The sequence below is a fragment of the Aquisphaera insulae genome, from assembly GCF_011064615.1.
GTDB lineage: Bacteria > Planctomycetota > Planctomycetia > Isosphaerales > Isosphaeraceae > Aquisphaera > Aquisphaera insulae.
The window spans coordinates 1-57,671 of record NZ_JAALJH010000057.1 but is presented as its reverse complement, the minus strand read 5'-3'; the positions used below and the strand labels follow the sequence as shown (position 1 = coordinate 57,671).

The 57,671-nt window shown below is 69.3% G+C and carries 37 protein-coding genes (1 of these 37 running past the window's edge); 24 read left to right on the top strand and 13 right to left on the bottom strand.

Annotated elements, in window-relative coordinates; all coding sequences use genetic code 11:
• The 5 genes from rplQ to G6O54_RS25025 all read left to right on the top strand — a co-directional run.
• Nucleotides 1–112: the 3' end of a 50S ribosomal protein L17 gene (rplQ, locus tag G6O54_RS25045; RefSeq protein WP_165229256.1), read on the top strand. The gene continues 299 nt to the left of window position 1, outside the view; only the last 112 of its 411 coding nucleotides appear in the window; its start codon lies beyond the left edge, outside the window; it ends in the stop codon at nt 110–112.
• Between the two features lie 197 nt (nt 113–309).
• Nucleotides 310–744, top strand: a complete 435-nt coding sequence (locus G6O54_RS25040) for an HIT family protein (RefSeq protein WP_165229254.1) — start codon at nt 310–312, stop codon at nt 742–744.
• 126 nt (nt 745–870) lie between these two features.
• Nucleotides 871–1,812 carry a hypothetical protein gene (locus tag G6O54_RS25035; RefSeq protein WP_165229252.1) on the top strand — a complete coding sequence of 314 codons (942 nt, stop codon included), beginning with the start codon at nt 871–873 and terminating at the stop codon, nt 1,810–1,812.
• A gap of 44 nt (nt 1,813–1,856) precedes the next feature.
• On the top strand, nt 1,857–2,666 hold the full coding sequence (locus G6O54_RS25030; protein ID WP_165229250.1) for a rhomboid family intramembrane serine protease: 810 nt from the start codon (nt 1,857–1,859) through the stop codon (nt 2,664–2,666).
• Between the two features lie 107 nt (nt 2,667–2,773).
• Complete coding sequence (locus G6O54_RS25025; RefSeq protein WP_165229248.1) at nt 2,774–6,001, top strand: sigma-70 family RNA polymerase sigma factor; 3,228 nt, start codon at nt 2,774–2,776, stop codon at nt 5,999–6,001.
• A 16-nt stretch (nt 6,002–6,017) separates the two neighbouring features.
• Here the strand turns inward: G6O54_RS25025 and G6O54_RS25020 are convergent, their stop codons facing one another.
• Both G6O54_RS25020 and G6O54_RS25015 read right to left on the bottom strand, forming a co-directional pair.
• Entirely contained in the window at nt 6,018–7,592 is a 1,575-nt protein-coding gene (locus G6O54_RS25020; RefSeq protein ID WP_165229246.1) for an alpha/beta hydrolase-fold protein, read from the bottom strand.
• A gap of 13 nt (nt 7,593–7,605) precedes the next feature.
• Nucleotides 7,606–8,862, bottom strand: coding sequence for a glucuronyl esterase domain-containing protein (locus G6O54_RS25015; protein ID WP_165229244.1), 1,257 nt, complete (start codon nt 8,860–8,862; stop codon nt 7,606–7,608).
• Nucleotides 8,863–9,129: 267 nt separating this feature from the next.
• Here G6O54_RS25015 and G6O54_RS25010 point away from each other — a divergent pair, with 267 nt between their 5' ends.
• The 3 genes from G6O54_RS25010 to G6O54_RS25000 all read left to right on the top strand — a co-directional run bounded on the left by G6O54_RS25010 (nt 9,130) and on the right by G6O54_RS25000 (nt 14,406).
• Nucleotides 9,130–11,403: a serine hydrolase gene (locus G6O54_RS25010; RefSeq protein WP_250847069.1), complete on the top strand. Its 2,274-nt coding sequence runs from the start codon at nt 9,130–9,132 to the stop codon at nt 11,401–11,403.
• Nucleotides 11,404–11,535: 132 nt separating this feature from the next.
• On the top strand, nt 11,536–12,147 hold the full coding sequence (locus tag G6O54_RS25005; RefSeq protein ID WP_165229240.1) for an RNA polymerase sigma factor: 612 nt from the start codon (nt 11,536–11,538) through the stop codon (nt 12,145–12,147).
• A 12-nt stretch (nt 12,148–12,159) separates the two neighbouring features.
• Nucleotides 12,160–14,406: a protein kinase domain-containing protein gene (locus G6O54_RS25000; protein WP_165229238.1), complete on the top strand. Its 2,247-nt coding sequence runs from the start codon at nt 12,160–12,162 to the stop codon at nt 14,404–14,406.
• A 64-nt stretch (nt 14,407–14,470) separates the two neighbouring features.
• Here the strand turns inward: G6O54_RS25000 and G6O54_RS24995 are convergent, their stop codons facing one another.
• Both G6O54_RS24995 and G6O54_RS24990 read right to left on the bottom strand, forming a co-directional pair.
• Entirely contained in the window at nt 14,471–16,270 is a 1,800-nt protein-coding gene (locus G6O54_RS24995; protein WP_250847068.1) for an arylsulfatase, read from the bottom strand.
• Between the two features lie 71 nt (nt 16,271–16,341).
• A complete protein-coding gene (locus tag G6O54_RS24990) occupies nt 16,342–17,505 on the bottom strand; it encodes a prenyltransferase/squalene oxidase repeat-containing protein (RefSeq protein WP_165229236.1) in 1,164 nt (387 codons plus the stop codon).
• A gap of 163 nt (nt 17,506–17,668) precedes the next feature.
• Between G6O54_RS24990 and G6O54_RS24985 the strand changes: the two genes are divergently transcribed.
• The 3 genes from G6O54_RS24985 to G6O54_RS24975 all read left to right on the top strand — a co-directional run bounded on the left by G6O54_RS24985 (nt 17,669) and on the right by G6O54_RS24975 (nt 21,822).
• Nucleotides 17,669–19,393: a glycoside hydrolase family 5 protein gene (locus G6O54_RS24985; protein ID WP_165229234.1), complete on the top strand. Its 1,725-nt coding sequence runs from the start codon at nt 17,669–17,671 to the stop codon at nt 19,391–19,393.
• Nucleotides 19,394–19,505: 112 nt separating this feature from the next.
• A complete protein-coding gene (locus G6O54_RS24980; protein ID WP_165229280.1) occupies nt 19,506–20,357 on the top strand; it encodes a sugar phosphate isomerase/epimerase family protein in 852 nt (283 codons plus the stop codon).
• A 10-nt stretch (nt 20,358–20,367) separates the two neighbouring features.
• The gene (locus G6O54_RS24975; protein ID WP_165229232.1) at nt 20,368–21,822 is read left to right on the top strand and encodes a uroporphyrinogen decarboxylase family protein; all 1,455 of its coding nucleotides are present in this window, start codon (nt 20,368–20,370) and stop codon (nt 21,820–21,822) included.
• A gap of 229 nt (nt 21,823–22,051) precedes the next feature.
• Here the strand turns inward: G6O54_RS24975 and G6O54_RS24970 are convergent, their stop codons facing one another.
• Together G6O54_RS24970 and G6O54_RS24965 are read right to left on the bottom strand one after the other, a co-directional pair.
• A complete protein-coding gene (locus tag G6O54_RS24970; protein ID WP_165229230.1) occupies nt 22,052–22,426 on the bottom strand; it encodes an endonuclease domain-containing protein in 375 nt (124 codons plus the stop codon).
• 177 nt (nt 22,427–22,603) lie between these two features.
• On the bottom strand, nt 22,604–23,878 hold the full coding sequence (locus tag G6O54_RS24965; protein WP_165229228.1) for a Gfo/Idh/MocA family protein: 1,275 nt from the start codon (nt 23,876–23,878) through the stop codon (nt 22,604–22,606).
• A 276-nt stretch (nt 23,879–24,154) separates the two neighbouring features.
• On the opposite strand from G6O54_RS24965, the gene clpX reads away from it, so the two are divergent.
• The 5 genes from clpX to G6O54_RS24940 all read left to right on the top strand — a co-directional run bounded on the left by clpX (nt 24,155) and on the right by G6O54_RS24940 (nt 33,871).
• Nucleotides 24,155–25,426 (top strand): ATP-dependent Clp protease ATP-binding subunit ClpX, encoded by a 1,272-nt coding sequence (gene clpX, locus G6O54_RS24960; protein ID WP_250847067.1) that lies wholly within the window; start codon nt 24,155–24,157, stop codon nt 25,424–25,426.
• Nucleotides 25,427–25,868: 442 nt separating this feature from the next.
• Nucleotides 25,869–28,097: a sigma-70 family RNA polymerase sigma factor gene (locus tag G6O54_RS24955; protein ID WP_165229226.1), complete on the top strand. Its 2,229-nt coding sequence runs from the start codon at nt 25,869–25,871 to the stop codon at nt 28,095–28,097.
• A gap of 155 nt (nt 28,098–28,252) precedes the next feature.
• Nucleotides 28,253–30,547 carry a sigma-70 family RNA polymerase sigma factor gene (locus G6O54_RS24950; protein WP_250847066.1) on the top strand — a complete coding sequence of 765 codons (2,295 nt, stop codon included), beginning with the start codon at nt 28,253–28,255 and terminating at the stop codon, nt 30,545–30,547.
• A 71-nt stretch (nt 30,548–30,618) separates the two neighbouring features.
• Nucleotides 30,619–31,689, top strand: a complete 1,071-nt coding sequence (locus G6O54_RS24945; protein WP_165229222.1) for a S1C family serine protease — start codon at nt 30,619–30,621, stop codon at nt 31,687–31,689.
• A gap of 223 nt (nt 31,690–31,912) precedes the next feature.
• Complete coding sequence (locus G6O54_RS24940; protein ID WP_165229220.1) at nt 31,913–33,871, top strand: beta-L-arabinofuranosidase domain-containing protein; 1,959 nt, start codon at nt 31,913–31,915, stop codon at nt 33,869–33,871.
• Between the two features lie 10 nt (nt 33,872–33,881).
• Here the strand turns inward: G6O54_RS24940 and G6O54_RS24935 are convergent, their stop codons facing one another.
• Nucleotides 33,882–34,529, bottom strand: coding sequence for a DUF2231 domain-containing protein (locus G6O54_RS24935; RefSeq protein ID WP_165229218.1), 648 nt, complete (start codon nt 34,527–34,529; stop codon nt 33,882–33,884).
• A gap of 198 nt (nt 34,530–34,727) precedes the next feature.
• Between G6O54_RS24935 and G6O54_RS24930 the strand changes: the two genes are divergently transcribed.
• Nucleotides 34,728–36,512, top strand: a complete 1,785-nt coding sequence (locus G6O54_RS24930) for a zinc ribbon domain-containing protein (RefSeq protein WP_165229216.1) — start codon at nt 34,728–34,730, stop codon at nt 36,510–36,512.
• An 8-nt stretch (nt 36,513–36,520) separates the two neighbouring features.
• On the opposite strand, the gene G6O54_RS24925 is transcribed toward G6O54_RS24930, so the two are convergent.
• The gene (locus G6O54_RS24925; RefSeq protein ID WP_165229214.1) at nt 36,521–38,068 is read right to left on the bottom strand and encodes a hypothetical protein; all 1,548 of its coding nucleotides are present in this window, start codon (nt 38,066–38,068) and stop codon (nt 36,521–36,523) included.
• A gap of 171 nt (nt 38,069–38,239) precedes the next feature.
• Here G6O54_RS24925 and G6O54_RS24920 point away from each other — a divergent pair, with 171 nt between their 5' ends.
• Complete coding sequence (locus tag G6O54_RS24920) at nt 38,240–39,409, top strand: AAA family ATPase (protein ID WP_165229212.1); 1,170 nt, start codon at nt 38,240–38,242, stop codon at nt 39,407–39,409.
• Nucleotides 39,406–40,020, top strand: coding sequence for a DUF4276 family protein (locus G6O54_RS24915; protein ID WP_165229210.1), 615 nt, complete (start codon nt 39,406–39,408; stop codon nt 40,018–40,020). The genes G6O54_RS24920 and G6O54_RS24915 overlap by 4 nt, the downstream gene beginning before the upstream one ends.
• Before the next feature lie 12 nt (nt 40,021–40,032).
• Here the strand turns inward: G6O54_RS24915 and G6O54_RS24910 are convergent, their stop codons facing one another.
• Nucleotides 40,033–41,043: a Gfo/Idh/MocA family protein gene (locus tag G6O54_RS24910; protein ID WP_165229208.1), complete on the bottom strand. Its 1,011-nt coding sequence runs from the start codon at nt 41,041–41,043 to the stop codon at nt 40,033–40,035.
• 153 nt (nt 41,044–41,196) lie between these two features.
• On the bottom strand, nt 41,197–41,937 hold the full coding sequence (msrA, locus tag G6O54_RS24905) for a peptide-methionine (S)-S-oxide reductase MsrA (protein WP_165229206.1): 741 nt from the start codon (nt 41,935–41,937) through the stop codon (nt 41,197–41,199).
• 221 nt (nt 41,938–42,158) lie between these two features.
• Here msrA and G6O54_RS24900 point away from each other — a divergent pair, with 221 nt between their 5' ends.
• Nucleotides 42,159–44,192: a serine/threonine-protein kinase gene (locus G6O54_RS24900; RefSeq protein WP_165229204.1), complete on the top strand. Its 2,034-nt coding sequence runs from the start codon at nt 42,159–42,161 to the stop codon at nt 44,190–44,192.
• A gap of 35 nt (nt 44,193–44,227) precedes the next feature.
• On the opposite strand, the gene G6O54_RS24895 is transcribed toward G6O54_RS24900, so the two are convergent.
• The gene (locus G6O54_RS24895) at nt 44,228–47,503 is read right to left on the bottom strand and encodes a GH116 family glycosyl hydrolase (RefSeq protein WP_165229202.1); all 3,276 of its coding nucleotides are present in this window, start codon (nt 47,501–47,503) and stop codon (nt 44,228–44,230) included.
• Between the two features lie 220 nt (nt 47,504–47,723).
• Here G6O54_RS24895 and G6O54_RS24890 point away from each other — a divergent pair, with 220 nt between their 5' ends.
• The 4 genes from G6O54_RS24890 (at nt 47,724) to G6O54_RS24870 (ending at nt 52,744) form a co-directional block, all read left to right on the top strand.
• Complete coding sequence (locus G6O54_RS24890; protein WP_250847065.1) at nt 47,724–48,797, top strand: DUF1559 family PulG-like putative transporter; 1,074 nt, start codon at nt 47,724–47,726, stop codon at nt 48,795–48,797.
• A gap of 113 nt (nt 48,798–48,910) precedes the next feature.
• Complete coding sequence (locus G6O54_RS38570) at nt 48,911–50,923, top strand: esterase/lipase family protein (RefSeq protein ID WP_261357718.1); 2,013 nt, start codon at nt 48,911–48,913, stop codon at nt 50,921–50,923.
• 124 nt (nt 50,924–51,047) lie between these two features.
• Nucleotides 51,048–51,326 (top strand): hypothetical protein, encoded by a 279-nt coding sequence (locus G6O54_RS24875; protein ID WP_165229196.1) that lies wholly within the window; start codon nt 51,048–51,050, stop codon nt 51,324–51,326.
• A 317-nt stretch (nt 51,327–51,643) separates the two neighbouring features.
• Nucleotides 51,644–52,744 (top strand): lipid-binding SYLF domain-containing protein, encoded by a 1,101-nt coding sequence (locus G6O54_RS24870; RefSeq protein WP_250847070.1) that lies wholly within the window; start codon nt 51,644–51,646, stop codon nt 52,742–52,744.
• 25 nt (nt 52,745–52,769) lie between these two features.
• On the opposite strand, the gene G6O54_RS24865 is transcribed toward G6O54_RS24870, so the two are convergent.
• Entirely contained in the window at nt 52,770–56,168 is a 3,399-nt protein-coding gene (locus G6O54_RS24865) for a PAS domain S-box protein (protein ID WP_165229192.1), read from the bottom strand.
• A 204-nt stretch (nt 56,169–56,372) separates the two neighbouring features.
• The coding region (locus tag G6O54_RS24860; protein WP_205679030.1) for a three-Cys-motif partner protein TcmP at nt 56,373–57,671 on the bottom strand (1,299 nt) is incomplete at its 5' end.

The following is a 57,671-nucleotide window of genomic DNA, read 5'->3' as shown; positions in this document are numbered from 1 at the left end:
GCTCGCCAAGGTCCGCCAGGGCGACGCGGCCCCCATGGCCGTGATCACCCTCCTGGGCGAGAAGGACAAGATCAAGGCCCCGGCCAAGCCCGCCGTCGTCGCCTCGAACTGAGGGCAGAGGAAGACGGACGAACCACAGAGGCACGGAGGCACGGAGAAGAAGGGGAAGAGGGGGCAGGTTGAAGCGTGAGGTGCGTCGGTCGCGGCGCGGACACGCCGCGACCTCCGTGGTTTCCACACGCGGGTGCGATCGCCCCTGTCCCTCATCCTCCTGGCTCCGCCCGCGAGGTTGACCGAGGGCCTTCCGTCATGGCCGAATCGATTTCCGATCCCGCCTGCATCTTCTGCAAGATCCTCGCCGGGTCGATCCCCTCGACGCGGGTGCTGGAGACGGACCGGGCCGTCGCCTTCCTGGACGCCTTTCCGCTCAATCCGGGGCACACGCTGCTGGTCCCGCGCGACCATCACGCAAATCTGGCCGAGCTGCCGGACGAGCTTGCCGCCCACTGCGGCGAGCTCCTCCCACGCCTCTGTCGGGCCATCAAGGCGGCGACGAACGCCGAGGGTGCGAACGTGGTCGTCAACCTCGGCCGCGTCGCCGGCCAGACGGTGGACCACGTCCACTACCACATCATCCCCCGATCCCCGGGCGACCCGATCCACTGGCCCTGGCCCCAGGGCAGGACCACGCCCGAGGAAGCCGCCCGCCTCGCCACCGCCATCCGCGCAGAGTTAGCATCTTGACTTCGGGCGGCGTGAAACCCATCATCCGACTCTGACGCCTCCACCACGATGGTGGCCGCATCGTTGCCGAGGAAACCCCGCGGGCCACGGCAGCCACGCGTGCCGCGGCGCCTTTCGGAGAATCGGATGCCCATCAGTCTCGTCTGCTCAACCTGCGGTCGGTCGTACCAGCTCAAGGAGGAATATGCCGGCCGCAAGGTCCGCTGCCCGGGCTGCCAGGAAGTCCAGCTCGTCCCGGCGGTCACGCCGGCGGAGGGATTCGAGGAGTCCTGGGAGACCGACGACGGCCTCCATCCCGCGTTCAACCGCGATCGGTTCCTGCTCCGCCAGAAGCTCATGACCATCGACGCCCGCTATGTCGTCACCGACGAGCAGCAGCGGCCGATCCTCTTCGTGGAACGTCCCTCGCACGTCTTGAAGAGCCTCGGGGTCGCGCTGCTGGCGGGAATCGTCGCGATCGTGGGCCTCTCGCTCGGCTTCCTCGCCGGCATCACGATCGGCGAGGCCATGGGGAACCAGGTGATCGGCGCCATCCTGGCGGTGACCTTCCTGGCCCTGGGAATCGGCTTCGCCTTCGCGCTGGGGATCCGCCTTTCGCCCCGCCGGCATATCCACTTCTATTCCGACGAGTCCCGCTCGGAGCGGCTCCTGGACGTGCTCCAGGATCAGAAGTGGGCCCCAATCACGGCCACGTACACGGTCCTCACGCCCGACGGCCAGTTCCTCTGCCGGATGGAGAAGAACTACCTGTACAACTTCTTCCGCAAGCGCTGGCTGGTCAAGGACGCCGAGGGCCGGAGAATCCTGATCGCCCGCGAGGATTCGCTGATCCTCTCGCTCCTTCGCCGGTTCCTCGGGCCCATGTTCGGGATGCTGCGCACGAACTTCGTCCTGATGACGCCGGCATCCGCGGCCGACGGCCAGGAGCGGCCCATCGGTGAGTTCAACCGCAAGCTTACGCTCTTCGATCGCTACGTGCTCGACCTGAGCCGCGACCGAGGGCGGGCCTTCGATCGCCGGATGGCCGTCGCGCTCGGCGTACTGCTGGACACCGGCGAGCATCGCTGATGATGCGATCGGCCGGCTGACGACCACCCGAAGGACGTCTCGCCATGATCCTCGTGCCCGCGCCCGCCCCGTTCGCCCCGGGCTTCTCGATTCCCGGCTCGTCCGTCGACAACGGAGACGAGGACATTCCCGTCATCGGGGAGGAGATGCTCCACCAGGAACGCGTCGACCTGGAAGCGGGCATCAGCGCCTTCCCCAAGGTGACGATCCTGCTGATCCTGGCCTGCCTGTTCGCCTACGGTCGGCAGGTCCAGATCGGCGGGCTGGAGAACGTGGGCCGGGTGATCGACACCGGCGCGACGCACCGGGATGAGATCCTGGAGGGGCAGGCCTGGCGGCTGGTGTCCGGGGCCTTCATGCACGCGAACATCGAGCACCTGCTGGGCAACATGGGGCTGCTCTACATCCTGGGCATGGCCTGCGAGCACGCCTTCGGGGTGCAGCCATTCCTGCTCCTCTACATGGCCGCCTGCCTGACCGGCGGCCTGCTGACGATGACGACCGAGGTGCCGACCGTCGGCGCCTCGGGGGCGATCTTCGGCCTGGCGGGGGCGTTGATCTCGCTCGTCTACGTGCGGCGAAGGCGGATCGAGATCCGCGACCATCGCGTGGGGATCGTGCTGGCCATCTGGGCCGTCTACACCCTTGCCCTGGGGCTGCTGAGCCCGATCGTCTCCAACGCCTGCCACCTGGGCGGCCTGCTCGGCGGCCTGATCCTTGGCGCATTGCTCCCCCCCGCCATCCTGACCGACCGCCGCGCGATGGCCCGCTCGCCCGTCACCCGCCTGCAGGGAGCGATCGCCCTGGGTGTCCTCGCGAGCACGGCGATGCTCTGGTTACCGCACCTGCGATGAGCGGAGGGGACCTCGGTCGCCCGGGAGAAGCCTGCCGCAGTCCGACTGCCCGGCGGGGACTACTCTTCCAGGGACCGGGAGCCGACGGAAGCGCAGGAGGCCGGGTGATGACCAAGGGCTTTTTCATGGACGTGCACGGACCGATCCAGTCGTTGTTCGACTGGGGGACGCTCGGCGTCGAGACCGATGCTCAACTGCTCGACGTCTTCCTGGACGGCGACCGGGCCGCCGCCGAGGCCGCCTTCGCGGCGATCGTCGCCCGTCACGCGGCAAGAGTCCGCCGCGTCTGCCTGGACGTGCTCGGCCATGCGGAGGAGGCCGAGGATGCCTCGCAGGCCGTCTTCCTGATCCTGGCCCGGCGTGCCAGCGGCGTCCGCCGCCGGGGTTCGATCTCGAGCTGGCTCCACGGCACGGCCCGCCACGTGGCCCTCCGCGCCCGCCGCGAGAACGACCGTCGGCGCCATCGCGAGCAACGGTGGGCAGCCGGCAAGGGCACCGACGAGGGACCCTCGGATGCCGTGCTGTCGATGATCTCCCGCGAGGACCTCCATCGCGAGCTCGACCGGCTGCCCGAAATCGACCGGCTGCCGATCGTCCTCTGTCACCTGGAAGGACTCTCCCACGCCGAGGCCGCCGCACGGCTGGGCTGCCCGCTGCGGACCTTCCAGAGCCGGCTCCTGCGAGCACGAAGGCGCCTCCGCGATCGCCTCCGCCGTGCCGGGCTGGAGACGGCCCTGGTCCCGCCGATCACGATCCACGCCGGCTGGGCCGAGGCGGTCGCCCGGTCGGCGATGGCGTTCGCGACGAATCCCGGCACGCCCACCGTCGCCGCCACGCTCGCCGCCCGCATCCTGGCGGCGAGGTCCGCGGGACGAGCCGCATTCGCGATCACGAGCGTCCTCGCCGTGGCGATCGTCGCCGGCGCGGCCGCGAGATCCGATCGCCCCGCGCCGGCCGATCCACCCGGGATCGCGCCGGCCGCTGCCCCGATCGCTCCGCCCCGAGCGGAGGCCCCGAACCGGACGATGGTGATCCGGGTCGTCGATCGCGACGGCCGGAAGCCCGTCGAGGGCGCCAGGGCCGAGGTGACCGCCGACACCAGCGACCGATACTGGTTCTACGATGGAAACAGGTTGCTGGCCGAGAAATGGACCGACGCGCAGGGCCTCGGCCGCATCGACTTCCCCACAAACCTGCCCCGAGCGTTTCGCATCGACGTCCGAAAGAAAGGGTACGCCCTCCGATCCTCCGTGAGGTGGACCCACTCGTCGCGGGCCGACCTGCCGGCCGAGCACACGATGGAGCTGGAGCGGGGGGAGACGCTCGGCGGGATCGTCCGGAACCGTCGCGGCGAGCCGATCGCGGGGGCCGACGTGACCGTGGAGGCCAGTAACCAGCTCGATGACGCCCACGACTACTCGTGGATCACGGCGATCGCGACGACCGACGCGAATGGTCGCTGGCAAATCGACGATGCTCCTCCCCGACTCGCCTCCATCACGGTCCACGCCTCGCAGGAGAGCTACTTCGGGGCCATGCAGCATTACGGGCGAAACGAGTCCGCGATCGATCGCTTCCGGGACGGCTCCGCGGAGATCATCCTGGACAAGGTTTTTTTCGTCTCCGGACGCGTGCTCGATGAGGCGGGACGACCGCTGACCGGCGCCGTGGTGGGCCGCGCTGAACGCGAGGGGAAGGAGGAAATGCAACTCCCCATCCTCACCGATTCCGAGGGTCGCTTCCGCGTCCGGCTTCGCACGGGGCCGGAGATCCTGCTCGCCCGGGCCCCGGGCCATTCCCAGGGGGTTACGGAGGTCGACGCGGCCTCGGCGAAGACGCCCATCGAAATCCGCCTCGGTCCGAAACACCGTCTCTCAGGCCGCGTCGTCGACACGCGAGGCAATCCGCTCCGGGGAGTGACCGTCGATGCCGTGCTCTTGTGGAAGGGCTACAGGCCGCACCTCTGGGCGGGCAGGACCGACTCCGACGGCCGTTTCGCCTGGGACTTCGCGCCGGCGGCGCCCATCACGCTGGGCTTCTCCCGCGAGGGCTTCGCCCCGCTCAGCCGGGACGGCGTCCTGGCGGACAAGCCGGCGGCCGACATCGTGATGCAACGGCCGCTCCGGGTCCGCGGCAAGGTCACCGACGCGAGGACCGGCGGGCCGATACCGCGATTCACGATCCTGGACGGCCATTTTCGCAACGACTTCCCCGGGGAGCCCGACCGGAGGATTCCGGAGTGGCCCCAGGAGACACCGAGGCGTGAATTCACCGACGGCGCCTACGAGATCGAGTACGCCCATCCCTACCTCGCCGCCGTGGCCGTCCGCATCGAAGCCGACGGCTACTTGCCGGCGACCTCGGGACGGCTCTCCATCACCGCAGGCGAGGCCGTCTTCGATGCCAGGCTCGAGCCGGGCATCGGACCTTCGGGCGTGGTGCACGGCCGGGACGGTCGGCCGCTCGCCGGGGCGGCCGTCGTCCTCTGGTCGCGCGACGATCACCGTCAAAGCTCCACGTCGCGATCCACGACCGACGACCGAGGCGCGTTCCATTTCCCACCCCAGGCCGGCGGGTTCGACCTGCTCGTCACCCATCCGAGTGGCTTCGCGGAGGTCCGCGAGAGCGACGCGGAGCCGGGCCGCCCGATGACGCTGACGGTCGAACCCTGGAGCCGCGTCGAGGGGACCGTGACGATCGGCACGAAGCCCGCGGCCGACGAGACGGTCACGCTCTTCGAGCTCGTCCGGCAGGGCCGCGCCGAGGAGGTCATCCTCCGAGGCCTCCAGGGCCAGAGCACGCGGACCGACGCTCACGGACGGTACGTCTTCGAGCGCGTCCTCCCGGGGCGAGTCGAGGTCACACGATCGCGGCCCCTCGACCGCTCGCGATTCGGATCCGCGCGGCTCGCCATGCGACGCGAGACGACCGAACCGGGCATGACAGCTCACGTGGACATCGGCGGCGGCGGCCGGCCCGTGGTCGGACGTTTCGTCATCCCGCCCGGCGTCGATCCGGCCGCCGTCTTCTCGGTCCAGGGGCAGCAACTCGTGCGAGTTCCCTCCGGATCCGACGACTCACCTCAGCCATTCCTCGACGTGGACACGAACGTCCGCCCCGACGGCTCGTTCCGGGTCGACGATGTCCCGCCCGGCCGCTATCGCCTGAAGGCGGAGGTGCACAACCCGTCCGTCGGGCCGAGCGGACAACCCGGCCCGAAGCTGGCGGAGGCGGACGTGCAGGTGATCGTCCCGGGCGCGTCGGGCGGGCCGCCGGAGACGCCGCTCGATGTCGGCCCGATCGCGCTGAAACCGGTCCCGCCCGGGTCGCCCTGAATCGGAACCGCGACGGTCATTCGATGGCCCCGGCCTTGCGGAAGGCCGCGGCCATCTGCCTGAGGATCTCGGCCTCGGAGATGCCCTGCCAGCAGTGGCCCTTGCCGGGACCGAACGTGATGGAGCCCTCGTACGGAGGCTCGGCGTGGGAGAGGAACGCGTCGAGCCGGTGCATGGCGTTGTTCAGGAAGTAGTCGTCGGCGTCGCCCATCCAGATATGGAGCTTGCCGCGGAGACGCGGGGCGAGCTTCGGCCAGTTCTCCTCCAGGACGAGCCGGAGGTCGTAAGCCTTCCAGTGGTCCGCGACCGAGCGGTCGATCCGGCCGGTGATCGGATCCCAGAGCGGCACCGGGCGGCCGTCCGCGCCCCGAGGGCCATAGGCCGCGTTCCAGGCGCCCCACTGGCCGCCGGACATGGCCCAGGAGTCGCCCAGCCCCAGGACGTTCTCCACCCGGCACTCGTGCCGCATCGTCGTGCGGACCTCGCCCGAGGTATCCCGCGCGGCGGGACGCTCGAAACCATGCCCGTTCACGTAGGCATTGGCGTCCTCGTAGATGTTCACGAGCTGGAACGAGCGGAAGTCCACGCCGTCGGCGCAGAACGACCAGGCGCCGGCGAAGAACTCGGGATAATAGACCTGGAGCGCCAGCGCGACCCAGCCGCCCGTCGAGCCCCCGTCCACAGCCCGCGCAGAGCCGTTGCCGATGCCGCGGAACCGCCGCTCGACCTCCGGGATCAGCTCGCGGGTCACGGCATCGCCGTAGGGCCCGTTGTTGGCCGAGTTCACCTGGTACGGGTCGCCGAGCGGCCCGGCGCCGTCGAGGTGGACGAAGATCATCCGCGGCGCGTCGTCGGCCATCCAGGCGGAGCGGAACGACGAGCCGGTCGACATCCACCGCGAGGCGTTCGTGAACCGAGCGCCGTAGCCGCCCACGTGGACGCGGAGGGGATATCGACGCTCGGGCTCGCGGTCGAAGTCGCGCGGCAGGATCACCCCCGCGCGGACGTAGATCGGCCGGCCGTGGAAGTCGCTGAGCAACTTCGACTTGATCTTCAGATAGCGAATCAGCCCGTCGTCTCGAGGCAGCGACTCGTCGGCGATCTTGTGCGAGAGTTCCAGCTCCACGCGAGTCGATGGCCCGGCGTCAGGGCCGATCTCGATGGACTTCACGTCGCTGTACAGGTCGCCGGGCGCGTTGACGACGTTGAGGTCGCGGTTGGTGTGCAGGACCGCCTGGGCGGCGTATCGCCCCGGCCGTAGCGCGGCGAGGTTCGCGACGGGGAAGATCGCCGATCTCGCGTCGAGGATGGCGGGGCCGCCGGGCTTCAGCCCGACGACATCCGCGCCGAGCACCGGCGCCGCGTCCATCCCGGTCTGGCCAATCGCGTGCCTCGGCTCGGGGCCGCCGGCCTTGCCGAGCACCACCAGCAGCCGCCCCGAGACGCCCGCGCCATCGGCCAGCTCGGGACGGATCGTCACCGCGAAGGAAGGGGTCGTCGGGGCAATCGGCCCCACCTGCGCACCGGCCGGGCGGTGGAGGAGGAGCAGGGGCCCGAGCAACGCCAGGGACCATCGCAATTCCGATCGCATGTTCGCGTCCTTCTCAACGACGGATCTTCCAGTGATGATCCGCGAAGTCCATGTAGGCGATCCAGTCGTCGACGGTGACGTCGTGCTTGCCGGGTCGGATGCGGTAGCCGATCGTCCCGGTGGAGAGCGAGTCCACGGCCGGCTTCGGCCACAAGTCGAGGCCCAGGCCGTCGGTTCCCATGAGCTTGTAGACGGGCTCGGCGGCCTTCGCGGCGAGGAACTCCCCCTTCGGATCGGCCCAGCGGTCCTCCTCGGCGCTGACGATCAGGACGGGCCGCGGCGCGATCAGGGCGATCTCCTCATGCTGGTCGAAGGGGAGCGCGTCCTCGCGGTTCGTAAACGCCTTGTAGTTGCCGCAGAACCAGTGCGGGAACGACGAATTCAGGTGCTCGATCGTCTCGCCGTAGTCCCGCTTCGAGAGCGCCGCGCCCCCCTCGCCGGAGTTGTTGGAGATGACGATCGCGAATCGCGGGTCGTTCACGCCGGCCCAGAGCGCCGTCTTGCCCAGCCGCGAGTGGCCCATCAGGGCGACGCGGTTCGCGTCGACGTCCGGCGAGGTCTCGAGGTAGTCCATCGCCCGGCTGAGCCCCCAGGCCCAGGCGGCGATCGCACCCCACTCGTCGGCCGCCGGCTCGGCCTGGCCCGGCCGGAGGAAAGTCCCGCGCACGCCGTTCCTGAGGCCGCCGACGTGGTCTTCCTCGATGTCGCCGTAATACGTCGTGGCCACGGCATAGCCGCGGGCCAGGATCCGCTCGACGGGGATCATGTGGTCGCTGCCGCGGGCCTTCTCCGTGGCCCGGTCGTTGACGATCCCCGGGGGGCCCTCGGAGCGGATCCAGCGCGTCGAGAGCGGGATGCCCGGGTCGTCGCTGATCGCGTGGTTCGCCCAGAAGTTCAGGCAGAGGAAGAGCGGCACGCGCTTGCCCGGATCGAGGTTCGCCGGCAGGTACACGAGCAGGTGAATCACCGGGGCCGCGGGGTCGTCGCTGACGTGGATGTCGACGAGCCGGCGAATCGCCTTGCCGGAGAGCGCGTCCTTCGCCTCCGAGGTCACCACGCACCGCGGCTTCACGGACCTGGCCGCCTCCGGCACCCGGCCGAACATCTGGGATTCGAAGAGCTTCACCAGCTCCGGCCTGCGCCGGGCCATCCAGTCGTCGGCCGTCTTCACGGGCGTGCCGTCGGCGCAGACGAGCGGATCGGGCAAAGTGTAGGTCCCGACCCTGGACTCCTCGTAGTTGATCTCCCGCTTCCGACCCTGTGTCGTCATCGCCGGCCTCCCCCCGGAGGAATCTCGGGCGCGAGAACCGTCGCGCCATGGCCAAGACGATACCATCCGGGTCGCCCCGAAGCCACGGATCGGCCGTGCGGCCGTGCCTTCCGCGGCGAACAGGACCCCGGCGACCCCAAGAATTCGGCCGGAAAGTCGAAAAGACGAATTCAAGCCTTTTCCATTGCCCTGTGTAGAGAGTAGCGTCGCCCAGCCATGTGTCGCCAGGGATCCACCATTCTTGAGAGCATCCAGGAGCGGTTGACCGTGAGATTCGAGCATTCCCGATCGTCCGCGCGTTGGAAACTCATTGTCGGCCTGGGGATCACCTTCCTGATCGGCCCACCCAGCACCCGCGGGCAGAACGGGGCGGTCGCAGTCGCCTACCCGACGACCGGGATCACGATCGACGGCCGGCTGGATGATTGGCCGGCAGGCCAGCGGTCCTATCCCATCGAACGGCTCGAGAGCGGCGACAAGCTCCGCGATGCGAAGGACCTGAAGGCGAGCTTCCGGGTTGCCTACCGGGCCGACGAACACGCCCTCTTCGTCGCCGTCGTTGTCGAGGATGATTCGATCGTCCTCGACGGGCCGGGGGAGCCCGTCTGGGACAAGCAGGACGCCTGCGAGCTGTTCATCGACGCGGCCCGTCCCGCGGAGGGCTCGCCGTTCTTCCAATATGCCCGCTACGGCAACCAGACCAGGACCGTCGGGCCGGCCGAGGTTCCGGAGTCGAGGCGCAAGGTCGCGGTCGAGCGGGCGGGGTCGCGGATCACGTACGAGTGGCGGATCGAGGTCGATGCCGCGCTCGATCCCGACCGCGCGATCGGCTTCGACGTCGCCGTCGCGGATAAGGACCAGGATGGATCGTTCTCGTGGATCGCCTGGGGGCCCGGCACTCAGAAGATCGAAGGGGCGGACCGGTGCGGCGAATTGCTCCTCGTCCGGCCCGGGACTCGATTCGGGGAGCTGACGGGCCAGGTCGACTGGAAGGAGCCGTCGACGCTGGCGCTGCCGATGCGAGTCCGGGTCCGATCGACGGGGTCGCCGCAGCTATGGCGGGATGCGACCATCGACCCCTACGGGTCGTACAGGTTGAGCATGCTCCCCCAAGGGACCTACACGGTCTGCCCGGTCGATACCGCGGAGGTCCGCGTGAAGCAGGATCCGACCGTCGAGGCCCGCGTCGAGCCGGACCGGCTGGCGACCGCCGGGCCGCTGCGGGCCACTCCGATCGCCGCACCCGGCCTCATCGCGGCTCAGGGCATCCTCCGCGGCGACGGGCCGGTGGACCCCGAGGCGATCGACCGGTTCGCGAGGGCCTACCTGGATTACTTCAAGACACCCGGCCTCTCCCTCGCCGTGATCAAGGACTGGAAGGTGGTCTACCACCGCGGCTTCGGCGTCAGGGACACGTCGACGCGACAGCCCGTGGCGGATGACACGGTCTTCGAGGCGGCCTCGATGACCAAGCCCGTCTTCGCGGACATGGTCCTCCGGCTCGTCGATCGCGGCGTGCTCGACCTCGACACGCCGCTCCATACCTACCTCCCCTACGAGGACATCGCTCGCGACGACCGCTACAAGCTGATCACGGCGAGGATGGTGCTCACCCACCGGACGGGCTTCCCCAACTGGCGGACGGGGAAGCTCGAGATCCTCTTCACGCCGGGGAGCAAGGTCTCGTACTCCGGCGAGGGTTTCGTCTACCTCGGCAAGGTCGTCGAGAAGCTGACGGGCAAGAAGCTGGAGGACCTGATCCAGGAGGAGGTCCTCGTCCCGCTCGGGGTGGAGCACGCCTCGCTCATCTACAACGACGACGTCGCAAGCCTCACCGCCACGGGCCATGCGGGGACCTTGCCCCTCTCGAAATGGAAGCCCAAGGAGCCGAACCCGGCGGCCAGCCTCCACGTCAGCGCCGGGAATTATGCGAAGTTCCTGATCGCCGCCGCCCGAGGGAAGGGGCTCGCGGAGCCCACCGCGAAGGAGATGCTCCGTCCCCAGGTGGCAAAGAGCCCGGATAATCCGAATGGGAGCTGGGGCCTCGGCATCTCGATGGAGCAAACCCCGCTGGGGATCACGTACGGGCACGGGGGCAGGAACACCGGCTTCACCAGCAATTCGGTGATCTATCGCGACCTCGGGATCGGTTACGTCTTCCTGGTCAACAACGACGACGCGTCCAGGTTCGACAACGTGCTGCGTGCCTACCTGATCACCGGGCTCGCCGGACTGAAGTCCCCCGCGCCGATCGCCCATCGGGCGGTGAGGGTCGACCCCAGGATCTTCGACGCCTACGCCGGCCGATACGAGGTTAGCGCCGACGAGATCGTCACCGTCACCCGCGAGGGGGACCACCTGATGGCGCAGTCGACGCACCAGGGCAAGGTCGAGCTCTTCCCCGAATCGGAGCGAGACTTCTTCACGAAGCCGACATCGAAGAACTCGCTCACCTTCGTCAGGGACGACAAGGGGGCGGTCACGCAGTTGACGCTCCACGAAGATGGGCACGACTCCGCGGCGAAGCGGCTCAAGGACTGATCGCGGGCCGCGGCCGCAAGCCGAAGCGGGGCACCGCCCGCGTGGACGAGCCCGACCCACCCCGGCCGTCCTCCCAGCGATTTCGTTCAAGGTCCCGCTCGACGACGGTGTAACTCCCGGGAGGATCGATCGATGGCCGAATCGCCGAGCACCCACGCGAGCCTGGTGATCCGGCTCCGCGATCCCGAGGACGAGCAGGCATGGTCCCAGTTCGTGGCGATCTACGGGCCGGTCGTCCGCCGGATCGCGCGAGGCCGGGGGCTCCAGGAGGCCGACGCGGAGGACCTCTGCCAGGAGGTCTTCCGGGCGGTCGCCCGGGCCATCGAGCGGTACGATCCCGACCCGCGACGGGGCTCGTTCCGGGGATGGCTCTCGCGGATCGCACGCAACCTGATCATCAACCTGTTCGCGGCCCGGCGGCAGCACCCGCCGGGCTCCGGGGACACGAACATCCTCCGACTCCTGGAAGATCAGCCCGACCCGGCCTCGGTGGACTCCGCCGAGTTCGACGCGGAGCATCGTCGCGGCCTGGTCCTCTGGGCGGCCGAACGCGTGCGGCACGAGTTCTCCGACGTGGCCTGGCAGGCGTTCCGGCTGGCCGGCGTGGACGGGAAGCCGGCCAGGGAAGTCGCGGAGTCCCTGGGGATGAGCCTGGGGACCGTCTATCAGTACAAGAGCCGCGCCGTGGTCCGGATCCGCCGCGAGCTCCTGCAGTACGACTGGCAATCGACCGATCACCTTTGAGGTATCACGACCATGACACCGATCACCAGAGAGCCTTGCAGCGAGTCGCGCCTGAGGTCATTCCTCGAGGACGAGCTGGGCGAAGGCGAGTCCCGACGACTGGCGGAACACCTCGACCGGTGCGAGGCCTGCCGCAACGCCCTGGATAGGCTGGCCTCGGGGAGCCGGATCCTCGCCGAGCTTCGCTCGGTCTCGCCGGCCGGCGACGTCGGGCGGCGGAACGGCACGGCTGTCGAGGCCACGCGCCTCGTCCCGGGCGAGACTCCGAACGTCGATGACCTGATCCTGCTGGATTTCCTCGAGCCTTCGGCGAAGGCGGGATGCCTGGGGCGGCTCGGCCCGTACGAGGTCACGCAGATGCTCGGCCAGGGGGCCTTCGGGATCGTCCTGAAGGCGTACGACCCGTCCCTGGGCCGATACGTGGCCATCAAGGTGCTCGCCCCGCGGCTCGCCACGAGCGCCGCCGCCCGGACGCGGTTCGCGCGGGAAGCGAGGGCGGCCGCCGCGGTCGTCCACGACAACGTCGTGGCCATCCACGCGGTCGATTCGTGGAACGGCCTGCCGTACCTCGTCATGCCGTGCATCGCGGGCCGATCGCTCCAGGACCGGGTGGATCGCGACGGGCCGATGGACGTGACGGAGGTCCTGCGGGTCGGCATGCAGGCCGCCCGGGCCCTGGCCGCCGCCCACGACCAGGGGCTCGTCCATCGGGACATCAAGCCGTCCAACATCCTGCTGGAGAACGGTGTCGAGAGGGTGAAGCTGTCGGACTTCGGGCTGGCCCGGGCCGTCGACGACGCCAGCCAGACGCAGAGCGGGGTCGTCGCCGGGACGCCGCAATACATGTCGCCGGAACAGTCCCGAGGCGACGCGATCGACCACCGCTCCGACCTGTTCAGCCTCGGGAGCGTCCTGTACTTCATGCTCGTCGGGCATTCCCCGTTCCGGGCGGATTCCACGCCCGCGGTGCTCCGCCGGGTCTGCGACGACCGGCCGAGGCCGCTGCGGCAGTCGAACCCGGACGTCCCGAAGTGGCTGGCGAAGATCGTCGACCGCCTGCTCGAGAAGGAGCCCGGCCGGCGGTACGCCTCGGCCACCGAGGTCGCGGAGATCCTGACCCGCCACCTGGCCGATCTCCAGCGGACGGGATCCTCCGCGCCCGCGAGCTCGCCCCGCCTCGGGTCGATCACCCCCAGGGGGTACGCCATGCTCGCCACGATCCCGGCGGCCCTGCTCCTCGCCGCCTTCGGCCTGCCCGGCCGCCGCGTCCAGCCCCCGCAGGATGCGCCCGCGCCCGCCGCGGGAGCCTCGAAGCCCGTCGCGCCGCAGCCGGCAAAGGCGAGGTTCACGATCTCGACCGGGAACAGCTCGGATCCCGCGGTCATCGGCTCCGGCAAGGCGGTCGAGAAGGCCTGGGGGATCGCCGACTTCACCTCGGTCGCGGTGGGATCGAACTTCCAGGCGACGATCACGAAGGGGGATCGGTTCCAGGTGAAGACCACTTCGGATGAGAAGCTCGTCGACTACCTGGAGGTGGTCCAGGAGAAGAAGACGCTCAGGCTGGCCCTGAAGCGGGGCCGGAATTATCGCTTCGACGTGCCGCTGCGAGCCGAGATCACCATGCCCTCGCTCGAGGGCATCGCGGCGAGTGAGTCTTCGAAGGCGAGCCTGAATGGGTTCCGAAGCGAGGGGAATTTCCGCCTCTCCGTGTCCGACGCCAGCGTGGTCGACGGGACGATCGAGCTGAACCACGCGGAGTTCGGGCTCGGCGACGCGAGCCGACTCAAGCTCGCGGGATCGGCCAAGACCGCCCAGGTCATCGCTCGGGACGCGAGCCGCCTCGACCTCTCGGAATTCCCGATCGGCGATTGCGCGATCAAGCTCTCCGATGCAAGCCGGGCCAGCATCCGGATCCCATCCGCCAAGAAATTCCTGGCGAACCTCTCCGACGCGAGCGACCTCTCCGGCTCCGTGAACGCGTCGCAGTTGGGGCTGAGCCTCGCCGACTCGAGCCGTACGCACCTCCAGGGCAAGGGGGAGGCCGCCATCCTTGCCGCCCAGGACGCGAGCCACCTGGACCTCGCCGCGTTGAGCCTGGACGACCTCCGAGTCGAGCTCAAGGGGTCCTCCTCGGCCGTCGTGGAGGTCCACAAGAGCCTCGACTACCGGATGGACCAGGGCTCGAGGCTCGAGTATGCGGGCGGTCCCCCGTCCGTCCAGGGCCGGAAGTCCAAGTCCGCCACGCTCCGGAGTCGTTGAGCGGGCCGAGGGGCCGTCGACGGCCACCCGATTCATCGGGCCCCTTGGCTCGGCGACGCCGGGCTCAGTCGCCGGCGCGGTCCGCGCGCGGGGCCTCCGGCCGGGCCCCGGGGCGGGCGGCCGGACGGCTCGCCGGCTGGGCTCGCCAGGTGCCCAGGGGCAGCACGCCGGAGCGAGCGGCGAAGGCAGTCCACTTCGCGACCATGTCGTTCACGCGGTCGGGCTGCGACGACGCCAGGTCGTGCAGCTCGGCGCGATCCTCGGCGATATTGTACAGCTCCCAGGGCCGGCCCTCCTTGGCGACGAGCTTCCAGTCCCCCTCGCGGACGGCGCGGTTGCCCTCGTGCTCCCAGAAGATCGGCCCCGGGCGATTCAGGGGCTGGCCGTTGAACGCGGGGCGGAGGCTCACCCCCTGGCGGGGCCTGATCGGCTGGCCGTCCTTCTCGAGCGGGTAGGCCGCGCCGGCGAGGTCGACGCAGGTGGCCATCAGGTCGACCAGGTGCCCCGGCTGGCGCTCGAGGCTGCCGGCCCGATCCGGGCGGATGCCGGCCGGCCAGTGGGCGATGAGCGGGGTCGAGATGCCCCCCTCGTGGGTCCAGTGCTTGTACTCGCGGAACGGCGTGTTGCTCTCGTTCGCCCAGCCGCGGCCGTAGGCGATGTAGGTGTCCGCCGGCCCGGCCATCACGCCCGGGCCGGTGCGGACCCAGCGGCCGTCGCGGGTCTGCATCGGCGGCGACACCTTCGGCTGGAGGTCGTCGCGGCCCAGCGGCTTCAGGTCGGCCGGAGCAGGTTGCTTGTTGGCCTCGCGGCCCGTCTTCTCGGCGCAGGCACCGTTGTCCTGGAGGAAGAGGATCAGCGTGTTGTCGAGCTGATTCGATGTCCTCAACTGTTCCACGATCCGGCCGATCCCGGCGTCCATGATCTCGATCATCGCCGCGTAGACCTCCTTCGTCCGGGCCTCCCAGGCCTTGTCGACGACGGCGTCCCAGTCCTCGGCGATGGCGGAGAGCTCGGCGTTGGCCGGGAGCAGGCCCATCTCCTTCATGCGACGAAAGCGGGCCTCCCGGAGCGGGGCGTACCCGGAATCGAACTTCCCCCGGTACTTCGCCATGGCGGCCTCGGGGGCGTGCATCGGCCAGTGGGCGGCGGTGTAGGCCACGTAGAGGAAGAACGGCTTCTCGGGCGACTCGGACCCGTGCTGCCGGAGGAAGCGGATCGCGTTGTCGCTGATCGCGTCGGTGTAGTAGAACGACTCGGGGTGGTACTCGGGGTCGTTCTCGACCGTGATCAGCGTGTCCTGGCGGACCAGTGCGGCGGGGTCGAAATAGCTCCCCGCGCCGGCGATGGTCCCGTAGAACTTCTCGAAGCCGCGGCCGAGCGGCCAGGTGGCGCGGTCGGCCCTCGGCCCGATTCCGGGCGCGACGTGCCACTTGCCGGTCATGTAGGTCCGATAGCCGGCCGGCTTCAGCACCTCGGCGATCGTGACGCAGTTGCGGTTGAGGACGCCGCGATAGCCGTCGTGGCCGCGATCCTCCATCATGTGCCCGATCCCGGCCTCGTGGGGATAGAGCCCCGTCATCAGCGAGGCTCGCGTCGGGCAGCACCGCGCGTTGTTGTAGAACTCCGTGAACCGCACCCCCTTCGCCGCCAGGGCGTCCAGGTTCGGCGTGACGTGCTCGCCGCCGTAGCAGCCGAGGTCCGAGTACCCCATGTCGTCGCTCATGATGAGGACGATGTTGGGGGGCTTCGAGGCGGATGCGGGCTCCGCCGCACGCGAGCCGGAGATCGGAGATATCATGGCGGCAAACGCGAGCGACATCGCCCCGAGAACGGCCATACGTTGCAGGTTCGTCGTGGTTCGCATGGCGGGATCTTAGCGGCCCCGCCATGCGCCGGGCAAGGGGCGAACGACCTCGGGTTGATGGGGTCGCGGGGTCAGGCCTTCGCCGCGGCCCGGGTGTAGGCCAGGGCGAGGATCGCGTAGGCGGTGACCAGGTTCGGGTCGCCTTCGAGGAACCGGTCGGTCTTGTTGATCCACGAGCCGTCGGGCTGCTGCCGCTTCGCCAGGGCGGAGGTCAGCTCGGCCTTCCAGTCGTGGGAGACGCCGGCCGCGTCGGTGAAGGTGGGGGAGCCCAGGGCGGCCATCGTCTTGGCGAAGGTGTGGTAGTAGTAGTACAGCCCCCCCTGGCCCAGGCCGGGGTTCTCCTCGACCGAGTAATGCCGGGCGATGAACTCGGTCGCCGCCTTGACCCGCGGGTCGTCCTTCGTGAGGCCCGCGTAGATCATGCTCTTGAGCCCGGCGTAGGTCATGCTGGCGTACGACCTCAGGCCACCGGCGTCATCCTTGCCGGCGACGCTCACGCCCCCCTGGGCGGCCGTGTAGATGAAGCCGCCGTCGTTGATCTTGCCGGCCCACGGCTGGTCGTTGAACTCGCTCTTGAGGTTCTGGCACCGCGAGACGAACACGAGCGCCTTCTGCAGGGCGGGGTCGTTCGCCGGCAGGCCGGTGTCGTGCAGCGCATCCAGGAAGAAGGCCGTGTTGGACAGGTCGGGCCGGCTGTTGTTCCCGCCGTAGCCGGCGCCGCCGTAGAAGACGTCCTCGCGCGGCTTCCCCTCGGACTCGTCCCACTGCATCCGCTTGAGGAATTCCTGGCCCGATTGGATCGTCCGGTCGTAGCGGCCGTTGACGTTGGCGTACTTGAAGGCGATCAGTGCGACCGCGGTTGCATAATTGGCGTGCGGGACCTCGGAGAGCCCCCCCTTGTCGGTGAGGAAGCCCTCGAGGTATCGGAGGGCCTTCTCCACCATCGGGTCGGCCGGCGGGACCTGGCCGGAGCGGAGCAGGCCGGCGGTCACCAGCGCGGTGATCCCCGGCTCGCGCTCCGTGGACCACCCCCCCTTGGCGTCCTGCCTGGGCCTCAGGAAGGCGACCGCGCGTTCGACCAGCGGGGCCGCCGCGGACGAGGCGGGGCCGGCGGGCTGCTGCGGGGCCGCGGCGGACGCCGCGGGATCGGCCAGAGACCATCCCAGGCCGGCCACCCCGGCCGCCGCCAGGCCACGCTCCAGGAACTCACGCCGCGACGTCGATTGCGGGCTCATGCTCGATCCCCATTCCTTACCAGCCAAGGCTCACACGGCGCGCCCGCCCACCGCTCGGTTGCTGAATCGCGCGGCCGTCCGTCCTATGATAACGGAATGTGGCGTCAAGGGAGGGCGACCGGGCCCGGCGCGTCGCCGGGACGGCCGGCTTTCGAATCGATTCATGAATTGGTGGGAGACGATGACGTACAACCCGCTCGCCCCGATCCGGCCGCTCGCCTGGGCCGGCCTCCTGGCGATCCTGGGCCCCGTCGCGGCCCTGGCCGCGGAGCCGGTCAAGCTGGCGGGATCGGCCCGCTTCGACCTCCGCGCGGACGCCTCCGCCGGCAAGATCGACGAGGCCCACGTCGTCTCGGGGGCCGGCTCGATCGATCGGCCCAACTGGCTGACCGGGCGCGAGCAGGCCGCGGTCTACTCGGTGAACTTCCCGGTCTCCCGCCTGGCCTGGCGCGAGTTCGCCGTCAGGTTCACGCCCGAGGGGACCGGCAACGTCGCGGTCACGCTGATGGGGCCGTGGGAGCAGGCGTCGCCGGGCGTGCTCTACCGCCAGGAAGTCCTCTGGGGCGACTTCAAGGTGGACGGCGCCAGGCTCGGGTCGGCGGGCTTCGAACCGCCGGCGGCGAAATCGACCTGGCAGGGCGGCGGCTTGATCGTCCCGAGATCGACCGAGTCCCCGGCGCCCGAGGGGACGCACGTCGCCCGGACCTGGCACAACGCGACCCTGGCGGCGAACCTGGCGGTCACGGCCGGCACGCCGGTGACCCTCCGCGTCCATGCCATGGCCGTGACCCCCGCGGGCTACCGCGAGATGAAGCCGATCGCCGGCCACGACACCCCGGCCCATCACGCCGCCCTGAAGTTCCGCCGGGGTGCCAACCTCGGCAACGGCCTGGAGGTCGCGCCGGGGCAGAACTGGGGCGTGACGTACACGGCGGAGGACGTCCGCCACATCAAGGCGGAGGGCTTCGACCACATCCGGATCCCGATCGGCTGGCATCACTATGCGGGCCCCGCCCCCTCGTACACGCTCCGGCCGGAGATCTTCCGCAAGGTGGATTTCTTCGTGGACGCGGCGGCCCGTGAGAAGCTGAACGTCCTGATCAACATCCACCACTTCGACGACTTCACCACCGACCCGAAGGGACAGACGGCGAAGTTCCTGGCCATCTGGGAGCAGATCGCCGCCCACTACGCAAAGGCTCCCGACGGCCTGGCATTCGAGCTCCTCAACGAGCCCAAGGACGCGGCCACGACCGAGGTCATGAACCCGATCTTCGCCCGGGCCGTGAAGACCATCCGGCGGACCAACCCGGGCCGGACCATCGTCTATGGCCCCGGGCGCTGGAACAGCATCGAGGAGCTCCCCGGCCTGATGCTCCCGGACGACGACCACAACCTCATCGCCACGGTGCATTGCTACGACCCGTCCCGGTTCACCCACCAGGGGGCGAGCTGGACGGGGAACGGCCCGGACGCGAAGCTCACCGGAATCGTCTTCCCCGGCCCGCCGAGGACCCCGCTCGAGCCCGATTCCGGCCTCGGGCTCAGCCAGGGCTTCCTCAGTTGGCTGCGCGCGTACAACACCGAGCCGACCGGCTCCAACCCGTGCGGCCCGGAGGTCATGGACCTGGCCGTCTCCCGGATCAAGGAGTGGTCGGACCGCTACGGCCGCCCCGTCTACCTCGGCGAGTTCGGCGCCTTCACCGCGGCCGACCCGAAGTCGCGGGCCAACTACTACGGCCTCTTCCGCGAGCGCCTCGACGCCGCACACATCGGCTGGGCCATCTGGGACTGGCACGCCGGCTTCGACTACTGGGACACCCGGACCAACGCCCCCAGGCCCGGCATGCATGAGGCCCTCTTCGGCAGGGCCAAGGCCCGCCGATGACGCTGGGTGCTTGATCGCGACGACGGGGACGGCTCGAATGGAAAGGAGGGACAACGCCGTCCCGACCCGCCGAACCTGACATGCCGTCGCGACACGCGAGGGAGGATCACCCATGGAGATCACGCGTCGAGGTTTCCTCGAAGGAGCCGCGGGGACGGCCGCGGCGACGGCACTCGCCGGGCGGCTGGAGGCCGCGGCCACGCGGCTGCCCGCGACGATCAAGGTCGGCGCCTGCGTCGTCGGCCTGGAGCAGGGGAAGCAGGCGGGACTCGACGGGATCGAGGTCACCGTCGGCGGGCCGGCCGACCGGCTGGAGATCAGCAAGGACGAGGTGCGCCGCCGCTACAAGGAGGAGGTCAAGCGGCTCGGCCTGCCGATCCGCTCGCTTCAAATGGGGCTGCTCAACGAATGCCCGCTGGCCACCGACCCGCGCGGGGTCTCGTGGCTCGAGCAGTGCATCGACGCCGCGCGCGACCTGGACGCGCCGGTGATCCTCGTCGCCTTCTTCGGCAACGGCGACCTGCTGGATAAGGGCGGTCGGGTCAAGGAGGCCGACGTCGACGAGGTGGTCCGCCGCCTCAAGGCCGTCGCGCCCCGGGCCAAGGACGCCGGGGTGACGCTCGGGATCGAGGACTACCTGGACGCCGCGGCCAATGCGCGGATCCTCGACCGCGTCGGCCACGACGCCGTGAAGATCTACTACGACTGCTACAACACCGGCGGCACGAAGGGCTACGACGTCCCCGCGGAGATCCGCTTCCTGAAGGACCGGATCGTCCAGTTCCACTTCAAGAACGCCGACGACTTCCTCGAGACGGGCAAGGTCCGCTACTCGCCGATCGCCCGAGCCATCCGGGAGGTGGACTATCGCGGCTGGGTCGTCCTGGAGACGTCCAGTCCCACGGGGAACCCCGTTGCCGACGCCCGCCGCAACGCCGAATACGTCCGCAGCCTCTTCGCGTGAAGGACCGATCATGTCAGAAAGCGACTCGACGACGACCGTCGGCGACGTGGAAGCGCTCTACCAGCGGCGGCTCCGCCGTTACGTGACGGCGATGCGCAACGGCCGGCCGGACATGGTGCCGATCCGGCCGTTCGCGGCGGAGTTCACCGGCGTCCACGCCGGGTTTACCTGCCAGGAGCTGGCCCACGACTACCATCGCGCCTTCGCCGCCGCCCGCAGGTGCGCCGCGGACTATGACTGGGACGCCACCGTCTCCAACATGGTCTACGTCTGGACCGGGCTGACGCAGGCGATCGGCCTGCGGTATTACGGCATCCCCGGCATCGACGTCGCCGCGGACATGGGCTTCCAGTACCGCGAGCCGCCGCACGACAACGCCTTCATGAAGCCCGATGAATATGATCGGCTGATCGACGACCCCACGGCGTTCCTGATGGAGGTCTGGCTGCCCCGGGTCTCCACCGAGGTGGTGAAGGCGGGCGAGCCGTCCACGATCGCCAGCAACCTCTCCTTCCTCAAGGGGGGGATGGCCATGATGGAGTACTTCAACGCCTTCGGCGAGCAGAACGCCCGGCTGCGGTCCGAGTCCGGCACCGTGTCGGCGATCGCCGGGATCTTCAAGGCCCCGATGGACATCCTCGCCGACAAGCTCCGCGGCTACCTCGGCCTGGTCGACGACCTGGCCGAGCGTCCCGAGAAGGTCCTCGCCGCCTGCGAGGCCCTGGCGCCCCACCTGATGCACGTCGCCAAGTGCACGGCCGACCCGGCGCGGCTGGTGCCGGTCGGCTTCTGGATGCACCGCGGCGGCGTGCCGTTCGTCTCGCCGCGGGTCTTCAAGAACGTCTACTGGGCCACCCTCAAGCCGATCATCGAGGAGCTCTGGGCCGACGGCATCCAGACCCTCTTCTACGCCGAGGGGAAGTGGGACAAGCACCTCGAATCGTTCGCCGAGCTGCCCGAGCGCAGCATCGTCTATCACGTCGACCAGGGGGACGTCGCGAGGACCCACGAGGTCCTCGGCTCGAAGTTCTGCCTCAGCGGCGGCATCTCGAACGTCATGCTCGCGCACGGGACGCCGGAGGAGGTCCGCCGCCGCTGCAAGGAAGTGATCGAGATCGCCGCCCGCGACGGCGGCTACATCATGGACTCCTCGGCGATCATGCAGAACGACTCCCGGGTGGAGAACGTCCGCGCCATGACCGACGCCGCCCGCGAGTTCGGGGTGTACTCCGGCGCCGCCGACGCGTGCGACCTCGCGCCGCCGACGCGTGCCGCCACCGGCCCCCGCCCGCCGCTCTCGGGCGACGGCCGCAGCCGCACGGCCCCCGGCTTCGTCGTCCCCTGGGCCCAGAAGCGCGAGACCCTCCCCAGGGACATCGGCGACGCCGACCTGGTGCGGGCCGTCTGGGAGCACATCGACAGCCTGGCGAACATGTATATCTGGCAGTTGCTGCTGTCGTTTTGAGGGCCCTCATCCCGCAAAGCCCGGATTCCACTTCCCCCCCGACCATGGGGAGACACGGAGGGGCAATCCGATCGCCTCGGCCACCCCGATTCACCCCCTCCGGCTCCCCCTTCGTCAGCGGGAGAGCCGGATTTCACTTCCCCCCTTACCAAGGGGGGATACAGGGGGGTGTTCTCGATCGCCTCGGCTCGCTCGAACAATGACGCCGTCACGTTTGGTACATTCCTGGTCAGGGTTGAGGTGGTCCTTGCTCAACAGCCCTGGCGATCACCTCCAGCACCCCATCCATATTGTCAAGGACGTCCTGGTTGGTAAACCGTAGGAAGCGAATCCCGAATTCCTCGATGAAATGCTGGCGACGAGCGTCGTAGGCCTTGGCCTCCTCTGAAAAGTGGGAATCGCCGTCGAGCTCAATCGCGAGCTTCAGCCGAGGGCAGTAGAAGTCGACGATGAAGGACCCAACGCTGTACTGTCGGCGGAATCGATAGCCGAGCAACTGCCCTCGCCGAAGCTGGGACCATAAGAGGACCTCGGCCAAAGGCATCCTCCCGCGGAGTTCACGCCGCCGTTCCTTCTCCGAACCACGGTTGAAAAACTCGGTCATGCCTGGCTCAGCCTTGTGACAACCCTCCGCGAGACAGACGCAGCAACCTGGATTCAGTTCCCCCCGTACCAGGGGGGTGCTTTCGATCGCCTCGGCCCGGACCATCCGCCCCCTCCGGCCCCCCCTTCGTCAGCGGGAGAGCCGGATTTCGCCAGGGTCGAGCCTAACGAGCGACCCTCATCCGATCGACGGCAGCTCGTATCCCTTCCGCCTGGGCCGCTCTAGGAGCTCGTTGGCATCGGCGTCGCCCTTGAAGCACTCGGCGACGGGATCCCACTGGAGCTTGCGGCCGACGATCCGGCAGATGTTGACGAGGTGGCAGAGGGTCGTCGAGCGGTGGCCGATCTCGACGTGGGCATTGGGCTTCTTCCGCGTGCGGACGCACTCGAGGAAGTTGGCGATGTGCGGCGAGGTCTCGCCGGCGCCGAAGGGGGTGTTCGGGGGGGCTCCCTTGAGGAGATCGGGCGAGCTCGCCTTCGAGTAGCCGCGGCAGATCTCGATCGTGCCGTGCTCGCCCTCGAAGATCGCCCCGAGGTCCTCGTACCCGCGCTTCTTGCCCTCGAGCCTGAGCAGCGTGCCGTCGGCGTAGCGCGCGGTGACGCGGCCGTTGGGGCCTTCTTCCTCGGGCCAGATCTCGACCGGGCCGGTGCTATCGGTGCCGAGGGCACATTGGACCTGGTCCAGGCTGTGGGTGCCCCAGCCGGTGACGCCCCACGACTGGCCGCCGGTGTCGTAGTCCAGGTAGTTCCCCCAGCCGTACTGGAGCAGCCTGTTGTAAGGTCGCAGCTCCGCCTGGTTGCACCAGGCGTCCCAGTCCAGGCCGGCCGGCACGGGCTCCGCCTTGCGGGGGGTCCAGCCCATGGGCTGCCAGAAGTTGAACGTGATCACCGTCTTGATCTTGCCGATCGCCCCCTCGCGAACCCGCCGGCTGGAGAAGACGTTGATCGGGATCGACCGCTGCTGCGAGCCCGTCTGCAGGACGCGCCCGGTGGCCTCGACGGCCTTGACCAGGTAGCGGCCCTCGGCGATCGTCAGGGACATGGGCTTCTCGGCGTAGACGTCCCGTCCCGAGAGCAGGACGTGGGCCACGGCGAGGACCCGCGCGTGGGTGGTCGTCTCCACGAAGACGGCGTCGAGCTTCTCCTTCGCCAGCATCTCCCGATAATGCTGGTAGAGCTTGAGCTTCGCGCCGTTGGGCAGGTCCTTCGCCCGCTGTTCGCAGCGGGGGAGATAGCAATCGGCGATGGCGACGATCTCGGCGCCGGGGAACTTCTCCTCGGTCAGGAGCGAGTGGGTCCGGCCCCCCGCGCCGATGAAGCCGAGCTGGATCCGGTCGTTGGCACCGGGCTTCCCGGGCGCACCGAGGACCTCGGAGGGGACGACCTCCGGGAAGGCGAACGTCGAGGCGACCGCGGCCGTCGCGGATCCGCGCAACCATTGGCGACGATTCATGAGTCTTCCTTTCGGATGGCGAGCAGCCCGGGAGGGAGGCCACGAGCGTCGAGGCCGGCCTGGCGGGCGGGGCGGTGGATTCGGGCGGGGCGGGTCGGAGCGGGGCGGCGTGGGTCGAGTCGGGGCGGGGCGGGTGGAGATCGAGGCTCCCTGAATTGTCGACCCGCCGGGGACCCCGGTCAAGGAGGTTGCCGGCCGTTCCGCTGGTGGAAACGTGGCGGTTATGGCAGGATAATCGGGTTTTTCCCGGACGATCTGGATGGGGGAGCGACGAACTTGGCGACCGACGAGACGAAGGCGGGGCAGGCCCCGGTGCATTGCGACTTCTGCGGCCGGAATACCGCGGATGCCGGGCCGATGATCGAGGGCCGGGCGCTCCTCCCCGGGTCGGCCGGGCGGCCGATCGCCCACATCTGTGCCCATTGCACCCAGCTCGGCGAGGAGCTCTTCGAGCAGCACGAGCGGAAGAACGCCAAGCTCGAGAAGCTCCCCACCCCGCGCGAGCTGGTCGCGCACCTGGACGAGTACATCATCGGCCAGGACCGCGTGAAGCGGACGCTGGCCGTCGCCGTGGTGAACCACTACAAGCGGGTGCTCGGCGGCGAGATCCGCGACGAGCTCCTGAAGGACATCGAGGTCTCCAAGAGCAACGTCCTGCTGATCGGCCCCACCGGCTGCGGCAAGACCGCGCTCGCCCAGACGCTGGCCCGCCGGCTGCACGTGCCGTTCGCCATCGGCGACGCGACCACGCTCACCGAGGCCGGATACGTGGGCGAGGACGTGGAGAACCTGATCCTCAAGCTCGTGATGGCGGCGGACTACGACATCCCGGCCGCCGAGAAGGGCATCATCTACATCGACGAGATCGACAAGATCGGCAAGACGAGCCAGAACGTCAGCATCACCCGGGACGTCTCCGGCGAGGGCGTGCAGCAGGCCCTGCTCAAGCTCCTCGAAGGCACGGTGGCCAACGTCCCGCCCCAGGGGGGCCGCAAGCACCCGGAGCAGCAGTATCTCCAGGTGAACACCAGGGACATCCTGTTCATCTGCGGCGGCACGTTCGTGAACCTCGAGGAGATCATCGGCAAGCGGCTGGGCCGGAAGATGATCGGCTTCGGACGCGGCGATGAGGGCACCCAGGACCGCGAGCTCGAGCGCAACGAGCTGGTCGCCCAGGTCACGCCCGAGGACCTGGAGCGCTACGGCATGATCCCCGAGCTGATCGGCCGGCTGCCGGTGATCGCCACCCTGAACCAGCTCTCCGAGGACGACCTGGCGCGGATCCTCAACGAGCCGAAGGACGCCCTCACCAAGCAGTACCAGGTCCTCTTCCACTACGACGGCGCCAAGCTCGATTTCGACGACGGCGCCATCCGCGAGATCGCCCGCCGCGCCAAGGCCCGCGGGACCGGCGCCCGCGCCCTCCGCTCGATCATGGAAAGCCTGATGCTCGACATCATGTACGAGCTCCCCGAACGCGAGCCGGGGCAGACGTACACGATCACCGAGGAGGTCGTGAAGGGGACGAAGTCGCTCTTCGCGGCGTGACAGGAGAGAAGATCACACGGATCGAAGACGGAAGACCTTTCTACCACGGATGGCACGGATGACACGGATGGGGACGGGGGGAGGAGAAGGGGAAGGGAAGGGAAGGGAGAGAGAGGAGAGGGGAGGGGAAGGAAAGAGTAGGGAAGGGAAAGCACGCGAACGGAAGAAGAGCGAAGGGAGGGGGACGAGAAGAGAGTCGGATGGGAACGGGAGAGAATGTCAGGGACTGAGGGAGCCGAAAGTCACGAGCCTGCCCAGCCGGCATCAGCTCCTTCACGGATCGTCCCGGCTCGTTTTCGCATTCCCCTATCCGCGTTATCCGTGGCATCCGTGGTCGAATCGTCTTCCGTCTTCGTATCCTTGTCATTTCCTGGAACCTCCCGCGGTCGGCGCGCCATTACCAGTGCGACGGGATTGATGAGCCCGTCGGGGAGGGCGGTCCGTGGCGACGGGTCAGGGGCGAAGGCTGGCGTGGCCGCTTGACGGCCTGCTCATCGGCGGCACGGCCGCGGGGCTGACCGACGGGCAGCTCCTGGAGCGGTTCGCCACCGCGACGGGACCGGCGGCCGACCTCGCCTTCTCGGCGATCGTGGAGCGGCACGGGCCGATGGTCCTGCGCGTCTGCCTCGGCGTGGCGGGCAACCGTCATGACGCCGAGGATGCGTTTCAGGCGACATTCCTGGTCCTCGTGAAGAAAAGCCGGTCGCTCTGGGTGGCCGATTCGCTGGGCCCGTGGCTGCATCAGGTTGCCTTGCGGACGTCCCAGGGCGCCCGCGTCGCGGCCTCACGACGGCGGCGGCACGAGGAAGCCGTTGCCGAGAGGACGGAGGCGGCCGACGCTCCGGTCGAGGGCCGCGACGACGTCGTCCGGATCCTCCACGAGGAGATCGGCCGCCTGCCGGATCACTATCGCGTGCCGGTGGTCCTCTGCGACCTGGAAGGCCAGACCCAGGAGCAGGCCGCGCGCTCGGCCGGCCTCCCGCTGGGGACGGTGAAGAGCCGCCTGAACCGGGCCCGCGAGAAGCTAAGGAGCCAGCTCATCCGCCGCGGCGTCTCGCCCGCCGGCGCCGTCATCCCGGCGATCCGCCTCGACCTGGACGCCCAGGTCCCCGACGCCCTCGTCCGCTCCACCACGGCCGCCGCGGCTCGGTTGGCCGCGACCCACTCACTCGCCGGCACCACGGCCGGCCTCCTCGCACAGGGAGTCCTCTCGACCATGGCACGATCAATCTGGTGGAAGGCCGGCACCATCCTCCTCGCCGCCGCGACCGTCTCCGGCGCGGGGCTCGTCGCGGGGCAGGGGAGCTCGAGGGAGCCGACGACCCAGCCCGGGGCGGGGACCGACGTCAAGACGGTCGGGGTAGAACGGGGCTCCTTCCGGGTGCTCGTCAGCGGGAATGGGTCTCTGGAAACGGATCAATTAGACAAGGTCGTCGCGGAAATCGACTCGAACACCGCGATCGTTTCGTCCATCCCCGAGGGTGCACGGGTCAAGAAGGGGGACCTCGTGATCGAGCTCGATTCGTCCGCAGCCCGCAAGTTGCTGGCGAACCAACAGCGATCCACGCAGGCCGCGGGGACCAGGCTCGAGGTCGCCCGCCTGGCCCGCGAAGCGGCCGAGTTCGCGATCAAGGAGTACGAGGAAGGGATCTATGCCGGCGACAGGTCGACGCTGCTCGGCGAGATCAAGCTCGCCGAGGCCGATCTGGTCAACGTCGAAGCCCGACGTGAGCGCACGAAGCAGGCACGCAACACCCTGAAGGCGATCCAGGGCCCAAAGGACCGGGCCGCCAACCCCGACCAGATCGTGGGCGCTCTCGACATGGAGGACCGAATCGATCGGGCGGAAAGGGACGCCCTGAGCGCGAAGCTGAAGCTGGAAGCCGCCCGTGCCCGCCTCAATCGGCTGGAGAACTACACGAAGGTCGCGACCCTCAAGGGATTGAGATTGAAAGTCGCGGAAGCCCGGGTCGCCGAGATCTCGAGGCAAAGCGAGTACGACCTGGAGAAGAATCACGAGTCTCACGCCGAGGCGCAAGTCCAGGCCTGCAGGATCGTCTCCCCCCGGGATGGCTTCATCACGCACTTCTGGAACGGAAACGGAGCGCCGTCCCGTGAGCTCACGGTCGTGACCCCGCGACAACCCCTCTTCACGGTCTTCGACGTCTCCGGTCCGATGGATGTCGCCGCAAAGCTGGGCGAGCCCATGATCCACCGCGTCACCGAAGGGCAGCGGGTCGACGTCCGAGTCCATGCTTACCCGGAGAAGCGATTCACAGGCATCGTCACGAGCGTGGCACCACGGCCCGACGTGAGGAAAGGCGTCCCCGTCAGCAAGCCCGTCGTCTACACCACGATGGTCCGTCTGGACCACCCCGACACGTCCCTTCGACCGGGGATGAACGCTTCGGTGGACGTCCTCGTCGCCGAGCACGACAACACGCTGACCGTCCCCGCCAAGGCGGTGATCGGCCGCGTCGCCCCTTATCGGGTGGCGGTCAAGCGGCCCGACGGACGGGTCGAGATCCGCGAGGTCACGTTCGGCGACGGAGACGAATCTCGGGTCGAGGTCAAGTCCGGTCTCCAGGCCGGCGAGATGGTCGTTCTCCAGCCGGAATCGCTCCTCGGCGATTCGAAGACGCCCGACGGGGGCCGCTCCACTCCGAAATGAACCCTCCGCGTCCATCCGGCCTCTCGATCCTCTCCCTCCGTGCCTTCTCGCGACTTCCGTCGTTCCATTTCTCGTTGCGAATTCCGGAACCGCCCGCCGTCCCCGTGACATTACACTGGCGATTGCGACAGTGGCAAAGTCGGGGGGACCGGCCGGTGGCGACGGGACGGACGCACGGATTCCTGAGGCCGCTCGACGGCCTGCTCGCCGAGGGGTCGGCCGCCGGGCTCACGGACGGCCAGCTCCTGGAGCGGTTCGCCACCCGCGGCGGGCCGGCGGCGGAGCAGGCGTTCGCGGCCCTGGTGGAGCGGCACGGGCCAATGGTCCTGCGGGTCTGCCGGGGCGTGCTCGGCCGCTCGCACGAAGCCGACGCGGAGGACGCGTTTCAGGCCGTCTTCCTCGTCCTCGTCAAACGGGCCAGGTCGCTCTGGGTGGCGGACTCGATCGGCCCGTGGCTGCACCAGGTCGCCCTCCGGACGGCCTCGTGTGCCCGGGGCGCCGCCAGGAGGAGACGCAGGCACGAGGCGGCCGGCGCCCGGCCGGCGGAGGCGATCGTGAACCGCGCCCTGGACGAGGACCGCGACGACCTCGGCCGGATCCTCCACGAGGAGATCGGCCGCCTCCCCGACCGCTTTCGAATCCCGGTCGTGCTCTGCGACCTGGAAGGCCAGACCCACGAGCAGGCCGCCCGCCACGCGGGATGGCCCGTCGGCACCATCAAGAGCCGCTTGACGAGGGCCCGCGAGCGACTGCGGGGACGCCTCACCCGCCGCGGCGTCTCGCCCGCCGGCGCCGTCATCCCGGCGATCCGCCTCGACCTGGACGCCCAGGTCCCCGACGCCCTCGTCCGCTCCACCACGGCCGCCGCGGCTCGGCTGGCCGCGACCCACTCACTCGCCGGCACCGCGGCCGGTTTCCTCGCACAGGGAGTCCTCTCGACCATGGCACGATCGATCTGGTGGAAGGCCGGGGCCGTGATTCTCGCCGCCGCGGCCGTCTCCGGCGCGGGGCTCGTCGCGGGACAGGGGGCGCCGGCGAAGGTCGCCGATCCGGCGCCGGCCCAGCCGTCGGCAGCTAACAAGAAGGCCCTCCCCGAGCCCGATCCCACCGAGAAGGTCCTTATCTTCCCGGCGGTCGCGGGACCGTTCCGGGTCGTCGTCTCCGGACCCGGCACGCTGAACGCCATCAATCGGTCCGTCGTCAAATCCGAGGTGGAAGGGGGTGTGGCGTTACTCTCGATCCTCCCCGAAGGATCGCTGGTCAAGAAGGGGGACAAGGTCGCGGAGCTCGATTCGACTGCCCTCCGCGAGCAACTGACCAGGCAGCAGAAGCTAACCTCCGGATCCGAGCGAGCCTCGCAGATCGCGAGGCAGGCCCGCTTCGCCGCCGAGGCGGTCCGCGAGGAATACGAACGGGGCACCCTTCCCCAATCCATGGCGGATTTGCGCCGCGAGATCGACCTTGCCTCCGAAGGGATCGCGGCCTCCAACCGCCGGATCGTGCGACTCAGGAGCCGCATCGACTCGCTGAAGAAGACATTAGAAGGGAAGGGAGCCGCCGCGACGCCCTCCGAGATCACGGCCCTCCTCGATCTCGAGGACCGCCAAGATCGCGCCGAGCTGGACCTCAAACGAGCCGAGGCCGCACGCGAGAGCGCCAGGGCCAGGCTCGATGTCCTGGTGAAATTCACGGGCCCAAGGACGATCGAGGGACTCAAGGTTCCTCTCGAGAAGGCACGCGCCGAAGAGCAGACCGCGGGCGAGGACGCCTCTGCTCAGGTCGACCGCCGCCAGAAGCTCCTCGACCAGCTCGACCGCTACACGCTCGTGGCGCCCCGGGATGGGCGTCTCGTCTACGCCAACCCGCCGACGAAGAACCGCGATCGCTCCCTTCCCCCGATTGTCCGGGGTGCCGAAGTCCGTCAGCGCCAGTTCATCTTCTATGTCGATGAAGTCGACGGCCCCATACAGGTGGTCGCCAAGCTCGACGAGCCGACGATCCATCGCGTCAAGAAGGGGCAGAAGGCGGAGGTTCGGATCGACGCATTTCCCGATCGGCGATTTACCGGCCTGGTGGCCGAGGTGGCCCCGCTTCCCGACCCAACCTCATACCTCAGCACGGCGAAGAAGGTTTACACGACGACGATCCGCCTCGAGGAGAGAGAGGTCACACTCCGTCCGGGGATGACGGCCTCGGTGGATGTTCTTGTCGCACAGCACGATAACGCGCTGACCGTCCCGGTGAAGGCGGTGATCAGTCAGGTGAATTCCCATCGCGTCGCAGTCAAGCTGCCCGACGGCCGCATCGAGCTCCGCGAGGTCACGCTCGGCGATTCGGACGAATCCCAGGCCGAGGTGAAGACCGGACTCCAGGCCGGCGATCGGGTCATCATCAATCCGGTCGGGCGACTCGTCAGCCCGAAGTCGATGGGCAGCAAACCGACCGAGTGATCCTCCCGAGGTCTTGCCCTCGCCCTTAGACTTTCTCAGCAAGACCGGCGGACTCGCCGGGGAGGGGTCTCATGATCGCGGCAGCCTGGACGGACGGCGAGGCGGAAATCGAATTCCTGGGCGATGGCCCGGGGGGCGAGGTCGCGGCGGGGCCGGCCCCGCATCTCGCCGAGGCGGCGGACGGTGATGACATCGGGCTGCTCGACGCCTACTCGCGGGCCGTGGTCGGGGCGGCGGAGAGGGTCAGCCCGTCGGTCGTCCACATCGAGGCCCGGTTCGGCGGCAAGGGGCGGGGCGGCTCGAACGGAGGCACGGGATCCGGGTTCGTCTTCACGTCGAGCGGTTACATCCTCACCAACAGCCACGTGGTGCACGGGGCGAGTGCGATCGAGGTGACGCTCCAGGACGGGACGTCGCACCCGGCCGACCTGATCGGCGACGATCCGGCGACCGACCTCGCCGTGATCCGGGTCCACGCCGGCGAGCTCGTGCCGGCGGGCCTGGGCGACTCCAAGCGGGTCCGCGTCGGCCAGATCGCGCTGGCGATCGGCCACCCGTACGGCTTCCAGAGCTCGGTCACGGCCGGCGTGGTGAGCGCCCTCGGCCGGACGCTGCGGGCCGGATCCGGGCGGCTGATCGACGACGTCCTCCAGACGGACGCGGCGCTCAACCCGGGGAACTCGGGCGGGCCGCTCGTGGACTCGCTCGGCCGGGTGATCGGGGTGAACACGGCGATGATCCTGCCGGCGCAGGGGATCTGCTTCGCGATCGCCATCAACACCGCCAAGTTCGTGGCCGGCCGCCTGATTCGCGACGGCCGGGTGCGGCGGGCGCGGATCGGCGTCGCCGTGCAGACCGTCATGGTGCCGGGGCCGGCATCGGGCGGCAAGCGCGGGTCCCGTGGTCAAGGTCGCGGCGGGATCCTCATCCAGGGCGTCGAGCCCGGCGGGCCGGCCGACGAAGCCGGCCTCGAGGAAGGGGACGTCATCCTCGGCCTCGATGGCCAGGTCGTCGGCGGCATCGACGACCTCCACCGCCTGCTGACCGAGGATCGCGTCGGCGTGAAGACTTCGCTGAGGGTCCTCCGCCGGCCGGAGATCCTGACCTTGCAGGTGGTCCCCGCGGAGTCGCAGGGGGGTTGACGACCCCGGAGCCCGATCCACCGTCGGATCGCCTCCCGACCAGGCGCGCGGATGATCCTCGCCGCACGCCGGTCGCCGGACGGGGACGGCTCCCGGAGAGTGGATTTCCGTTCGGCGTGGATTCATCGGGGCCACGCCAGCGCGTTGAAACGCGGTGGCGTCTCCCGTATGTTCGTCGGCGAACAGTCCCGCCCCCACGCCCCGGACGGAGTGCGACCCTCCCATGACCACAACCCGCTTCGAAGTTCCGCGATACCGCGGTGCGATTCTCGCGGTCCTCCTCGCGTCGACCGTCGCCGCGACCGCCCTGGCCGACGATCCTCTGCAGCCGTCGCTTCGGCCGGCCAGGACGAACACGACCGCGATCAACGGCCCCGTCGGCGGTTACCTCGACCGGATTACCGAGAACTGGCTCCTGCCGGCACCGGCGGGGAATCCGGCGATCCTCGCCATGTTCGCGGATCGCGACCGCCAGCCGTATCGCAACCTGCTCCCCTGGTCGGGCGAGTTCGCCGGCAAGTACCTCACCGGGGCGACGGCGGTCTTGCGGGTCACGAACGACGCCCGCCTGCGCGGATTGCTCGAGCGGTTCGTGGCCGAGTTCGTCTCCCATCAGGACGCCGACGGCTACCTCGGCCCGTTCCCGAAGACGTCTCGGCTGACGGGCACCGCCCCCAACATCGAGGCGAAGCAGGGGCCGACGTGGGACGCATGGGGACATTATCACGCGATCGTCGGCCTGCTCGCCTGGTACGACCTGACCGGCGACGCCAAGGCACTCGCCGCGGCGAGGAAGATCGGCGACCTGTTCGTCAATCGCTTCCTCGGGTCGAAGTCGCCGCGGCTGGTGGACACGGGCTCGACCGAGATGAACCTCGCCCCGGCCCACGGCCTGATGCTCCTGTACGAGCACACGAAGGAGCCGAAATACCTCGAGCTCGCCCGCCAATTCGTCGCCGAGTTCGCCGCGACCGGGCCGGACGGCAAGCCGCTGGCCGGCGACTATCTCCGCCGGGGCCTCGCGGGGGACGAGTTCTTCCGGCTGCCGAAACCGCGCTGGGAGAGCCTGCACCCGCTCCTCACCCTGGCGGAGCTTGCCCGCGACGGTAAGACGCCCGAGGCCGCGGACGCCCGCAAGGCGTTCACGAACCTCTGGTGGAGCATCGCCAGGCTCGACCGCCATAACAACGGAGGGTTCTCCTCCGGCGAGCAGGCGCAGGGCAACCCGTACCACCAGGGGGCCATCGAGACCTGCTGCACGATCGCCTGGATGGCGAACTCGGTAGCCATGCTCGAGCTGACCGGAGATCCGATCGCGGCCGACGAGCTGGAGCTCTCCACGCTCAATTCGGCCATCGGGATGTACACACCTTCCGGCCGCTGGAGCACCTACAACACGCCGATGGACGGCGACCGGAAGGCGAACTCGCACGAGATCGTCTTCCAGGCCCGGCCCGGCTCGCCGGAGCTGAACTGCTGCAGCGTGAATGCGGCGCGGGGCCTGGGTATGCTCTCGGAGTGGGCGTTGATGGAAGGGCCGGATGGCCGGCTCACGCTCAACTGGTATGGGCCCGGGACGTACACGACCGAGTTGCCTTCGAAGATCCGGCTCAAGCTGGAGGCGCTCTCCGACTACCCGCGGTCGGGCAAGGTCCGCGTCCGCGTCGAGCCGGAGCAGCCCGGCCATTTCGCGCTTCGGCTGCGGATCCCCCACTGGTCCTCGCGGACGAAGGTCGCGGTCAATGGCGAGCCGGTCGACCGCGTCAAGCCGGCGACGTATCTGGAGCTGGACCGCACCTGGAAGGCCGGCGACGAGATCGCACTCGAGCTCGACATGGCCCCCCACGTCTGGGCTGGCGAGAAGGAATCCGCCGGGCGGGTGTCGGTCTATCGGGGGCCGATCCTGCTGGCCTTCGATCCCCGTTTCAACCCCGGTCGTCCCGCCGATCCGCCGAGCCTGGGCAAGACGATCGCGCTCGGGAAGCTCGTCGATTGGACGGCCCCGCCGACGCCGATCATCCTTGTCGAGGCGTCGACGGAGGCCGGCCCGATCTTGCTGTGCGACTTCGCGAGCGCGGGGGCCGACGGCTCGCCATATCGCTCGTGGCTCCGAGCCGAGGCGGGGGGGACCGAGCCATTCCACCGCGAGCATCCGTGGCGGAGTCGGCCGGCCGGCCACTGAACGGATCGACTCAGCGGTGACGGCGGCGAGTGCCGCCGTTGTTGCGATGCCTGCCGGGCTGGGCCGGGGCTTCACGGGCCTCCTGACGCCCGGCGGGGATCGGCTCATCCCGCCGGGGCTCGCTCGCCTCGAGCGGCGGCGAGCCCTCATTCTCCTGCCGCTCCACCTCCCGTTCCTGTTGCTGATCCATGACGGGCTTCACGGCCTCGCCGTATTCGGAAACGAGCTTGCCGCCAAGCCAGCCCGTGTAGGCGGAGAGGGCGCCGCCGGCCAGGGCGAGCAGCCGCGGGGCGAGGCCCGCTCGCCCGCCGGAGACCCGGCTGCGGGCCCTCATGACGTAACTCGTCATGAAGAGCGAGCAGACCACCGCGTTGCCCACGGCGTGCCGGGTGGCGATCTCGTGGTTCGGCTGCCGGTCCTTCGGGATGTACCCGTAGTCGCGCAGGCCGGTGATCGCGGCCCCGGCCGCGCCCACGAGCCCGACGGCCATGCTCACCTCGGCGGTGGCGTCCAGTGCGTCATTGCCCGTCACCATGTAGAGGACATCGGCCACGTTGCTGACCGTCCAGGCCCCCAGGGGGACCGCGACGATCGCGGGATGCGGGCTGTGGCCGATCAGTTCCTCGATCTTGTCGATCGGACCGGTGATCGAATCCATGCGTGGCGACTCCTCAAAGAGGGGATTTCCGCTCGGTCTTCGTGGTGCTGGACAGGAATGCAAACCCGATGCCCGGCAGGTCGGAATGGGACCGTTGCTTTCGCCCACCGGGGCCGAACATAATTTCGATCACGCCGTTTGGTCACATCCGTCAGTCCCGATCGCCGGTCCGGCGAGGTAAAGTCGAGGTCATTCGACATGGGCGAGATCGCGTTCTCGTGCCCAGCCTGCGGCCAGTCCTATCAGCTCGACGCGGGACTGGCGGGAAAGAAAGTCCGCTGCAAGGCGTGCGCCCAGGTCGTGCGGCTGGAGGCTCCTGCGGTCCCCGCGGTTGCCACGGCCGCTGATCCGCCCGCGCTGGGCTTCCCGTGTCCCAACTGCGGGCACGGCTTCCGGCTGTCGCCGGAGGTGGCCGGCAAGCGGGCACGCTGCAAGAAATGCGGCGCGATCTTCAAGATCCCGGCCTCGGGCGAGCCCGAGGACTCCGGGTACGCGCTCGAGGAGACCGCCTCACCGCTCCCGGCCTCGTCCCCGGTGCCGAGGCCCGCGGCGTCCGTTGTTCCGCCATCGGCCCCTCCCAGCACGAGGCGGCCGGGAATCGATGGCGACGAGCCTCGCGCGAGTGGCGCGACGGAGAAATCGTCGTCGCGAGCGCGGACCATCGGCCTCGTCGCGGTGTGTGCGGCCCTGAGCCTCGCCCTCTTTGCGCTCCTGCCGCGCGCCTGGAATTCGTTCCAGTCGATGATGGGGAGCGCGGGGAGCCCGAACGACTCGGCCGCCGGGGCAGACCCGGAGCTCGACATGGCCGATGTCGCCCCGGATCGGCTCGACCTGGTCCGCCAGCATCAGCAGGTCCTCGGCGAACTGGCCGACGCCTATTTCGCCATGGCCGGGGCCTGCAATCGCATGCGCAACCCCGCCCAGTTCGAAACGAGCCGCAACGACCTGATGGCCGCTTCGAAGCGGATGGGAGACGTGGCCGGTCGCGGCTCGAAGTTGCCACCGCTCAAGCCGGCCGAGAAGGCCGCCCTCGCCATGTTCGTGAACGAGCGCGTGTACCGGTCCGCGACCCAGGCCTTGCGGGCGGTCAACGAGCTCATGAAGACACCGGGAATCCAGGGCAATTTCGAGTCGATGCGCCAGGCGATCACCCAGATGATCCAGCAGGTCGGCAAGGAGTATCCGGGCGGCGCGGGCCAGCCCGCCGTCCTGCTCGTGATGGGCAAGGTCCCGGACGGGGCCTCGAAGGTCATCATGGAAAAGGCCAGGCCCCTGACAGACAGCCCGACGGGCGTCGGCATGGGCTGGCGGACCGACAATGACCGGTCCGAGCTGCGGATCTCTCCGGTCCTCAGCGCGGAGGCATTCGCCCGGAGCATCAACTTCGGCAAGGTCCGCCGCGTCCAGGGCCGGCGGATCGAGCTTGACGTGGACCCGCCGTCCGCCGAGGAGATCGCGCGCTCCAACCAGGCCGAACGGCGGCCCGAGGCTCCGCCGCCGCAGCCGACCGAGGGCCAGGCGCGGAAGGACTCCGAGCCGCCGGCCGCCGGCCCTCCCCCGGCGGACTCGGCCTGGCCCTCGATCGCGGGCTTCCAGTGGCGGGACGCCGACAGCGACCTCATCGGCACGAGCCACGACGACGGGGCGAGGAAGCCGAACGGGACGAAGGACCAGCACTTCGTCCTCGAGATGAACTTCCCCGCGAAGGGAGTCCTTGAGGAGATGACCGTCTTCGGTGAAGGCCCCGACGTCTGGGTTACGAAGCCCGACTCATTCCACTGGCCCCTGGCCGTCCGCCACGGCGACGCGGCGATCGCACACCCTGGCCCGGGCCGCCTGGGCGAATTCTCCGGCAAACAGTCCTTCGACCTGTACGGGAACACGAACACCGAGAGCAAGCCCGGCAGCACGTACAAGCTGGAGGCCGTGGTCTCGGTCGGCGGCGTCCGTCGGACGCTCCGGTCCCAGTACCGGCGGCCGTGACGGTCGGCTCAATCACGCTGCGGCGGCAGGCTGCCGTAGGTCCAGGGCCGGCCGGAGAACGGGGGCAGGGGAGGGGGCGCGGGAATTGCCCCGGGGCGAAGGCCCGCAGAGAGCTCGTCGAGCGCATCGGCCATCCGCCGGCCGGCGTCCGGGACGAGGTTGCTGTAGCTGGTCAGCCGGGTCTCGTAACCCCCGCCGCGCGGGCCCGGCGTCAGGGCCTCCTCCGTGGGGACATAGCCGACGCAGTCGTTCGCGAGCGAGACCGGGAACGTGAACGGGAACTTGCTCCGGGCCTTGAGGTCCAGGCCGAAGGCGCAGAAGTACTCCGCCGGGCAGGCGAGCAGGACCGCCGGGCCGACCTGCACGGCCTGGACCTCGACGTCCGCGACCGGCTCGCGGGCGATCCTCGCGGCCAGCACCACCGTCTCCTTGGCGAAGGCCCAGTCGGTCGGATCAGCACCCTTTGAATCCTTCGACGCGAGATCCGTCGCCGCGGCCAGGTGTTCGGGACTGGGCCGTCGGCGCTCGACCCGGAGGACCTTCCCCGCCGCCGCGACGGGCACGAGCGGACCGGCGGATTGCTCCAGTCCCAGCAGCACCTTCACGGCCTCGGCCCCGACATGACCGCCCACGAACCGGGCCGAGACCTCGCCGAACTGGGCGATCTTGTGCGGCGCACGATTGTTGACCTGGGTGACGTCCCCCGCCGCGCCCGGGACGAAGACGACCACGGCCTGCTCGCCGAAGACGCCGCGGACCGCCTTTTCGATGTACGCGACATAATCCGCGGAGATCCCCGGCGGCCCGGTCGTGGCGTGGCAGGCGAAGTTGACGATGCAGCCCTTCAGTTTCCCATCAACGTCCCAGCAACCGATCACGCCGACCTGGGGATCGGTCGGCCCGGCCGGCTCGAGGATGTCGGGATTCCCCACGCCCGGGTGGGTCATCGCGCGGCCCTGCTTCATGGTGAATCGCCGATTGAACGCGACCCGATCCCCGACGCCGAACCCGGCCGCGGCCCTCGCCGGAGCCAGGCGTGAGTTGGCCTCGCAGACCGCCTCGACGATGCCGCGCTCGACCGTTTCCAGGTATTTGGGATCGGCGACGACCGAGTGGTCGTACGCCAGCGATCGAACCGCCGGTGAGACGTCGTCCCCGTCGAGCTCCCCCGGCAAGAGGAACCCGGTCGGCCCTCCGGAATGCGTGTGCGAGGCGCTGATGAGGATGGCCCCCGGCTCGATCCCCGCCCGCTTCCGGACCTGCTCACGGATGTTCCGCACGGTCCTGGCCCGGATGAGGAGCGCATCGAGCCCGACGACGGCCACCCTCGTTGATCCGTCGTCGAAGACCGCCGCGCGGGCCTTGCACGGGTCGTGGAACGCCGTGTGGTGCGCCTTCCCGTATCCCCCCGGCTGCTCCATCCCGATCGCCGGCGAGACGTCCCGCTCCGCGAACCCGGCCCGGAACGCGGGCGGCTCCGCCCGGAGCGTCGAGGAGAAGAGAACGGAAGCGAGTATCGCAAGCGCGCCGAACCAGGTCGAGGGAAGCCGCGTCATGGTCATGCTCCGGAGCAGTCGTTCGTCGAATACGATTCGGCCTTCGAGGATGATGCGGGGGCGGCGACGACGCAAGCGGGAGGTGAGGCGATGGCGATTCGACGCCGGATGGGATGTCGGATAAGCTGTCAAGAGCTGACGAAAACGAGGGGGACCGGTCAGGAGCCGTCCGTGAACTTTTTCAAGAGCCTCAAGGTTGTGGGTTTCCGTCGGCTCCACAGTTGCCCGATCGGGCTCAGGCGACTCAACGTCGTGATCGGTGCGAATGGTTGCGGCAAGACTTCGCTCCTCGATGTCTTCACTCTCCTCGCGTCGTCGGCCGGTGGGCAACTCGCACGGTCGATGAGCGACATGGGTGGCCTTGACGCCAATCTCTCGAACCTCCTCGCGGTCCCTGAGGGTAAGTCTCAGGAGATGGCGTTTGATCTGGAAATGGAGATTCCCGATCACAATCCCCTCATATACCGGCTCAACCTGGCTCCCATTGGCGTGGGATACGAGATCACGGACGAGATGCTGGAGCAGGATCAGGGGAAGGCCAGTCCCTTCAAGCACATCGATGCCCATCGCGGGAGAGTCCGATACTTCAACCCTCAGCCCGGCAAGCAAGGACTCGTGAAACCGACGTGGGACTACAACGAGAAGGAAACAGCTCTCTCCCAGGTTCCACGGATGTTCCGGGAGTCGGAGGATTTCCGGATGCGGCTTGCTTCCTCCACGCATTACCACGTGCTCGACGTGGGACGCAGGGCGCCCGTGCGGCTCCCGCAACAGATGAAGGATGCGAGGCTCCCGGGGCATGATGGCGAGGATCTTGTCTCGTGCCTGTTCACCCTTCGCGAAACGGATCCGGACCGGTTCAGTGCGATCGAGGCCAGCCTGCAGGCAGGGTTCCCCGGCTTCGAACGGCTCAATTTCCCGCCGGTGGCGACGGGCATCCTGGCGATGACCTGGAAGGAGAAGTCCAGCAAGACCCCCTTCGCCATGCATCAGCTTTCGGAAGGCACGCTCCGCTTTCTCTGGCTGACTACCCTGCTTCACAGCCCCGCACTTCCGGCGGTGACGATGATCGACGAGCCCGAGGTCAGCCTCCATCCGGAGTTGCTCTCACTGCTGGCCGACCTCCTGCGAGAGGCTGCCCAACGCACTCAGATCATTGTCGCCACGCATGCCGATCGATTGGTTCGATTTCTCACCCCCCCTGAGGTGCTCGTCGTGAATCTCGGTGAGAAAGGAGAGGCGAGCTTCCAGTGGGCCGACGAACTCGATATCGATGCGTGGCTCGACGAATACACGCTCGACGAGGCATGGCGCATGGGACGGATCGGAGCACGGCCATGAGGATTGAGATCCTCGTCGAAGGGAGGACGGAGACAGCCTTCAAGCCCTTCCTCCTGCCATTTCTCGGCAAGAAGCTCGCCGGCAAGATGCCAAGCCTGGCCTTCGCTCCCTATGACGGTCGTATCCCGACTCAGCAGAAGCTGAAGCGCGTCGTCGAGAGACTCCTGAGTACCGGACGACATCCGGCCGATGCCGTCATCGCCCTCACGGATGTATACACAGGGAAGGTCCCCCCTGACTTCGCCACCGCCGAGGATGCCAAGAAGAAGATGCGCGAATGGGTGGGCCCGGAAGCCAGGTTTTATCCTCACGTAGCCCTTCATGACTTTGAGGCGTGGCTGCTGCCCTACTGGGATCGAATCCGGGAGCTGACCGGCTGCAATCGACAACCGCCCGGCCGCCATCCCGAGCGAGTGAACCATGGCAATTCTCCGGCCCATCGACTCCAGGAGGCCTTCCGGATCGGCACGAGGACCCAAGGGTATATCAAGACCCGAGACGCCGGCCGGATCCTGAAGGGACAGGACCTCGGGATCGCCGTAGACGCCTGCCCTGAGCTCAGGGCATTCGTCAACACGATCATCAAGCTGAGCGGCGGGACAGAGCTTTGACGGCGAGGGCTGCTACAGCCCCACCGCCCGCCCCTCCCGGGCCGACTCCTTCTCGGCCAGGACCAGGCGGATGGTCTCCCGCGCGTCGTTCGGGGTGATGACCGGATCGACGGGCTCGCCGGCGAGGACGCGGGCGAAGTGCTCGACCTCGCGGGCGTAGCCGTCGCCGCCGGTGGGGAGCGTCAGGTCGGGTGTGCTGCCGTCGGAGGTGAGGACCCGGAAGGCGGGCTTGGCATTGCAGTCATAGAGGATCGTCGCGCCTTCCAGGACGATCACGAAGCTCATCTCGAAGGCATAGCCCTTGGCCATCCGCCAGGTGCTCTCGGCCACGATGGCCGGGCCGTCCGGGTAATGGTACTGGGTCGAGATGTAGGTCTGGTGCGGGTCGGCCACGCTGCTGACCGTGGCGGGCATGCCGAAGGCGTAATGGACGTAATCCGTGTCGTGGATGTGCAGGTCCAGAGGCTGGCCCCCGCTGCGCTGCTCGTCGGCGAACCAGCTATCCGGGCTCCACGCCGGCATCGTCGAATAGCGGCGGAACGAGGCCGCGATCGGCTTTCCGTACCGGCCCCCCTTGATCAGGTTGCGGGCGGCCACGTACTCGGGCCAGAACCGGATGCAATGGCCGATCTGGAGCGTCTTGCCGGCCTTCGCCGCCGCGGCCACCATGCGGTCGCAGTCGGCGACGGTGAGCGCCATCGGCTTCTCGCAGAGGACGTGGACGCCGGCCTCCAGGCCCTGGACCGTGGTGTCGGCGTGGAGGAACGTCGGCAGCGTGATCGACAGGGCATCGACCTCGCCCGCGGCCAGGAGCTTGCCCAGGTCCGAGTAGACGCTCAGGCTGTCCAGGTCGATGTGCTCCGCGGCGCCTTCCACGTTCCCCTTGGTGGGCTTGCCGGCATCGGCCAGCACCTTGGGGCTCGCCTCGCAGACGGCGGTGACCTTCGCGCCCGGTAGACCGCTCCAGCAGCGGTAGTGCATCCGGCCCATGTAACCCAGCCCGACGATCCCAACGCGAATCATTAGCAGACTCCGACTTCAGCGCGGCCGGACATGCGGGCCGGACGAACACGGATGCGGCGGCACGGAGGCACCACGCGGCCCCGGCGCGACGGTCCAGGATATCACCCGGCGCGACGCGAGCCAATCTCATCGCGGACGAGGCTCGCCCTCCGGTCACTCCGAGCCGGATTTCGCCTTCGTCTTCTCCGCGTCCTGCTCCTTGCTCTTCGCCTTCTCGGCCCGCGCCTCCGCAGCCGCTTCCTGCTTGAGCTTCTGGCGGATCTTGTGGACCTTGGGCTCGATGATCGCCTGGCTGTAGTCGGCGTCCGGGTGGGCCCGGTAGTAGTCCTGGTGATAGGCCTCGGCGGGGTAGAATGCCTCGAACGGGACGATCTGCGTCACCGCGGGCGTGCGCCGGGGACGATGGGCGTTGAACTCCCTGAGCTGCCGGACGGCCTCCTCCTTCTGGTCCTGGTCATGATAGAGGATGATCGACCGGTACTGGGTGCCGAAGTCGGGCCCCTGGCTGTTCAGGGTCGTCGGGTCGTGGGCCGTCCAGAAGTAGTGGAGCAGCTTGCTGAACGGGAGGACCTCCGGGTCGAACTCGACCTGGATGACCTCGGCGTGCCCGGTCAGGCCGGAGCTGACCTGCTCGTACGTCGGGCTGGGGACGTTCCCCCCGGAATAGCCCGAGACGACCGACTTCACCCCGGGGATCCGCTCGAAGACGGCCTCCGTGCACCAGAAGCACCCTCCGCCGAAGGTGGCCTTTTCCAGCGTCTTCCGCTTCGCCGCGGCCTTGCCGGCGGTCGCGTCGCCCCCCTCCTTCTTGGCCGCGCCGCCATCCTGCCCCTGGCCAAGGAGCCCGATGACGACGGCCAGTCCCAGGGACGAGATCGAGGGGAGATCGAACATGGCGGCACTCCTCGAGGGGCACGGGTGATGTTGGATGCCCTGCATTATAGGCCCGCATCGCTCCACTGGGGGGACGAAGGGGCGATTTTTGCAGGTCACGCGCGGCGCCTCCGGCGACTTTCCGCGACCTTGATGTTAGTCGCGCCTCGTGGCCGGGGTCGTCTGCGCGCCCGGGTTCGATGAAATCAACGCTCGGATCGATCATGGCCGGGGTGAACCCAATGTCACCGATCAAGCCGGGGGCCCGCGACTCGGAGCGACCGTACGGGTCGACCATGGACTTCCTCGCCTCGTCGGATTCGGGGATCGCGGCGGCGCTCGAGGAGTATTCCGGGCTGCTCCGGGGCGGCCGCCGGCCCAGCCGTGCGGAATTCCTGGCGCGATATCCGGAGATCGCGGGCGTGCTCGGCGAATGCCTGGACGGGCTGGACCTGGTGAACGCGGCGGCCTTCGACTTCTCGCCGGCACCGGCCGGAGCCGAGGCGGACGCGCCCGGGACCGCCGAATGGCCGCGCACCCTGGGGGAATTCCGCCTGATTCGCGAGATCGGCCGCGGCGGCATGGGGGTCGTCTACGAGGCGGAGCAGCTCAGCCTGGGCCGACGCGTGGCGCTCAAGGTCCTGCCGACGTCGGCCTCCCGGGACGCCCGCCAGTGCCAGCGGTTCCAGGTGGAGGCGCAGGCCGCCGCGCTGCTGCAGCACGAGCACATCGTCCCGGTGCATGCCGTGGGCTCGGACCGAGGCACGCGCTACTTCGCGATGCAATTGATCGACGGCCCCTCGCTGACCCGGATCATCCAGGACCTCCGGGCGGCCTCTCCCTGGGGAGGCCAGCGGGCAGGAGCGACCGCGGGCGACATGGCCGACGCCGGGGAGGCTCGGCCCCCTTCCACCGAGATCCCGTCGGCGCCGCGATCCTCGCTCCACGAATCGCTGACCCGGGCGCGCGGGCGAGAGGCGGCCCGCCTGGGGATCGAGGCCGCGGAGGCGCTCCAGCACGCCCACGAGCTCGGCGTGGTCCACCGCGACGTCAAGGCGTCCAACCTGCTGGTGGACGCACGGGGCAAGCTCTGGGTGGCGGACTTCGGCCTGGCCCGGATCTCGACCGAGGACCCGGGCCTGACGCAGACCGGCGACCTCGTGGGCACCCTCCGCTACATGAGCCCGGAGCAGGTCCGCGCCGACCGGGGCGGCGTCGGCCCGGCGACCGACATCTACTCGCTGGGCGTCACGCTCTACGAGCTCGTCACGCTCCGGCCCGCCTTCCACGCCCCGGACCGGCACGAGCTGCTCCGGAAGATCCTCCAAGACGAGCCGCCGCCAGTGCGCTCGATCACCCCGGCCGTCCCGAAGGACCTGGAGACGATCATCCTCAAGGCCATGGAGAAGGAGCCCGCGGCGCGGTACGCGAGCGCCGCGGCGATGGCCGAGGACCTGAGGCGGTTCCTCGACGACCGGCCGATCCGCGCCCGGCGGCCGGGCCCGCTGGATCGGGCGGCGAAATGGGCCCGCCGCCACCGCTCGGCCGTGACGACCTCGGTCGTCGCGCTGCTGATCAGCTTGTCGGCGATCTCGTTCGTCCTTTGGCGGGCGGTGAACAGGCTCGACCGGGCCCTCGCCCGGCAGAGGCTGGGGATCGAGTACGCACTCGGGGCCTTCGATCAGGCCGTCCGACCGCTGGTCGAGGACAAATCCCGACCGCTCTCCGGCGATCCGGAAACCGCACGGCTCCTCCGCCTCGCGATCGCGTACGACGATCGGATCCCCGGGATTTTCGACGACACGAGGGGCGTTCGCGAGACGCTGGCCACGGCCGCCCGCCAGGCCGGCTACGGCCGATTGGTCCTCGGTCGTCGCGAGGGCCGGGACGACTATCGCCGGTCGATCGCGCTCTACGAGCAGCTCGCGGCGGAACACCCGGACTACATCTGGATCCGCACGGGGCTCATCGAGACCCTGCGGGAGTACGCGGGAATGCTGGACGCGGCGGAGGATCGCGGCGAGTCCGCGGCCCTCCTCCGCCGCGCGGGGGCCGTCGCGGCGTCGCTCCTCGGCGACAGGTCCGCCGCCGCCCCGTGCTATCAGTGGGCGCTCGCCCCGGCCTTCCGCGGCCTGATCGAGGACCTGCTCGAACACCCGGCCATGACCTCGAAGGACGCCGCGACGGCCCACCGCCTCGCCCGCCAGCTTGCGTCCTGGCAGCCCGACGATGCCGAGGCGCGGAAGCTCGTCGGGGCGGCGATGCGGGCCAGGTAGGCGCCCGTCAGCCGCCGCCCTCGTCGCGCTCTGCGTCAGGACAGGTCGACCACGAGCGTCTCCCCGGCGGCCAGGCGGACCTCCTCGCCGAGCGTGACCACCACGCGACGGCCTTCCTGCGCCACGGTGGCGGCGACGGGACGGCCCGCGGCGGCCTTCGCGGCCGTGAACCGCGCGCCCTCGGGCGCCTCGAAGGCCAGCGTCTTCAGCCGGAGCGAGCCCCAGCGGACCTCGACCCTCTCGGACTGGCCCGCACCCTCGCGCTTCTGGGCGAAGGTGCCCCAGGCATCGGCGGCGGTGAACGGGACGCGGAAGTCCTCCGGGGTGATCCGGGGGGCGAAGCCCAGGTGGCCCTTCGGGCCGTGGTGCTCGAAGCCGCAGGCGCCGAGGAACGCGCCGTGGCTGGCCATGGCGCGGGAGTAGTGGTCGGAGCACTCGACCTCGTTGTACGGGTTCCGCCGGGCGGGATGATACCGGTCGTGGACCATCCGGACGATCGCCAGGGCTTCCGTGGACATCCCTTCCCAGAACATCTGCGCGGCGACCTGGTACTCGAAGCCGGTCCAGCATTCGTTGAAGTAATAGGCGAAGTTGGAGCTCGATCCGGTGGCCTTCTCCGCGCCCCCCTTCGGGAAGGTCGTCATCAGGAGCCCCCCCTCGCCGGGCATCGCGTACCAGCGGCCCCCCTTGATCGTCCGGAACTTCTCGCGATACGGGCCGACGTCCGGGGTGAAGTTGTACCGCCAGATCGAACGCAGGGCGACGCGCGCCTCGGCCTCGGGGACGACCCGCGGCAGGCCCACCTGGAAGGCCATGCTCTGGCCGAGCATCTGGTCGGAGTGGCAACCGATGTTGGTGTTGTTCCGCGTGTAGTCCGGCGGCTTGTGGATGAAGTACTCGCCGTTGTAGAGCGCCTTGACCAGGCTCTTCTTGCCCGCCTCCACGACCTGCCGGCAGCGCGCGGCGAACGCGGCGTCGCCCATCTCGTCGGCCATCGCGGCGCCGGCGGCCATGGCGGCGAGGTAGAGCGAGCTGATCCAGGCCATCGGCCCGTACCAGGCCGAGTCCAGCGTGTTCATCTGCTTGCCCTCGAGCAGGCCGTCGCCGTCGGCGTCCTGGGCGCTGATGAACTCGAGCGACTTCCTCACCCGCGGCCAGAGCCGCTTCAGGAAGGCGGCGTCGGGGGACATCTGGTGCTCGCGATAGGTCCGGAGGATGGTGCCGCAGAAGCCGTCGTGGGCCACGCTCCGGTCGTTCTCGGAGCGGAAGTCCATGGCGCCGTCGTCGTGCCAGGCCAGGCCGAAGTCGACCCGCTCGCGGAGGTCGCGCTCGATCGCCGGGAACAGCCGGCCGACCGACTGGGCGTACTGCCAGACGTGCTGGCAGGTCCCGGCGCAGCAGTCCACCCCCTCCCAGGCCCAGAACCGGCCGCCGTCGAAGGCGTGGAAGGTCTGCGTCGCCAGCGTGTTCACCGGGATCATGGTGCGGTCGAGGAACCAGTGCGGCAGGGTCGAGTCGTACCAGGTCCTCACCCAGAGCCGCGTCTGCCCGGCCAGCCGGTCGAAGTCCTTGGCGACGTGATCCGCCACGGCCTTCGCGCCGTCGAACCGCGCGGCGTAGGCCCGGCGGTTCTTCTCCATGCCGGCGATGGCCGACATCTCGCCCGGGTTCTTGCTGTAGTCGGGGAAGAACCAGGAGATCACGAAGCGGAACTCGGCCGATTGGCCCGGCGCGATCGTCGTCGTCCGCCCGAGCGTGCCGACGAGGTGCTCGTCCTCCATCCCGATCTCCCCTCGGGATTGGAGGCGGAGCGAGTCGAAGGCCCCGGCCGGATTCACGACGTCCGCGCCGGCCGCGCGGGGAGTCCGCTGGATTCGGCCCAGGACCTCACCCGGGCCGTCGAGGAGGCGCAGCGCCATCGAGCCGAACCCGGGGACCTCGCTCGCCGTCGCGTACATCGGCCGGTCCGAGAAGACGATCTGGTCGACCGTCGTGTGCCCCCAGCCCCCGGCCGCGTCGTCCGCGATCTGGAGACGGGCCCGCTTGCCCTCGAACTCGCGGACGTCGAAGGCGGCGGCCCGCATCGCGCCGACGTCCCTGCCCGCGGCCCGGCGGACCACCTTGCCGTCGACGAGCAGGCGCAGGCCCAACCGGTTGACGTCGGAGCCGCCGCCGATCCGGAAGTGGATGAAGCGGCGCTCGACGGTGAACTCGCGGCTGGTCAGCGTCCCCTTGTGGGCGTCGGCCGCGGCGGGGTCCTCCCCGTGGCGCATCATGTGAGAATTCGCGAATCCCTTGCCCTCGTAGCCGGTGAGGGCCGAGTAGAACCGCCGCTCGTCCTCCCGATAGGGCTTGTCGCCGAACGCGGTGCCCGCGGCCTTCCAGTCGCCGTGATCGTCCCCCTCGAAGCCCTCGAAGAGGAACTCGGACCGCTCCGAGCCCGGGGGTGGGACGACCTCGAGGAGGCTGCCGTGGAGGATCGCCCCGCCCCCGGGCCCCGCCTCGATCCCGAAGTGCCGTCGCAGGCCCCGCCCGCCGAAGCCGTCGCGACACGCGGCGTTCTCGAGCCAGCCGGCCAGCGAGACTTCCACCGGCGCATCGCCCGGGTTCCTCACCGTGAAGGCCATGATCGTCGCCGGCAGGGACGAGCTCGCCAGGTCGAGCGGGATGAACGGCGAGAAGGCCTCGAGCGAGACCTCCGCCGGCACGGCCTCGTCGCGGTAGGTCACCCGGCCGATGGGGTACTCGCCGCGGAACGAGACGTCGCGGAAGCCGCGGGTGTCGAGGGGGCGGATCACGGTCTCATCCCCCTTCTTGACGCGGATCGCAAAGCCCTGCTCGACGACCGACTTCGGCTCAAGGGGCTTCTTGTAGTTCGGCCCCTCGTAGATCACCCCCTCGCGGCGGATGGGGGTGAGCGAGGTGAAGATGTCCCAGTACCAGAGCCGGCCGTCGCCGCCCAGGTAGAGCTGCCCGCAGCCGATGCCCCCCACCGGCATGCCGACGAAGGCGAGCTCGGCGCCGCGGTAGACCTCAGGCTCGCCCCGCTGGATGAGCCTGCGAAGCCAGTCCGGGTTGAGCTTCTTGTCCCTCGGGACCAGGTCCTCGAAATCCTCCGCGGCGAACGGCCCGGCGACCGCCGGCCAGCCCGGCACCGTCACGGCCGCCGCCGCCGCCCCGACGATCCCCAGGAAGTCACGCCGGCCGATCGCGACGGGGCCGGACGCCGGCGCGGGCACGGGCCCGCAGCCGCACGACGAGGAGGCACAGGACGAGTCGCCGCGAGGCGAGGAGGATTCTCGAGGTTCCAAGGGACGAACTCCTTCGTTCCGGTGGGCTTGCGGGTCGCCCTCGAGGGGGCGAGCGGAGAGGCCGGGAACGGGCGAGGCCGCCCGGCGGCGCACGGCCGCCGATGATCCCGCGCCGGGCGTCCGCTTGTCCAGGGAGCCGCCCGCCGGTATGCTCGAAATGGGCGCCGAGGCCCCGCCGACATGCGTCCACATTAAATGATTCTACTATCACGATGCAATAATGACAATTTTCTTGAACACCTGTAAACATGACGGCAACAGCCGCATGACGACGCAACGCCCCGCCTTCACGCTGATCGAGCTGCTGGTCGTGATCGCGATCATCGCCGTCCTGATCGCGCTCCTGCTCCCCGCGGTGCAGACGGCCCGCGAGGCGGCCCGGCGGGCCCAGTGCACCAACAACCTCAAGCAGCTCGCGCTCGCCGCGATGAACTACGAGTCGGCCCACTCGACGCTGCCGCCGGGGGGCTTCACCCGGCACTCCACCTGGCCGGGGTCGATGTGGAACCTGGGCACGCTGGCCTACATCCTCCCCCAGCTCGAGCAGCCGGGCGTGTTCAACGCCGTCAACTTCGACTGGGGGCTCTACGCCGGGGCGAACGTCACCATCGCCGGGGTGGGCCTCTCCGCCTTCCAGTGCCCGAGCGACGCCTCGGCCTCGGAGCCGCTCGCCATCGACCCGGCCAACTACCCCGGCGCGCCCGCGGGCGGCAACTGGATGCAAGCCTACAGCAGCTACGGCGGCGTCGTCGGCGCGTGGAGCCTGAGGCTCCACATCGACAACCCGACCTTCGCGCTCCGCAAGGCCAACATGAACGGCGTGATCTATGCTCACAGCTCGACGAAGCTCTCGGAGATCACCGACGGAACGAGCAACACGATGCTCTACGGCGAGCACCTCCACGGCATCTTCGACGCCGCGGGGCGGGCCAAGTACCACGCCTGGAATTCCGGCTACTGGACCGACACGATGATCGACGCGTATTACCCGGTGAATGCGTCCTACAAGTTCCTCAAGCTGGACGACGCCACCGGCCGCGACTACATCGCCATGAGCCTGGAGAGCCGCCACCCCGGCGGCGCCAACGTCGCCCTCTGCGACGGCAGCGTCCGCTTCCTCAAGGACTCGATCGACTGCTGGCCCATCGACCCGGCCACCAACGTGGCCCTGGGCGTACCCTTCAACGCCGACGGCACCGCCCGGATCTGGATCAACCCCGGCGCCAAGGTGGGGGTCCTCCAGAAGCTCGCCACCCGCAATTTCGGCGACGCGGTCAGCAGCGACTCGTATTGACGGCCCCGCGGAACCTCGTAGGATGCCCGGCCTCCGGGCGGAGAGGCCGCGCGTCGGCGTCCGTCCTGCGCAGTCCGCGCGAAGCCTCGATTCCACGTCGCCGGGGAGAGGACATGTCGGGCATCGATCGTCATGGCAGACGCCGCCCGCGCCTGCGCCTCGCCCTGTCGCTGCCCCTGCTGGCGGCGGCCTCGCTGGCGGGCTGCGCCTCGATCGTGATCCACGAGCGGCCGATCCTCGACCGGTCGATCCTGGATCGGGCTCCGGCCCGGCGCGGAGGGGCCTCGCCCGGCGACGCCGAGTCGCTCCTGGAGGCGGGCATGGAGCAGGACGCGCGCCATCCCGAATCGGCGCTCGTCTCGTACCGCGACGCGGCCCTGGCGGCCTTGCCCAGGATCCCCGAGGAGGGCGTCTCGACGCGGATCGACATCGCGGCGTCTCGCGCCGCCCAGGGGACGTACCGCCGCGCGATCGAGTATGCCCTCGAGACGACCCACCGCGAGGCGTCGCGCGAGGGCGTGCCATGGACCAACGTGCTGGCCCGGGCCGGGATCGGAGTCCGGGGGCGGATCAGCCTCTATGACGCGACCCGTTGCGACGACATCCTGCCGACCCGGCGGTACGAGGTCTCGGGCTTCCACCACGAGCTCGGCGGGGGGGGAGTGGGGGCGCCGGTCGTCGCCCACGTGACGCGGGCGGGCACCTGGGGCGGCCAGTCGTCCCCCGTGGCGGAGCAGGTGGCGAAGGTCGCCAGGCTGGGCGCGCCGGACCCCGAAGTCCGGTCGGTCTTCGATTCGCCCTGCGAGCGGCACTTCCCGAAGTCGCTCTACTACGCCGGCTCGGTCATCATCCGCCCGGGGGGGCCCGGGGAGCCGCCGGCCGTCCTCGAGCTCCGCGACCCGGTCCGCGAGTGCACGCCGCGCTGGCAGATCGAGCCCGGCGGGCCGAACCTGCCGCTGGCCTACGACATGACCGTCCCGCTGGCGAAGCAGTTCCACAACAACAACCTGAACCTCATGGGCGCGCTCGGCGTCCTCTACCCCTCGCAGTACAACGGCAACACCGGGATCTACATGATCGATCCCTACGAGCCCGGCAAGATCCCGGTCGTGCTGGTCCACGGGCTGATGTCCAGCCCGGAGGCGTGGGACAACGCCATGAACGAGCTCCGGGGCAACCCGGAGCTGCGGTCGCGCTACCAGTTCTGGCTCTTCTTCTACTCGACGGGCAACCCGATCCTGGCCTCCGGCGCCCGCTTCCGCAAGGCGCTCAACGAGATCCGCGACGAGCTCGATCCCCGGCACGCGGACGCGGCCTTCGACCACATGGTGCTGATCGGCCACAGCATGGGGGGGCTCCTCTCCCGGCTGGCCATCAGCCGGAGCGGCCAGGAGCTCTGGGACACCGCCTCCAGGGTCCCGCCGGATGCGATCCAGTTGGAGCCCGAGCTCAAGGAGCTGCTGGTCTCGTCGCTGATCTTCGAGCCGGTGCCCACGGTCCGCCGCGCGATCTTCGTGGCCACCCCGCACAAGGGGAGCCCGCTCGGCGACGAGCCGATCGGCCGGATCGCGTCCCGGCTGATCACGGTCCCCAAGGACGTCCTCGAGGTCCGCAAGGCCCTGCTCCAGTCCAACGGGGCGCAGGAGGTCTCCGAGGCCTTCCGGGGCAAGCGGTACGCCACCAGCGTCTCGCAGCTCAGCATCGGCAACCCCGTGCTCAAGGCCATCAACCGGATCCCGATGAGCGAGGCCGTCGCGTACCATTCGATCGTCGGCTTCGACGGCAAGACCCCGCTCCCCGCCGGGGGGGACGGCGTCGTCCCTTACCTGAGCGCCCACGTCGAGGGGGCCCTCTCGGAGCTGATCGTCTCGAGCGGACACTCCGCCCAGGAGACGGACGACGCCATCGCGGAGATGCACCGGATCCTCGCCCTCCACCTGGAGGAGTACGACGCGGAGCGGTCGACGGCCGCGACCGGATCGCCGCTGGCCTCCAGGGCCACGCGTCCCCCGGGCGCGACCCCCGTCCGCCAGATCCCCGGCGACCCCTCGAAGCGGCGCTCGCTCGATGACCGCTTCGCCGGCGGCAAGGGGGGCGTCCCCCTGGATCTCCGGATCATTCGCTGAACCGAGCAGGGTCGACAAAATCCGCAGGACCTCCCGGATTCGCTCAATCCGGAGGCGGCACATGCCGATCTTCATTGCCATCAGGACAGGGCGATTCGACCTCCCCTCGAGAGGATCTCGGCCGATGCGACCACGCCGTTCCGCGGCCCCCAGGCTCGAACCGATCGAGGATCGCGTCGTCCCCAGCGCGGTCAGCTTCAAGCTCAGTCCCGACACCAGGGCCCAGATCCGCAGCGCGAATCGGACCTTGATGCGGACCGCCGACCAGGTCAAGGACACGCTCGCCGGGCTCGTCCACCAGCGGACGACGCCCCACGGCCCGAACTTCTTCCAGTCGACTCACCACGCGAGCCCCCAGCACAAATCCGAGTATTTCCTGGGCATCCCCTTCATCAAGATCTGAGCCCGCCGTCACGGGCTCGATGATCTCGCGGCGCGGCGTGGCCGCCCGCCAAGCGAAGACGCTCCTTGCGCGACGCCGCGCATGTTTCCGGGATCGGCCTGATGCCCCGCCTCCCCCTTTCCCCATCCGTGTTTTCCGCGCCATCCGCGGTCGCCTCCGAGACCGTCCCCGTCATCCCGCCATCGATGTCCCGTTGACCGATCGCCGCAAAGCCGGTAGAAGCCTTCGAGGATCGATCTGGTCGCCAGGCTCCTCGGCGGATTCCTGCGCGCCGGCCCACCTTCCCGGGATCTCGAATGGAGTCGCTCAACGTGAGGATGTCAACGTCCCGCCTTGCCACCGGCCTGGTCCTCGTGGCCTCCCTCGCGTCGGCCCCGGCGATGGCACAGAAGCCCGCCCCCGAGTCGACCGTCACGAAGTCGTTGATGGCGCTCAGCGACATCACCCGCGATCCCAAGACGGGGATGCCGCAGCTCGTCATGCGGAAGGCCCATGCCATCGCGATCTTCCCGGACATGTTCAAGATGGGCTTCATCTTCGGGGTCCGGGGCGGCCGGGGCGTGCTGCTGGTGAAGCAGCCCGACGGCTCGTGGAGCAACCCCGTCTTCCTGCACCTCTTCGGCGGCAGCTTCGGGGCCCAGGCCGGGGCCCAGTCCACGGACATGATCCTGGTCTTCCAGAGCCCGCGCGGGCTGGAACGGTTCCTCAAGGGCAAGGGCAAGATGACCCTCGGCATGGACGCCGGCGTGGCCGCGGGCCCGACCGGCAAGCGGTTCGAGGCGAGCACCGACGTGGCGCTCAAGTCGGAGATCCTCTCGTACTCGAACAGCCGGGGGATCTTCGCGGGGGTCTCCGCGGAGGGGGGCACGCTCCAGGTCGACTGGAAGGCCAACACCATGTATTACGGCCAGCCGGCCTCACCCGGCGCGATCCTCGCGATCAACAGCACGCTCCCGGTCCCGGCCTCCGCCATCCCCCTGCAGGAGATGCTGGCGGAGAAGACGGCCATGCCCACGCGAGTCGCCGTCCGGCCGAAGTCCACCCCCGTGATCGTCGAGGAGGGGGACGAGGTCGTCTACGACGACCCGGATTCGACGATCCAGACCGAGCCCGAAGTCCGGCGATCAACACCGACACAGTCGCCGGCCCCTCGACGCGAGGTGAAGCCGAAGCCGGCCCCCGTCGAGCCGGCCGACGACGCCGACGACCTGGACGCGATCCCCTCCGCCCGCCCGAAGAAGAAGGCCCCGGCCCTCCCCAACGACGAGGACCTGCCCGAGGCCGTCCCCGGCCCGGCCACCGACGGCAATGCCCCCGCCACGTCCTCCGGCAAGAAGCCCCGGTCCGGCTCCGGCGGCGGCGAGAGCGAGGTCCCTCGCCTCGAGGCCCCGAGGTCCGGCACCCGATCCAGCGCCTGAGTCCCGGCGGCCTTTCGCCCCGATCTCATCGGCCGCGGCCCTGCTCCATTTCCTCGACCGCGAAATCCTCGGCGCTGCGCTCGAGCTGCCACGGGGGCAGGGGGGCCTCGGACCATTCGAGCGACGAGAGCAGGGCGATGATGACGTCCGGGTCGACGGGCTTGACCAGGTGGTGGTCGAAGCCGGCGGCGCGGGACTTCCGCCGCGCCTCGTCTTCCGCGTAGCCGGTGACGGCCACGAGCAGGGGCCGGCCCAGGTCCTCGCGGTCGCGGATCCGGCGGGCGACCTCGTAGCCGTCCATCTGGGGCAGGCCGATGTCCATGAGGATCACCTCGTGGCGACGGTCCTGGAGGGCGCGGAGGGCCGCCGGGCCGTCGTGGACCGATTCGGCCTCGTGCCCTTCCATGGTCAGGAGCATCTTGAGGGTTTCCGCCGAGTAGAGGTTGTCGTCCACGACCAGGATCCGCCGCGGCCGGGGTCCGGCCCGGTGGTCGGCGACCGGCTCCGGGTCCGCCGCCGCGGCGGGCTCGTCGCTGACTCGCGGCCCGCCGGGGGCGGACTCTCCGGCGATCCACAGCGGGATGCGAACGACGAGCTCGCTCCCCGTGCCCAGGCCGTCGCTGGCGGCGTGGACCTCGCCGCCGTGCATCTCCACCAGGCGCTTCACCAGCGTCAGGCCGAGGCCGAGGCCCCCCTGCGAACGATCGAGCGACTGGTCCACCTGGGCGAAGAGGTCGAAGACCCGCGAGAGCATCTCCGGCGGGATCCCGATGCCGTTGTCGCGGACCCGGAGGACGACGTGGCCGTCCTCGGCCCGGACGGAGAGCCGGATCGAGCCCCCTTCCGGCGTATACTTGGCCGCGTTGATCAGCAGGTTCGCCAGCACCTGGGCCATGCGGATGGGATCGGCGTCGATCCGGAGCGGCTCCGACGGCATCGCGATCGAGAGCCTGTGATGCCGGTCGTCGATCGCGGGCCGGCTGGTCTCCAGCGCGAACGCGACGATCGTCGCGACGTCCACGACCTCGCGCTGGAGCCGGACCTTGCCCCCGGCCACGCGGGACATCTCGAGGAGGTCGTCCACGAGCTGGGCGAGCTGGCGGACCTGGTGGTCGATGACGTCGCGGGCCCCGGCGAGGGCCGGGTCGTCGAGCCCCCGGCGCCTCATGATCCCCACCGCGTTGCGGATCGGGGCCAGGGGATTGCGGAGCTCGTGGCCGAGCATGGCGAGGAACTCATTCTTGCGAGCGGCGGCCTCGGAGAGCTCCCCGGCCTGGCGGCGGAGCTCGTCCTCCAGCCGCCGCCGCTCGGAGACGTCCAGGCAGAAGGCCACGACCGCCGCGCCCCGGCAAGGGGTGCGGGCCTCGTCGAGCATCGCGGCGCCGAGGAGCACCGGGATGAGCCGGCCGTCCTTGTGGCGGCACTCGAGCTCCACGGGCGCGCACCGCCCGTGGCGGCGGAGCTCGGAGCGGCAGTGCCGGAGCCGGGCGACCGAGGAATCCGGGATGATCGCATCCCAGGGGAGGCGGCCGGCGAGCATCTCGGCCCGGGTGTAACCGGCCATCTCCAGGAACGCGTCGTTGGCGTCGGTGATCCGCCCCTCGATGTCGCCGACCACGACGCCGAGGATGTTCGCCTCGACCAGCCGGCGGAACCGCGACTCGCTGGAGCGGAGCTCGGTCTCGACGCGATTCCGCTCCGAGAGGTCGATCGCCGCGCCGAGGAAGCCGGAGACCTGCCCCTCGCTGTCCATCACGGCGCTCACGGAGAGCAGGACGCGGACCCGCGAGCCGTCCTTGCGGACGTAGGTCCACTCGGCGACGTCGTGCCCGCCGCGGCGGGCTCGCTCCACGAAGGCGCCGAAGCCCTCGACGGGGGTGTTGAACTCCGCGGTGAGCCTCGCCGCGTGCTCGCGGACCTCCTGCGCGTCGTGGATCAGCAGGGGGGTGGCCCTGCCCACGACCTCGGCGGCCTCGTAGCCGAGCATCCGCTCGGCGCCGGCGTTGAAGACCGTGATCAGGCCCTCGGGGTCGGTGGCGATGATCGAGACCTGGTTGGCGGCGTCGAGCACCGCCTTGAGCCGGGCGTTGACCCGCCGCAGCTCGGCCTGCGTCCGGTCGCGCTCGAGGAAGATGCCGACCTGGCGGCCCAGGGTCGTCATCGCCTGGAGGAAGGCGCCGTCGCAGCGGAACGGCTCACGGGAGAAGAAGATCATCACGCCGAGGGTCACGCCGTTCTCGCCGGCGGTGACGGGGACGCCGAAGGCGCCGCGGATCCCCACGCTCAGCAGCGCCTCGGACCGGAACGATGAGCCCTCCGGCTCGGCCGCGAGGTCCACGACCCAGGCGGAACAGCCGGTGGCGCGGACCCGGGCGGCCAGCCCCTCGCCGGGCAGCGATCGCGGCGCCGTGCCGGCGGCCAGCACCCGCGGCGAGATCCACGGGTCGGCCCCGGCGCGGAGCCGACCGCCGTCGACGACCCAGAAGCCGGCCGCGTCGAAGTCGAGCAGGCCGCCGATGGTCGCGAGGATCTTCGGCATCGCCTCGTCGAGCCGGCCGCCGCCGGCCAGGACCTGCGTCGTCGCGTGCTGGACGTGCATCCGCCGCTCGGCCGCCTTGCGATCCGTGACGTCGCGGCCGACGCCGAGGAAGTGCGTGAGCTGCCCCTCCTCGTCGCGGATCGGCTGCACGCCCAGCGACATCCAGTACTTCCGCCCCCCCTTCGTGTAGTTCACGACCTCCGTGCGGAAGCCCTCGCCGGCCTTGCGGCGGGCCGCCATGAACGCCACCGTCGCCGCGCTGGTCTCGGGCCCCTGGAGCAGCTCGCCGGGCGTCTTGCCCAGCACCTCTTGGAGGGCGTAGCCCGTCAGCCTCGCGAAGCTCTCGTTGGCCCACTCGATCCGGCCGTGCAGGTCGGTGACGAGGACCGCGTCGTCGGTCCGGCTGGCCACCAGCTCGAGCTTCCGCCCCATGGCCTCGGACCGCCCCAGGGCCTCCTCCGCGGCCCGCCGCCCGGCCGCCTCGCGATCGAACTCCCGCGGGTCGCACGGCGGCCGCCTCACCAGGAGCAGCCCCGCCAGGGTGAAGGCCGCCGAACACGAGAGCACCGACATCCCCAGCGAGGTGATGCCGGCCGGTACCGCCATCGGCGGGGGCAGGGGCAGGGCGTCGAGCAGCCGGGAAAGCCCGCTCGCCAGGAAGAACCCGGCGAACCCCCAAAGGACCTCCGGATAGGGGACCTTCCGCCCCCCCGGCCGGAGGAACAGCACGACCAGGAAGAGCGCGAAGGCCAGGCAGGTCCCGGCCATGAGCGCGGCCCCCAGCCGCTGCGGGTCGATCGTCCCGAGGGCGATCGGCACGGGCAAGGCGTCCGACGCGGCCCCCATCGGGGCCGCGCCGCCGGACCAGGCTTCGAGGATATTCAAGGCGGTGACCTTCCCTGTTGTGCCTCGCGAGCTGCCGATCAAAAGTAGGCGTAATGCCCGGCACTTCCCACCAGACCGCGGGCGACCCGCGCCGTCGCCGACAACCACCTATACAATCCCGGAGTGCGGTTCTCAAGGTGTCTTGCTCGCCCGCGTTCTCTGTCGGGAAAGAACGATATGGGGCCGAACGTCTTGATCCATCACTCATATCGTATAGAACAGCAGCTTCTGAGCGGGAATCGTCACGATGTCAGATTCGGCCTGAATCCCGGCCCTCCTCTCGGTCAGCCCCGATGCGTCCCTCACGCGGAGTAGGCCCTCCCGAGCCAGAATCCGGATTGACTTTCGGAGCATCTGACTGGTGGCCGGGGTCTCGTTCGTGATGAGGGCGAAGAGGCGCTGAAACTCTACGGCATCCGAGAACTCGTAGATGCGACGCGGAAGCTCATCGAGCAGGGCTCCTTCAGTCATCGCCTGGGCCTTATCGTCGAAGAAGAACCCCGGGAGAGGTTTCTGCCCCGTCACCACTACATCCTGCTCAGGGTCGTAGCCCAGCATCTTCAGCCCGGCACCGCCGTAGTGGGCGACCGAATTGTGCCGCTCCCAATGGACGCCGGTCATCACGTCCCTGGCCCTGTGGTGCCCCGAGAGATGGAGGATCCACAGGTCTCTGTGGGAGTCCGTGGACCGGATGAAGAAAGGCGTATAGAAGGTCGCCCCTGATGCCTTTAGGACCTCCTGGTGGAGTTCGAGCTGGATGAGCCGACGCCAGCGGGGATCCGACCTGTCGACCGTCGAGGCCAGCGCGTCCACGTCGAGATCGGGCATGCACTTCAGCCTGCGATTCGGCCTTCCCTCGCGGAGGTAGTCGATGAGGAAATCGGCTGCAAATGTGAGTATAACTTCAGCCTTGGGCAGTGCCGAGAATATCGCGCGGATTTGCTCGAAGGGGACCGCATCGTACCCACACTGGTCCAGGTTGAAAATGGCCCGCCCTGACGGGCTCTTGTCCTTAACGAACTGGATAATCCGGGCCGCGTGGCTTGAGAAGTCGCCCTGAAAGACGCGAATCCTGTCTCGGACCGCCCGAGCCCTGGGCGAATCGGCGAGGGTGCGTCTTAGCGAGTCGCACGCGTGCGCCTCCTGTTCGATGAAGAAGTAGTCATCGATGATCTGAAGTTTCTTTGTCCTCTCCGCATTGACGGTTTCTTCGGCGTCGCGGATGGTGTCGAGCATCAGAGACGGAGAACCGGATCGAAATTTGCGGTCGGCGCCTTGCCTATAGACGTTTCCCCCAGCGAATCCGTCGATGAGGGTCAGAGGCAGGCGTTCCATCGCCTTGATTCGAGTCAACGTTAAAACATATCGAAACAGATATGTCTGGAGCAGGCGATGCTTCTCGACGCTGTGGGGCCGGATAACAGGAGGCTTGTCCTTGTCCTTCCACGAATGAGACTTGTGCCCCATGTTGCCCCTCTTGCCCAGGATTGGCGGACCGACTAA

Excerpts from the sequence above, each read along its gene's own strand:
- G6O54_RS25040 (WP_165229254.1), top strand. The coding sequence starts at position 310 with ATGGCCGAATCGATTTCCGATCCCGCCTGCATCTTCTGCAAGATCCTC.
- G6O54_RS25035 (WP_165229252.1), top strand. The coding sequence starts at position 871 with ATGCCCATCAGTCTCGTCTGCTCAACCTGCGGTCGGTCGTACCAGCTC.
- G6O54_RS25030 (WP_165229250.1), top strand. The coding sequence starts at position 1,857 with ATGATCCTCGTGCCCGCGCCCGCCCCGTTCGCCCCGGGCTTCTCGATT.
- G6O54_RS25025 (WP_165229248.1), top strand. The coding sequence starts at position 2,774 with ATGACCAAGGGCTTTTTCATGGACGTGCACGGACCGATCCAGTCGTTG.
- G6O54_RS25020 (WP_165229246.1), bottom strand. The coding sequence starts at position 7,592 with ATGCGATCGGAATTGCGATGGTCCCTGGCGTTGCTCGGGCCCCTGCTC.
- G6O54_RS25015 (WP_165229244.1), bottom strand. The coding sequence starts at position 8,862 with ATGACGACACAGGGTCGGAAGCGGGAGATCAACTACGAGGAGTCCAGG.
- G6O54_RS25005 (WP_165229240.1), top strand. The coding sequence starts at position 11,536 with ATGGCCGAATCGCCGAGCACCCACGCGAGCCTGGTGATCCGGCTCCGC.
- G6O54_RS25000 (WP_165229238.1), top strand. The coding sequence starts at position 12,160 with ATGACACCGATCACCAGAGAGCCTTGCAGCGAGTCGCGCCTGAGGTCA.
- G6O54_RS24995 (WP_250847068.1), bottom strand. The coding sequence starts at position 16,270 with ATGCGAACCACGACGAACCTGCAACGTATGGCCGTTCTCGGGGCGATG.
- G6O54_RS24990 (WP_165229236.1), bottom strand. The coding sequence starts at position 17,505 with ATGAGCCCGCAATCGACGTCGCGGCGTGAGTTCCTGGAGCGTGGCCTG.
- G6O54_RS24985 (WP_165229234.1), top strand. The coding sequence starts at position 17,669 with ATGAATTGGTGGGAGACGATGACGTACAACCCGCTCGCCCCGATCCGG.
- G6O54_RS24980 (WP_165229280.1), top strand. The coding sequence starts at position 19,506 with ATGGAGATCACGCGTCGAGGTTTCCTCGAAGGAGCCGCGGGGACGGCC.
- G6O54_RS24975 (WP_165229232.1), top strand. The coding sequence starts at position 20,368 with ATGTCAGAAAGCGACTCGACGACGACCGTCGGCGACGTGGAAGCGCTC.
- G6O54_RS24970 (WP_165229230.1), bottom strand. The coding sequence starts at position 22,426 with ATGACCGAGTTTTTCAACCGTGGTTCGGAGAAGGAACGGCGGCGTGAA.
- G6O54_RS24965 (WP_165229228.1), bottom strand. The coding sequence starts at position 23,878 with ATGAATCGTCGCCAATGGTTGCGCGGATCCGCGACGGCCGCGGTCGCC.
- G6O54_RS24945 (WP_165229222.1), top strand. The coding sequence starts at position 30,619 with ATGATCGCGGCAGCCTGGACGGACGGCGAGGCGGAAATCGAATTCCTG.
- G6O54_RS24940 (WP_165229220.1), top strand. The coding sequence starts at position 31,913 with ATGACCACAACCCGCTTCGAAGTTCCGCGATACCGCGGTGCGATTCTC.
- G6O54_RS24935 (WP_165229218.1), bottom strand. The coding sequence starts at position 34,529 with ATGGATTCGATCACCGGTCCGATCGACAAGATCGAGGAACTGATCGGC.
- G6O54_RS24930 (WP_165229216.1), top strand. The coding sequence starts at position 34,728 with ATGGGCGAGATCGCGTTCTCGTGCCCAGCCTGCGGCCAGTCCTATCAG.
- G6O54_RS24925 (WP_165229214.1), bottom strand. The coding sequence starts at position 38,068 with ATGACGCGGCTTCCCTCGACCTGGTTCGGCGCGCTTGCGATACTCGCT.
- G6O54_RS24915 (WP_165229210.1), top strand. The coding sequence starts at position 39,406 with ATGAGGATTGAGATCCTCGTCGAAGGGAGGACGGAGACAGCCTTCAAG.
- G6O54_RS24910 (WP_165229208.1), bottom strand. The coding sequence starts at position 41,043 with ATGATTCGCGTTGGGATCGTCGGGCTGGGTTACATGGGCCGGATGCAC.
- msrA (WP_165229206.1), bottom strand. The coding sequence starts at position 41,937 with ATGTTCGATCTCCCCTCGATCTCGTCCCTGGGACTGGCCGTCGTCATC.
- G6O54_RS24900 (WP_165229204.1), top strand. The coding sequence starts at position 42,159 with ATGTCACCGATCAAGCCGGGGGCCCGCGACTCGGAGCGACCGTACGGG.
- G6O54_RS24890 (WP_250847065.1), top strand. The coding sequence starts at position 47,724 with ATGACAATTTTCTTGAACACCTGTAAACATGACGGCAACAGCCGCATG.
- G6O54_RS38570 (WP_261357718.1), top strand. The coding sequence starts at position 48,911 with ATGTCGGGCATCGATCGTCATGGCAGACGCCGCCCGCGCCTGCGCCTC.
- G6O54_RS24875 (WP_165229196.1), top strand. The coding sequence starts at position 51,048 with ATGCGACCACGCCGTTCCGCGGCCCCCAGGCTCGAACCGATCGAGGAT.
- G6O54_RS24870 (WP_250847070.1), top strand. The coding sequence starts at position 51,644 with ATGTCAACGTCCCGCCTTGCCACCGGCCTGGTCCTCGTGGCCTCCCTC.